The 56,318-nt window shown below is 39.5% G+C and carries 69 protein-coding genes, 1 pseudogene and 2 other annotated features (1 of these 72 running past the window's edge); of the genes and pseudogenes, 67 read left to right on the forward strand and 3 right to left on the reverse strand.

Features of this window, described 5'->3' with window-relative positions; translation table 11 throughout:
• Positions 1–105 precede the first annotated feature (105 nt).
• A complete protein-coding gene (locus SPK86_RS12195) occupies positions 106–726 on the reverse strand; it encodes an NUDIX hydrolase (protein WP_284140983.1) in 621 nt (206 codons plus the stop codon).
• A 154-nt stretch (positions 727–880) separates the two neighbouring features.
• On the opposite strand from SPK86_RS12195, the gene SPK86_RS12200 reads away from it, so the two are divergent.
• From SPK86_RS12200 to rpsI, 65 genes are all read left to right on the forward strand, one after another.
• Positions 881–1,579 carry an MgtC/SapB family protein gene (locus SPK86_RS12200; RefSeq protein ID WP_284140984.1) on the forward strand — a complete coding sequence of 233 codons (699 nt, stop codon included), beginning with the start codon at positions 881–883 and terminating at the stop codon, positions 1,577–1,579.
• Positions 1,580–1,820: 241 nt separating this feature from the next.
• A complete protein-coding gene (locus SPK86_RS12205) occupies positions 1,821–2,288 on the forward strand; it encodes a CtsR family transcriptional regulator (protein ID WP_284140985.1) in 468 nt (155 codons plus the stop codon).
• A 45-nt stretch (positions 2,289–2,333) separates the two neighbouring features.
• A complete protein-coding gene (locus SPK86_RS12210) occupies positions 2,334–2,870 on the forward strand; it encodes a UvrB/UvrC motif-containing protein (protein WP_284140986.1) in 537 nt (178 codons plus the stop codon).
• Complete coding sequence (locus tag SPK86_RS12215) at positions 2,867–3,934, forward strand: protein arginine kinase (protein WP_330949485.1); 1,068 nt, start codon at positions 2,867–2,869, stop codon at positions 3,932–3,934. The genes SPK86_RS12210 and SPK86_RS12215 overlap by 4 nt, the downstream gene beginning before the upstream one ends.
• A gap of 88 nt (positions 3,935–4,022) precedes the next feature.
• Positions 4,023–6,449: an ATP-dependent protease ATP-binding subunit ClpC gene (gene clpC, locus SPK86_RS12220; RefSeq protein WP_284140988.1), complete on the forward strand. Its 2,427-nt coding sequence runs from the start codon at positions 4,023–4,025 to the stop codon at positions 6,447–6,449.
• A 237-nt stretch (positions 6,450–6,686) separates the two neighbouring features.
• On the forward strand, positions 6,687–8,057 hold the full coding sequence (radA, locus tag SPK86_RS12225) for a DNA repair protein RadA (RefSeq protein ID WP_284140989.1): 1,371 nt from the start codon (positions 6,687–6,689) through the stop codon (positions 8,055–8,057).
• Positions 8,058–8,299: 242 nt separating this feature from the next.
• Positions 8,300–9,400: a PIN/TRAM domain-containing protein gene (locus SPK86_RS12230; protein ID WP_284140990.1), complete on the forward strand. Its 1,101-nt coding sequence runs from the start codon at positions 8,300–8,302 to the stop codon at positions 9,398–9,400.
• 179 nt (positions 9,401–9,579) lie between these two features.
• A complete protein-coding gene (gene gltX, locus SPK86_RS12235) occupies positions 9,580–11,049 on the forward strand; it encodes a glutamate--tRNA ligase (protein WP_330949486.1) in 1,470 nt (489 codons plus the stop codon).
• A 44-nt stretch (positions 11,050–11,093) separates the two neighbouring features.
• Positions 11,094–11,306, forward strand: a binding site (T-box leader).
• A gap of 58 nt (positions 11,307–11,364) precedes the next feature.
• Positions 11,365–12,024, forward strand: coding sequence for a serine O-acetyltransferase (cysE, locus tag SPK86_RS12240; RefSeq protein WP_284140992.1), 660 nt, complete (start codon positions 11,365–11,367; stop codon positions 12,022–12,024).
• Positions 12,014–13,417 carry a cysteine--tRNA ligase gene (gene cysS, locus SPK86_RS12245; RefSeq protein WP_330949487.1) on the forward strand — a complete coding sequence of 468 codons (1,404 nt, stop codon included), beginning with the start codon at positions 12,014–12,016 and terminating at the stop codon, positions 13,415–13,417. Before cysE ends, cysS begins: the two co-directional genes overlap by 11 nt.
• The gene (locus tag SPK86_RS12250) at positions 13,417–13,815 is read left to right on the forward strand and encodes a Mini-ribonuclease 3 (RefSeq protein ID WP_330949488.1); all 399 of its coding nucleotides are present in this window, start codon (positions 13,417–13,419) and stop codon (positions 13,813–13,815) included. The genes cysS and SPK86_RS12250 overlap by 1 nt, the downstream gene beginning before the upstream one ends.
• Positions 13,816–13,830: 15 nt before the next feature.
• On the forward strand, positions 13,831–14,574 hold the full coding sequence (gene rlmB / locus SPK86_RS12255; protein ID WP_284140995.1) for a 23S rRNA (guanosine(2251)-2'-O)-methyltransferase RlmB: 744 nt from the start codon (positions 13,831–13,833) through the stop codon (positions 14,572–14,574).
• 1 nt (position 14,575) lies between these two features.
• Entirely contained in the window at positions 14,576–15,085 is a 510-nt protein-coding gene (locus tag SPK86_RS12260; RefSeq protein WP_284140996.1) for an NYN domain-containing protein, read from the forward strand.
• A gap of 208 nt (positions 15,086–15,293) precedes the next feature.
• Complete coding sequence (gene sigH / locus SPK86_RS12265; RefSeq protein ID WP_284140997.1) at positions 15,294–15,947, forward strand: RNA polymerase sporulation sigma factor SigH; 654 nt, start codon at positions 15,294–15,296, stop codon at positions 15,945–15,947.
• A gap of 133 nt (positions 15,948–16,080) precedes the next feature.
• Positions 16,081–16,230, forward strand: coding sequence for a 50S ribosomal protein L33 (rpmG, locus tag SPK86_RS12270; protein WP_284140998.1), 150 nt, complete (start codon positions 16,081–16,083; stop codon positions 16,228–16,230).
• Positions 16,231–16,264: 34 nt separating this feature from the next.
• On the forward strand, positions 16,265–16,438 hold the full coding sequence (secE, locus tag SPK86_RS12275) for a preprotein translocase subunit SecE (RefSeq protein ID WP_284140999.1): 174 nt from the start codon (positions 16,265–16,267) through the stop codon (positions 16,436–16,438).
• Between the two features lie 190 nt (positions 16,439–16,628).
• Positions 16,629–17,162, forward strand: coding sequence for a transcription termination/antitermination protein NusG (nusG, locus tag SPK86_RS12280; protein ID WP_284141000.1), 534 nt, complete (start codon positions 16,629–16,631; stop codon positions 17,160–17,162).
• A gap of 206 nt (positions 17,163–17,368) precedes the next feature.
• On the forward strand, positions 17,369–17,794 hold the full coding sequence (gene rplK / locus SPK86_RS12285) for a 50S ribosomal protein L11 (protein ID WP_284141001.1): 426 nt from the start codon (positions 17,369–17,371) through the stop codon (positions 17,792–17,794).
• A 225-nt stretch (positions 17,795–18,019) separates the two neighbouring features.
• On the forward strand, positions 18,020–18,712 hold the full coding sequence (rplA, locus tag SPK86_RS12290) for a 50S ribosomal protein L1 (protein ID WP_284141002.1): 693 nt from the start codon (positions 18,020–18,022) through the stop codon (positions 18,710–18,712).
• Between the two features lie 48 nt (positions 18,713–18,760).
• Positions 18,761–18,901: a sequence feature (ribosomal protein L10 leader region), on the forward strand.
• Positions 18,902–18,931: 30 nt separating this feature from the next.
• Positions 18,932–19,432: a 50S ribosomal protein L10 gene (gene rplJ / locus SPK86_RS12295; protein ID WP_330949489.1), complete on the forward strand. Its 501-nt coding sequence runs from the start codon at positions 18,932–18,934 to the stop codon at positions 19,430–19,432.
• A 57-nt stretch (positions 19,433–19,489) separates the two neighbouring features.
• Complete coding sequence (gene rplL / locus SPK86_RS12300) at positions 19,490–19,855, forward strand: 50S ribosomal protein L7/L12 (RefSeq protein WP_330949490.1); 366 nt, start codon at positions 19,490–19,492, stop codon at positions 19,853–19,855.
• A gap of 127 nt (positions 19,856–19,982) precedes the next feature.
• The gene (locus SPK86_RS12305; protein ID WP_284141005.1) at positions 19,983–20,585 is read left to right on the forward strand and encodes a class I SAM-dependent methyltransferase; all 603 of its coding nucleotides are present in this window, start codon (positions 19,983–19,985) and stop codon (positions 20,583–20,585) included.
• Positions 20,586–21,132: 547 nt separating this feature from the next.
• Positions 21,133–24,669, forward strand: a complete 3,537-nt coding sequence (gene rpoB, locus SPK86_RS12310) for a DNA-directed RNA polymerase subunit beta (RefSeq protein WP_330949491.1) — start codon at positions 21,133–21,135, stop codon at positions 24,667–24,669.
• Between the two features lie 146 nt (positions 24,670–24,815).
• Complete coding sequence (gene rpoC, locus SPK86_RS12315; protein WP_330949492.1) at positions 24,816–28,421, forward strand: DNA-directed RNA polymerase subunit beta'; 3,606 nt, start codon at positions 24,816–24,818, stop codon at positions 28,419–28,421.
• A gap of 216 nt (positions 28,422–28,637) precedes the next feature.
• Positions 28,638–28,889: a ribosomal L7Ae/L30e/S12e/Gadd45 family protein gene (locus tag SPK86_RS12320; RefSeq protein WP_284141008.1), complete on the forward strand. Its 252-nt coding sequence runs from the start codon at positions 28,638–28,640 to the stop codon at positions 28,887–28,889.
• A gap of 150 nt (positions 28,890–29,039) precedes the next feature.
• Complete coding sequence (gene rpsL / locus SPK86_RS12325; RefSeq protein WP_284141009.1) at positions 29,040–29,459, forward strand: 30S ribosomal protein S12; 420 nt, start codon at positions 29,040–29,042, stop codon at positions 29,457–29,459.
• A gap of 38 nt (positions 29,460–29,497) precedes the next feature.
• Entirely contained in the window at positions 29,498–29,968 is a 471-nt protein-coding gene (gene rpsG, locus SPK86_RS12330) for a 30S ribosomal protein S7 (protein WP_284141010.1), read from the forward strand.
• 38 nt (positions 29,969–30,006) lie between these two features.
• Positions 30,007–32,085 (forward strand): elongation factor G, encoded by a 2,079-nt coding sequence (gene fusA, locus SPK86_RS12335; RefSeq protein WP_284141011.1) that lies wholly within the window; start codon positions 30,007–30,009, stop codon positions 32,083–32,085.
• A 128-nt stretch (positions 32,086–32,213) separates the two neighbouring features.
• The gene (gene tuf, locus SPK86_RS12340; RefSeq protein ID WP_284141012.1) at positions 32,214–33,404 is read left to right on the forward strand and encodes an elongation factor Tu; all 1,191 of its coding nucleotides are present in this window, start codon (positions 32,214–32,216) and stop codon (positions 33,402–33,404) included.
• A gap of 418 nt (positions 33,405–33,822) precedes the next feature.
• Positions 33,823–34,131: a 30S ribosomal protein S10 gene (gene rpsJ, locus SPK86_RS12345; protein WP_284141079.1), complete on the forward strand. Its 309-nt coding sequence runs from the start codon at positions 33,823–33,825 to the stop codon at positions 34,129–34,131.
• Positions 34,132–34,158: 27 nt separating this feature from the next.
• Positions 34,159–34,788: a 50S ribosomal protein L3 gene (gene rplC / locus SPK86_RS12350; protein WP_284141013.1), complete on the forward strand. Its 630-nt coding sequence runs from the start codon at positions 34,159–34,161 to the stop codon at positions 34,786–34,788.
• 26 nt (positions 34,789–34,814) lie between these two features.
• Complete coding sequence (gene rplD / locus SPK86_RS12355) at positions 34,815–35,438, forward strand: 50S ribosomal protein L4 (RefSeq protein WP_284141014.1); 624 nt, start codon at positions 34,815–34,817, stop codon at positions 35,436–35,438.
• Positions 35,438–35,725: a 50S ribosomal protein L23 gene (gene rplW, locus SPK86_RS12360; RefSeq protein WP_284141015.1), complete on the forward strand. Its 288-nt coding sequence runs from the start codon at positions 35,438–35,440 to the stop codon at positions 35,723–35,725. The genes rplD and rplW overlap by 1 nt, the downstream gene beginning before the upstream one ends.
• A gap of 32 nt (positions 35,726–35,757) precedes the next feature.
• Complete coding sequence (gene rplB / locus SPK86_RS12365) at positions 35,758–36,588, forward strand: 50S ribosomal protein L2 (RefSeq protein ID WP_284141016.1); 831 nt, start codon at positions 35,758–35,760, stop codon at positions 36,586–36,588.
• Between the two features lie 56 nt (positions 36,589–36,644).
• On the forward strand, positions 36,645–36,923 hold the full coding sequence (rpsS, locus tag SPK86_RS12370; RefSeq protein WP_284141017.1) for a 30S ribosomal protein S19: 279 nt from the start codon (positions 36,645–36,647) through the stop codon (positions 36,921–36,923).
• Between the two features lie 18 nt (positions 36,924–36,941).
• Entirely contained in the window at positions 36,942–37,283 is a 342-nt protein-coding gene (rplV, locus tag SPK86_RS12375; protein WP_284141018.1) for a 50S ribosomal protein L22, read from the forward strand.
• Between the two features lie 3 nt (positions 37,284–37,286).
• Positions 37,287–37,928: a 30S ribosomal protein S3 gene (gene rpsC, locus SPK86_RS12380; RefSeq protein ID WP_284141019.1), complete on the forward strand. Its 642-nt coding sequence runs from the start codon at positions 37,287–37,289 to the stop codon at positions 37,926–37,928.
• 18 nt (positions 37,929–37,946) lie between these two features.
• A complete protein-coding gene (gene rplP / locus SPK86_RS12385) occupies positions 37,947–38,381 on the forward strand; it encodes a 50S ribosomal protein L16 (protein WP_284141020.1) in 435 nt (144 codons plus the stop codon).
• Positions 38,371–38,571 carry a 50S ribosomal protein L29 gene (rpmC, locus tag SPK86_RS12390; protein ID WP_284141021.1) on the forward strand — a complete coding sequence of 67 codons (201 nt, stop codon included), beginning with the start codon at positions 38,371–38,373 and terminating at the stop codon, positions 38,569–38,571. The genes rplP and rpmC overlap by 11 nt, the downstream gene beginning before the upstream one ends.
• Positions 38,572–38,595: 24 nt before the next feature.
• Complete coding sequence (rpsQ, locus tag SPK86_RS12395) at positions 38,596–38,859, forward strand: 30S ribosomal protein S17 (protein ID WP_284141022.1); 264 nt, start codon at positions 38,596–38,598, stop codon at positions 38,857–38,859.
• 43 nt (positions 38,860–38,902) lie between these two features.
• Positions 38,903–39,271, forward strand: coding sequence for a 50S ribosomal protein L14 (rplN, locus tag SPK86_RS12400; protein WP_284141080.1), 369 nt, complete (start codon positions 38,903–38,905; stop codon positions 39,269–39,271).
• A gap of 31 nt (positions 39,272–39,302) precedes the next feature.
• Positions 39,303–39,611: a 50S ribosomal protein L24 gene (gene rplX, locus SPK86_RS12405; RefSeq protein ID WP_284141023.1), complete on the forward strand. Its 309-nt coding sequence runs from the start codon at positions 39,303–39,305 to the stop codon at positions 39,609–39,611.
• A 26-nt stretch (positions 39,612–39,637) separates the two neighbouring features.
• On the forward strand, positions 39,638–40,177 hold the full coding sequence (rplE, locus tag SPK86_RS12410; RefSeq protein WP_284141081.1) for a 50S ribosomal protein L5: 540 nt from the start codon (positions 39,638–39,640) through the stop codon (positions 40,175–40,177).
• Between the two features lie 23 nt (positions 40,178–40,200).
• On the forward strand, positions 40,201–40,386 hold the full coding sequence (locus SPK86_RS12415; RefSeq protein ID WP_047185890.1) for a type Z 30S ribosomal protein S14: 186 nt from the start codon (positions 40,201–40,203) through the stop codon (positions 40,384–40,386).
• A 29-nt stretch (positions 40,387–40,415) separates the two neighbouring features.
• Positions 40,416–40,814, forward strand: a complete 399-nt coding sequence (gene rpsH / locus SPK86_RS12420) for a 30S ribosomal protein S8 (RefSeq protein ID WP_284141024.1) — start codon at positions 40,416–40,418, stop codon at positions 40,812–40,814.
• A 30-nt stretch (positions 40,815–40,844) separates the two neighbouring features.
• Positions 40,845–41,381, forward strand: a complete 537-nt coding sequence (rplF, locus tag SPK86_RS12425; protein WP_284141025.1) for a 50S ribosomal protein L6 — start codon at positions 40,845–40,847, stop codon at positions 41,379–41,381.
• Positions 41,382–41,413: 32 nt separating this feature from the next.
• Positions 41,414–41,776, forward strand: coding sequence for a 50S ribosomal protein L18 (gene rplR / locus SPK86_RS12430; protein ID WP_284141026.1), 363 nt, complete (start codon positions 41,414–41,416; stop codon positions 41,774–41,776).
• A 22-nt stretch (positions 41,777–41,798) separates the two neighbouring features.
• Positions 41,799–42,302 (forward strand): 30S ribosomal protein S5, encoded by a 504-nt coding sequence (gene rpsE, locus SPK86_RS12435; protein ID WP_443089782.1) that lies wholly within the window; start codon positions 41,799–41,801, stop codon positions 42,300–42,302.
• A 13-nt stretch (positions 42,303–42,315) separates the two neighbouring features.
• Positions 42,316–42,498 carry a 50S ribosomal protein L30 gene (gene rpmD, locus SPK86_RS12440; protein ID WP_284141027.1) on the forward strand — a complete coding sequence of 61 codons (183 nt, stop codon included), beginning with the start codon at positions 42,316–42,318 and terminating at the stop codon, positions 42,496–42,498.
• Between the two features lie 32 nt (positions 42,499–42,530).
• The gene (gene rplO, locus SPK86_RS12445) at positions 42,531–42,971 is read left to right on the forward strand and encodes a 50S ribosomal protein L15 (protein WP_284141028.1); all 441 of its coding nucleotides are present in this window, start codon (positions 42,531–42,533) and stop codon (positions 42,969–42,971) included.
• Entirely contained in the window at positions 42,971–44,263 is a 1,293-nt protein-coding gene (gene secY / locus SPK86_RS12450) for a preprotein translocase subunit SecY (protein ID WP_284141029.1), read from the forward strand. Before rplO ends, secY begins: the two co-directional genes overlap by 1 nt.
• A 31-nt stretch (positions 44,264–44,294) precedes the next feature.
• A complete protein-coding gene (locus SPK86_RS12455; RefSeq protein WP_284141030.1) occupies positions 44,295–44,939 on the forward strand; it encodes an adenylate kinase in 645 nt (214 codons plus the stop codon).
• Between the two features lie 172 nt (positions 44,940–45,111).
• Entirely contained in the window at positions 45,112–45,447 is a 336-nt protein-coding gene (locus SPK86_RS12460) for a KOW domain-containing RNA-binding protein (protein WP_284141031.1), read from the forward strand.
• Complete coding sequence (infA, locus tag SPK86_RS12465; protein ID WP_010095735.1) at positions 45,425–45,643, forward strand: translation initiation factor IF-1; 219 nt, start codon at positions 45,425–45,427, stop codon at positions 45,641–45,643. The genes SPK86_RS12460 and infA overlap by 23 nt, the downstream gene beginning before the upstream one ends.
• 35 nt (positions 45,644–45,678) lie before the next feature.
• Entirely contained in the window at positions 45,679–45,792 is a 114-nt protein-coding gene (gene rpmJ, locus SPK86_RS12470; protein ID WP_010095733.1) for a 50S ribosomal protein L36, read from the forward strand.
• A 25-nt stretch (positions 45,793–45,817) separates the two neighbouring features.
• Entirely contained in the window at positions 45,818–46,183 is a 366-nt protein-coding gene (gene rpsM, locus SPK86_RS12475) for a 30S ribosomal protein S13 (RefSeq protein ID WP_284141032.1), read from the forward strand.
• Positions 46,184–46,204: 21 nt separating this feature from the next.
• On the forward strand, positions 46,205–46,597 hold the full coding sequence (gene rpsK / locus SPK86_RS12480) for a 30S ribosomal protein S11 (protein ID WP_284141033.1): 393 nt from the start codon (positions 46,205–46,207) through the stop codon (positions 46,595–46,597).
• Between the two features lie 226 nt (positions 46,598–46,823).
• Entirely contained in the window at positions 46,824–47,768 is a 945-nt protein-coding gene (locus tag SPK86_RS12485) for a DNA-directed RNA polymerase subunit alpha (protein ID WP_330949494.1), read from the forward strand.
• 179 nt (positions 47,769–47,947) lie between these two features.
• Positions 47,948–48,301 carry a 50S ribosomal protein L17 gene (gene rplQ / locus SPK86_RS12490; RefSeq protein ID WP_284141035.1) on the forward strand — a complete coding sequence of 118 codons (354 nt, stop codon included), beginning with the start codon at positions 47,948–47,950 and terminating at the stop codon, positions 48,299–48,301.
• Between the two features lie 235 nt (positions 48,302–48,536).
• Entirely contained in the window at positions 48,537–49,376 is an 840-nt protein-coding gene (locus tag SPK86_RS12495) for an energy-coupling factor ABC transporter ATP-binding protein (protein ID WP_284141036.1), read from the forward strand.
• Complete coding sequence (locus tag SPK86_RS12500; protein WP_330949495.1) at positions 49,352–50,224, forward strand: energy-coupling factor ABC transporter ATP-binding protein; 873 nt, start codon at positions 49,352–49,354, stop codon at positions 50,222–50,224. The genes SPK86_RS12495 and SPK86_RS12500 overlap by 25 nt, the downstream gene beginning before the upstream one ends.
• Entirely contained in the window at positions 50,217–51,017 is an 801-nt protein-coding gene (locus SPK86_RS12505) for an energy-coupling factor transporter transmembrane component T family protein (RefSeq protein WP_284141038.1), read from the forward strand. Before SPK86_RS12500 ends, SPK86_RS12505 begins: the two co-directional genes overlap by 8 nt.
• 20 nt (positions 51,018–51,037) lie before the next feature.
• Entirely contained in the window at positions 51,038–51,814 is a 777-nt protein-coding gene (truA, locus tag SPK86_RS12510; RefSeq protein ID WP_330949517.1) for a tRNA pseudouridine(38-40) synthase TruA, read from the forward strand.
• 312 nt (positions 51,815–52,126) lie between these two features.
• Positions 52,127–52,564, forward strand: coding sequence for a 50S ribosomal protein L13 (gene rplM / locus SPK86_RS12515; RefSeq protein WP_284141040.1), 438 nt, complete (start codon positions 52,127–52,129; stop codon positions 52,562–52,564).
• Positions 52,565–52,585: 21 nt separating this feature from the next.
• Positions 52,586–52,978 carry a 30S ribosomal protein S9 gene (gene rpsI / locus SPK86_RS12520; protein ID WP_330949496.1) on the forward strand — a complete coding sequence of 131 codons (393 nt, stop codon included), beginning with the start codon at positions 52,586–52,588 and terminating at the stop codon, positions 52,976–52,978.
• A 1,029-nt stretch (positions 52,979–54,007) separates the two neighbouring features.
• Here rpsI and SPK86_RS12525 read toward each other — a convergent pair.
• Complete coding sequence (locus SPK86_RS12525) at positions 54,008–54,565, reverse strand: hypothetical protein (protein WP_330949497.1); 558 nt, start codon at positions 54,563–54,565, stop codon at positions 54,008–54,010.
• A gap of 383 nt (positions 54,566–54,948) precedes the next feature.
• Positions 54,949–55,083, reverse strand: a pseudogene (locus SPK86_RS12530) (ATP-binding protein); the annotation flags it as partial.
• A gap of 12 nt (positions 55,084–55,095) precedes the next feature.
• On the opposite strand from SPK86_RS12530, the gene SPK86_RS12535 reads away from it, so the two are divergent.
• Both SPK86_RS12535 and SPK86_RS12540 read left to right on the forward strand, forming a co-directional pair.
• Positions 55,096–55,314 (forward strand): ABC-three component system middle component 1, encoded by a 219-nt coding sequence (locus SPK86_RS12535; protein WP_443089784.1) that lies wholly within the window; start codon positions 55,096–55,098, stop codon positions 55,312–55,314.
• Between the two features lie 144 nt (positions 55,315–55,458).
• Positions 55,459–56,318, forward strand: partial view of an AAA family ATPase gene (locus SPK86_RS12540; protein WP_330949499.1) — the 5' portion only. Its footprint extends 367 nt past the window's final position; 860 of the gene's 1,227 nt are visible here — the first part of the coding sequence; it begins with the start codon at positions 55,459–55,461; the stop codon falls past the right edge of the window.

Below are 56,318 nucleotides of genomic sequence, written 5' to 3' on the forward strand. Positions count from 1 at the left end.
CGCCGATGGTAGTTGGGGCATTGCCCCTGTGAGAGTAGGACGCCGCCAGGCGAAAAAAAGTCAGGTCATAGAACCTGACTTTTTTTATTTTGTAAACAATATAGATCAATCAAACCAAACAGGCTTACAAGGATCATTTAAAAACTCAAAGAGCTTATGGATTTGTTGTTTTGTATTTCGTCCCGTAGAAAGTGGGGGAATATTATCCTTTGTAAAAAAACCTACATTAGAAGTTTCTGTTAAGTTGCTTGCTTCTTCTTGATAAATAATTTTGCATTGGATAAAAATTTTATAGTACTGAAATGCTTGTGGTGGATGGTTTTGCTTGTTATTATCTAATAGTGCGAGTAATCTTTCGGTCGTTACGATGCAACCTGCTTCTTCTTTAATTTCTTTTATTATATTTTCGGCTGCGGAAAGCCCTACATCACAAAACCCTCCTGGTAATGCCCATTTTCCGTCAGATTTTTCTTGAACGAGAAGCAACGTATTATTTTTAAACACTACACCTCGGACGTCAATTTTTGGAGTTTGATAGCCAATTTCATTTGCGTATAAATCCTCAATATAGGTCATTGTTGCATTCGTATGCTTGGACATTATTTCGGCACTAATATTTAAAAGTTCTGTATAGCGCTCTTCGTCATATTTGTCTTTTGTAAAGCTTAATCCAGATTGTGCAATTGCTTGTATTTTTCTTGCCCAATTTAACCAATCATTGCTCATTATTTGTTCTCTCCTTTAAAAAAACTTCATCTTTATAAATATTCACGAGCTATTAACATATAAATAGATATTGTATTGTCTTTAGATTTAATGGGTTATTTTATAATGTTATTGTACAATAAATTATATAGCTACTAACAGGGGGGAGGAAGCGGTGATTAGTTTTGTACAAAATATGTTAGGTGATCATTTTTTATTAATTGCTGGTCGCTTGTTTTTGGCGCTTGTCCTTTCTGGATTAATTGGTTTTGAGCGTGAACTTAAAAACCACTCTGCAGGCTTTCGAACACATATACTAGTTGGCATTGCATCCTGTTTAATGATGATTTTGTCGTTGTATGGATTTGAGCATTACATTGATCGCTATGACAACATTCGTTTTGATCCTGCACGTATTCCTTCTTATGTGATTAGTGGGATCGGTTTTCTTGGTGCAGGTACAATTATGGTTTATGGTGGAACGATACGTGGTTTAACGACAGCTGCATCTATTTGGGCGGTGGCTGGACTTGGTTTAGTTGTAGGAGCAGGAATGTATGGAATTGCTATTTTAACGACATTGTTTATTTTACTAAGCTTAATTTTTTTAAATAACTTTGAGAAATTATTTAGAAAAGGGCGTTCATCAATTATTGTTGAAATTACGGTGCAGCGAGACTTACAAGTTAATGAAGTGCTTGCTGTTTTAGAACGATATGATGTATCAATTAAAAAGGTAGAAGTTGTTCAAATTGAAAATGATTTACGGAACATCTTTATAAAAATAGAAAAAGATAATCAATTAAATAGACTCACTATTTTTGAAGAGCTATCTAAAATAGAACAGGTACGGAGTATTATGGAACGAACGTAGAAAAAGCTTATTAGTTGTTACATGAAAATAGTAACGATTAATAAGCTTCTTTTTGTAGAACTTCTAAATAAATGAAGTTTTATTTTTAGTTCAAATGTTTTTTCTTATGCTAGCTTGGGTAAAATGGAGGTAGATAGTGGTTTTCTTCTGAATGGATTTGTCGTATAATAATTACATAGTCAAAGATAGTCAAAGTCAAAAATGCTAATACATGAAATGGGTTACGATAGGAGGTGAACTCATGAGCAATATTTCAGATGTAATTGAACAATACTTAAAACAAATACTGCAAGCCAAAGGAAGAAATTCCATTGAAATAAAGCGAAGTGAGATAGCCGATCAATTTCAATGTGTTCCTTCTCAAATAAATTACGTTATTAATACACGATTTACAATTGAAAAAGGATATATAGTCGAAAGTAAACGTGGTGGTGGTGGATATATTCGCATCATTCGCGTGAAGTATCAGGACAAGTCTGAATTGATTGATGAAATCATACAATTAATAAACCCTAAAGTTACACAGCAGGCTGCAATTAACGTTTTAGAAAGGTTGCTGGAGGAAAAAATCATAACAGAGCGTGAAGCGAGGTTGATGGTGAGTGCTGTTGAAAGAAGTACATTGGCATTTCAATTACCCCTTCGCGATGAAGTGCGGTCACGTATATTAACAGCGATGCTTTCTACGTTAAAATACCTGCATGATTAAATGATTTTCGATGCTGTCACAGCATTTTAAAAGGGGAGATAATCAATGGAATGTCAGGATTGTCATGAACGTCCAGCTACCTTACATTTTACACAAGTCATCAATGGCAATAAGACGGAAGTGCATGTTTGTGATGTTTGTGCGAAAGAGAAAGGTTATGTGACATACCCAGAAGAAGGCTATTCACTGCATAATTTGTTAACAGGCCTTTTCAATTTTGATAACCCATCTATGGGAAAACAGCTTCAACAGGTGACCGATTTACAATGTCCTCTATGTAAGTTAACCTTTGCCCAATTTAAACAAACTGGGAAATTTGGCTGTGCGGAATGCTATCATACGTTTTCCGATCGGCTTGATCCGATATTTCGTCGCGTCCATAGTGGGAATACGAAGCATCATGGAAAAATTCCAAAGCGCAAAGGCGGCAATTTACATTTAAAAAAGCAACTACATGCGTATAAAGACGAACTACAGCAATTAATTCAGCAGGAAGCGTTTGAAAAAGCGGCAACCGTAAGAGATAAAATTAAAGACTTGGAAAAACAGATTCAAGCAAAAAAAGCAGGTGATAATGAATGACGCTACAGCATTTCATGAATGAAGCGATAAGTCCGTGGATGCGTCAGGATGGTCCGGATAGTGATATTGTGCTTAGCAGTCGTATTCGGCTAGCTCGTAATTTTTCTGATTATGTATTTCCTATTGTCGCAGATGCTCAGGAATTAGACGATATTCGAAATTATTTCCAAGCTTATGCTCATAAGTCGTTTCAGGAATATGAGGATTTTGAGTTCATTTCAATTCGCGACTTGACAGCAATTGAAAAAAGGGTGCTTGTAGAAAAACATTTAATCAGTCCATTATTAGTAAAAAATGCTACTTCTGCTGCTGCGCTTATCTCAAAAAATGAACAAGTCTCTGTCATGATTAATGAGGAGGATCATCTGCGCGTTCAATTATATTATCCGGGCTTACAATTAACAAAGGCGTTGGAAAAGGCATTTGAATTTGATGATTGGTTAGAAGAAAACATCAATTATGCCTTTGATGAAACGAAAGGGTATTTAACAAGCTGTCCGACAAATGTAGGTACCGGCATGCGAGCATCTGTTATGATGCACTTGCCAGCATTAGCGTTAACAAAGCAATTAAATCGCATGATTCCAGCTATTAATCAACTAGGTTTGGTCGTCAGAGGTATTTATGGAGAGGGTAGTGAGGCGTTAGGAAACCTTTTTCAAATTTCCAATCAAATTACGCTTGGAAAATCTGAACAAGACATTATTGAAGATTTGCAAAGTGTTGTTCAGCAACTCATTGAACATGAGCGAGTAGCAAGGAATAGGCTAATGGAGCAGTCTCGTTATACACTGGAAGATCGAATTTTTCGCTCATATGGAGTGCTAAAGCATAGTAGAATCATGGAGTCGAAGGAAGCAGCTAATCGGTTATCAAATGTTCGGTTGGGAATTGACCTTGGTTTGATTGAAAATATTTCACGGACCATTTTGAATGAATTAGTTGTATTAACACAGCCTGGTTTTTTACAGCATTATGCGCAACGAACCTTAACCGCTGAAGAACGAGATTTCATGCGTGCATCTTTAATTCGAGAACGGTTAGCGCTCGAGTCAAATAAATGATTAATAGTTCCAAGAGTGGCTATCGTAACAAAACGAACACAACAATAATAACGTATTTATGAAGATTGAATGTAGGAGGTAATGGTATATGATGTTTGGGCGCTTTACAGAAAGAGCACAAAAAGTACTCGCCTTATCACAAGAAGAAGCAGTAAGACTAGGGCATAATAATATCGGTACAGAACATATTTTATTAGGACTCGTTCGCGAAGGAGAAGGAATAGCTGCAAAGGCGTTAGAGGCTTTAGGTCTAGAAGTGTCAAAGATACAAGAAGAAGTGGAGAAACTCATTGGGGTTGGTAAGCAACCTATGCAAACGATTCACTATACACCACGAGCGAAAAAGGTAGTAGAGCTTTCACAGGATGAGGCAAGAAAGCTTGGTCATTCTTATGTGGGAACAGAGCATATTCTTCTCGGTTTAATTCGCGAAGGAGAAGGTGTGGCCGCTCGGGTATTAAACAATTTAGGAGTTAGTTTAAATAAAGCAAGACAACAAGTGCTTCAGCTTTTAGGAAGTAATGAATCACAAACAGGAAGACAAGGAAGAGGTCAAGCAACGAACGCAAATACACCTACCTTGGATTCTTTAGCACGTGATTTGACACATATCGCAAAAGAAGGAAATATTGATCCAGTCATCGGTCGCAGCAAGGAAATCGAGCGTGTCATTCAAGTTTTAAGTCGAAGAACAAAAAATAATCCGGTCTTAATTGGTGAACCAGGTGTCGGGAAAACAGCCGTTGCTGAAGGACTTGCGCAGCAAATTGTCAATAACGAGGTTCCGGAAACACTTCGCGATAAACGCGTAATGACGTTAGATATGGGGACCGTTGTTGCCGGGACGAAATATCGAGGTGAATTTGAAGATCGTTTAAAAAAAGTGATGGAGGAAATTCGTCAAGCAGGCAATATCATTTTATTTATAGATGAATTGCATACATTAATCGGTGCCGGTGGTGCAGAAGGTGCTATTGATGCTTCAAATATTTTAAAACCTTCTTTAGCTAGAGGAGAATTGCAATGTATTGGCGCGACAACACTTGATGAATACCGCAAATATATTGAAAAAGATGCGGCACTTGAACGACGTTTCCAGCCAATTCAAGTAGATGAGCCAACCTTAGGTGAAACGATTCAAATATTGAAAGGCTTACGCGATCGTTATGAAGCACATCACCGTGTCACAATTACAGATGAAGCAATTGAGGCTGCGGCAAATTTATCGGATCGTTATATTACGGACCGTTTTTTACCAGATAAAGCAATTGATTTAATTGATGAAGCGGGTTCAAAAGTACGTCTTCGTTCGTATACGATTCCTCCGAATTTAAAAGAGCTAGAGGAAAAGCTGGAAGAAGTGCGGAAAGAAAAGGATGCAGCAGTGCAAAGCCAGGAATTTGAAAAAGCTGCTTCATTACGTGATTCAGAGCAACGACTTCGCGAAGAGCTAGAAGCAACAAAGGATAAGTGGAAGGAAAAGCAAGGACAAGAAAGCTCGCAAGTAACGGTAGAGGATATTGCAAGTGTTGTATCTATTTGGACTGGTGTTCCAGTATCAAAGCTAACAAAGGATGAAAGTGAGCGCTTATTGAAGCTAGAGGAAATTTTACATCACCGCGTTATTGGCCAGGAGGAAGCGGTAAAAGCGATCTCTACTGCTATCCGTCGTGCAAGAGCAGGGTTAAAGGATCCAAAGCGTCCAATAGGTTCGTTTATTTTCCTAGGCCCTACAGGTGTTGGTAAAACAGAGCTGGCTCGTGCATTGGCTGAAGCAATGTTTGAGGATGAGGATGCGATGATTCGCATTGATATGTCCGAGTACATGGAAAAACATTCTACGTCTAGACTGGTAGGATCTCCTCCAGGCTATGTAGGCTATGACGAAGGTGGGCAATTGACGGAAAAGGTACGTCGCAAGCCGTATTCTGTCGTATTGCTGGATGAAATAGAAAAAGCACATCCAGAAGTATTTAATATCCTTTTACAAGTGTTGGAGGATGGACGATTAACAGACTCGAAAGGAAGAGTCGTTGATTTTCGAAATACGGTTTTAATTATGACATCGAATGTTGGAGCAAGTGAGCTAAGAAGAAACAAATATGTCGGCTTTAATCTAGAAGATGAAGGCCAGGAATATAAGGATATGAAAGCGAAAGTAATGGATGAGCTCAAAAAATCATTCCGTCCTGAATTTTTAAATCGAATTGACGAAACGATTGTTTTCCATTCACTAGAGAAAAAACATATGAAGAAAATAGTTACCTTAATGGTTGATCAGCTAAAGCGTCGATTAAAGGAACAAGATATATTGTTCACACTTACCGACAAGGCTTTAGAAAAGATTGCTGCCGAAGGATTTGAGCCGGAATATGGGGCGCGCCCATTACGTCGCTCGATTCAAAAGAATGTAGAAGACTTGTTATCTGAGGCACTCTTGCAGGGGACGATTAAAAAGGGTGAAACAGTAAAAATTGGCTTAAACAATAAAGGAGAATTTATTGTTCTTTCGTAAAAGTAAAGCATTCTCAACTTTCATGGAAGGAAAAACTGGAAGAAAAAGCGCTTCCGGTTTTTTCTTTCTCTTTTCTAGTGCTAATTAATGGTAAGATAGAAGCATCAAAATGAAAGAGAAGATAGGGCTTCGGATAGTTTGTGGCATAACTATGGAATTTTTTTAATCAATTGATAGGTTATTGTAACTTTTCGGGCGCATAAATCGTATACAATATAGAAGAAAGGAAAGAGTGCTTTGGCAAAACGAAAAACAAAGTTCATTTGTCAGGAATGTGGCTATGAATCTGCGAAATGGATGGGGAAATGTCCAGGTTGCAATACATGGAATACATTGGTTGAAGAAGTGGAAGCAACCGGCAAGCAAAGTGGTTTTGCAAGAGGGGTGAAGTCCGTAGGCAAGCCTGAAAAAATAACCTCGATTGTATCACAAAAAGAACCACGTATTACAACGTCTTTAAAGGAATTCGACCGTGTGTTAGGTGGTGGGATTGTTCCCGGTTCACTTGTATTAATAGGTGGTGATCCTGGTATAGGAAAATCAACCTTGCTTTTACAAATTTCCTCAGAGCTTGCGCATAAAGATCTTTCTGTTCTCTATATTTCTGGGGAGGAATCGGCTAGGCAAACGAAGCTAAGAGCCGATCGGCTTGGCATTTCCGCTGATCAATTATACGTGCTTGCTGAAACGAATTTACTCGACATTTCGAATCAAATCGAAGCACTACAGCCTTCCTTTGTAGTAATTGACTCGATTCAGACAATCTATCGTGAGGAAGTAACCAGTGCTCCGGGAAGTGTTTCACAGGTAAGAGAATGTACTGGAGAGCTCATGAGGATTGCTAAAATGAATAATATTCCTATTTTTATTGTTGGCCATGTTACAAAAGAAGGAGCAATTGCAGGTCCACGACTCCTAGAGCATATGGTTGATGCAGTGTTGTATTTTGAAGGCGAGCGGCATCATACGTACCGCATCTTACGCGGTGTTAAAAATCGTTTTGGTAGTACAAATGAGATGGGAATTTTTGAAATGAAGGAAGAAGGCCTGCGAGAGGTGCTTAATCCTTCTGAAATATTTTTAGAAGAGCGTTCTGAAGGAGCAGCAGGATCGACTGTTGTCGCCTCTATGGAAGGGACTCGACCGGTATTAGTAGAAATACAGGCGCTTGTTTCGCCATCAAGCTTCGGGAATCCGAGGCGAATGGCAACAGGAATTGACCATAACCGTGTACCGCTATTAATGGCTGTGCTAGAAAAGCGTGTTGGCTTAATGCTTCAAAACCAGGATGCGTATATTAAAGTTGCTGGTGGCGTAAAGCTGGACGAGCCTGCTATCGATTTAGCAATTGCGGTTAGTATTGCTTCGAGCTTTCGAGATCAACCAACCAGGTCAGATGATATTTATATAGGAGAGGTCGGATTGACTGGTGAGGTTAGGCGTGTATCTCGCGTAGAACAACGGGTACAAGAAGCTGCCAAGCTTGGATTTAAACGAGTCATATGTCCAGCTAGGAACTTGGAAGGTTGGACACTACCAAAGAACATTGAGGTTGTCGGTGTATCCTCTGTGCAAGAAGCATTAAAAATAGGTACGATACGCGAATGATATGTGTCTTTTTTTTACAAATCAACCAAAATGATTCAAAAGACACATAAAATAGAATCAATTGGAGAAAAATAGTAAAAAAGGTTGACTTTTAATTGTCGGTGTGTTAAAATTTTATTTTTACTTGTTTGATTGTTTTTTTTACCTGTGCTATTATTTAATAGATACAGACTAGACAATTTGAAAATAATGGTTATTTTTTTATAGTAATAGGTAATAATAATGGGTAGGAGGTGAAAGGTTTGTTAAAGAAGGTAGTGTATTTGTTTTTTCTAATTACTGGAGGAACACTAGGGTATCTATATGTACCTGATATTGTGAATTTCCTAGATTTCACAGATATGAAATGGGTCGCTTCCCCTTTTCTAGGAACTGCATTGGGTGCTATTATTTTATTTCTTATTTCGTTCTGGCTTGTTGATTATATTGTAGGGTTTTTAAAGTGGATTGAAGAGGCGCTTATAAAAATCCCGGTCGGAGATTTGTTTTTTGGTAGTCTTGGGCTGATAATTGGATTAGTGATTGCATATTTAATTAATATTCCACTACAGGATATTAATATTAAATTCGTATCCCAAGTAGTCCCATTGTTCATTACGATTTTGTTAGGTTACTTTGGATTTCAGGTTGGATTTAGACGGAGAGACGAATTTGTAAATCTGTTGAATGTTAGCCGAAAAGAACGGGACAAAAAGCGGATGGTGACAGAGGCCGATTCTGCTGAGACTGCAACCCCTAAAGCAAAGATATTAGACACAAGCGTAATTATCGATGGGCGTATTGCCGACATTTGTCAAACGAGCTTTTTAGAGGGGACGGTTGTAATCCCACAATTTGTTTTAGGTGAATTACAGCATATTGCCGATTCATCAGATGTATTAAAACGAAATCGAGGTCGTCGAGGACTTGATGTACTCAATCGAATTCAAAAAGAGCTTCCGGTTAAGGTTGAAATTTATGAAGGAGATTTCGAGGAAATTCAGGAAGTCGATAGCAAGCTAATTAAACTTGCAAAAGTGATTAATGGTGTTGTAGTTACGAATGATTTCAACTTAAATAAAGTGTGTGACCTTCAAGGGGTCCGCGTTTTAAACATTAATGATTTAGCGAATGCTGTAAAGCCCGTTGTATTACCTGGTGAAGAACTTGTTGTACAAGTGATCAAAGATGGAAAAGAACAGAATCAAGGAATTGCTTATCTTGATGATGGTACGATGATTGTTGTGGAAGAAGGAAGAAATTATATCGGAAAAACAATCGAAGTACTTATTACGAGTGTTCTTCAAACATCTGCAGGTCGTATGATCTTTGCAAAACCAAAATTACTTGAAAAAGCCTTATAAAAAGGGTATAACTTATAATGGATATAGAATAAAAAGTGATAACAAAAATTGTTATCGCTTTTTGTTACTGTTTTATAAAATGATTCGATTCGTGGTCATTTTTAAATAGCGATAGTGTAATGATTATAGATTCGTACCGTTTTAACTAAAATTGTACTTTATGAGGAAGGGGAACCACCATGTCAAAAGAAGTTCGCGTGCGTTATGCACCAAGCCCAACAGGGCACTTGCATATTGGAAATGCTCGTACCGCTTTATTCAACTATTTGTATGCAAGACATTTTAATGGAAAATTTATCATTCGAATCGAGGATACGGATCAAAAGAGAAATGTTGCTGGTGGCGAAGAAAGTCAGCTAAAGTTTCTTAAGTGGCTCGGGATTGAATGGGATGAAGGTGCAGATGCTGGTGGAGACTATGGACCGTATCGTCAAATGGAGCGTTTATCTATTTATGAGAAGTACGTGAATGAGCTATTAGATCGAGGTCTTGCTTATAAATGTTATATGACGGAAGAAGAACTGGAAGCTGAGCGAGAAGCGCAACGTGCAAATGGGCAAGTGCCAAAATATTCTGGAGCACATCGTGACTTAACTGCAGAGCAAATTGCACAATTTGAAGCGGAAGGACGTCAGCCGAGTATCCGTTTTCGTGTGCCTGATCAGGTGACGTATACATTTAATGATATCGTTAGAGGCGATATTTCCTTTGAATCAAGCGATTTTGGTGACTGGGTAATTGTGAAGAAGGATGGCATTCCTACGTATAACTTCGCGGTTGTTATTGATGACCATCTGATGCAAATTTCTCATGTTTTACGTGGTGAAGAGCATATCTCCAATACACCAAAACAAATGATGATCTATGATGCATTCGGCTGGGAAGCTCCAACATATGGGCATATGACACTTATTTTAAATGAAGATCGTAAAAAGCTAAGTAAACGTGATAACCATATTTTGCAGTTTATTGAGCAGTATCATGATCTCGGTTATTTACCCGATGCATTGTTTAATTTCATTACATTGCTCGGCTGGTCTCCGGTTGGAGAAGAAGAGATCTTTGATAAACAGACATTGATTGAAATCTTTGATCCGAATCGTTTATCTACTTCAGCAGCGATTTTTGATCCACAAAAGTTAAAGTGGATGAACAATGAATATATTAAAGCGGCAGAGCTTGAAAACGTAATTGCTTTAGCAATGCCTCATTTAATTGAAGCGGGTAAATTACCAGCGGATATGGATAAAGAAACTAGAAAATGGGCGGAAGATGTTATTACGCTTTATCGTGAACAATTACGTTATGGAGCGGAAATTGTTGAGCTGACCGAGCTCTTTTTCAAGGATGCGATTGCATATGATGAAGCGGCTATGGAAGTGCTGAAAGAAGAGCAGGTTCCTGAAGTACTCCAAGTATTTACCGACAAGCTAATTCACTTAGAATCCTTTGATAAAGATGCAATTAAAGCTCAAATCAAAGCGACACAAAAAGAAACTGGACATCGAGGTAAAAAACTATTTATGCCTATTCGTGTTGCTACTACTGGACAAGTACACGGTCCAGAGCTGCCATTTGCAATTGAACTACTAGGAAAAGAAGTAATTATTGCTCGTTTAGATGAGCTGTTAAAGCAATTAGGAGCTTAAATGATTCACATTCAAGTGAAATTGTAATATAGTATTAGTATTATCATTGAACGAAGAAGAGGAAAAGTAGGAAAGGGATCGCTTATCCAGAGAGAACCACCATGGCTGAGAGTGGTTTAAAGCATTCTTTCTAAAATGCGCCTCGGAGTCTGGCATGGAAAAGAGAGTACATGTTGGCGGATGCTCTTCCGTTATCGGAGCGGGAGTTGGGGGAACAATCCTCAAACAGAGTGGAACCGCGCGAAAGCGTCTCTGTGTATATATGCACAGAGACGCTTTTTATATGATTTGATTGCTGTATGGGAGGTATAGAAGTTGGGCATATTTAAGCGAATGAAAGAGGATATGGATGTTGTGTTTGAGCAGGATCCAGCAGCACGCACATATATAGAAGTGTTTTTAACTTATTCGGGCTTACACGCAGTTTGGGCACATCGGGTTGCGCATGCTTTTTATAAACGAAAATGGTTTTTTATTGCTCGCGTTATTTCGCAATGGAGTCGGTTTTTTACAGGAATTGAAATCCATCCAGGAGCTAAAATCGGAAGAAGATTTTTCATTGATCATGGGATGGGAATTGTAATTGGAGAAACATGTGAAATCGGCGATGATGTAACTGTATTCCAAGGCGTTACACTCGGAGGAACTGGGAAGGAGAAAGGAAAGCGTCATCCTTCTATCGAAGACAATGTATTAATTGCAACTGGAGCCAAGGTGCTTGGTTCGATTACGATTGGTAAAAACGCAAAGGTAGGAGCGGGATCGGTTGTATTAAAGGATGTTCCAGAGGATGCGACTGTTGTAGGAATTCCTGGAAGAGTAGTTAAACAAAAAGGGAAGAAAGTTGATGGCCATTTGGATCATCATAAATTGCCAGATCCTGTGGAAGATCGCTGTGAGCATCTTCAAAAGGAAATTGATGCATTAACAAAACAATTACATGAATTGAAAGCGGGGGAGCAATATGACGATTAGCCTTTATAATACATTAACAAGGAAAAAGGAAGTATTCGAGCCCTTACAAAAAGGAAAGGTAAGTATGTATGTTTGTGGGCCCACAGTGTATAACTATATTCATATTGGAAATGCGCGTCCGGCAATTGTTTTTGATACAGTGCGAAGATATTTTGAATACAGAGGCTATGAAGTTGATTATGTACTAAATTTTACCGATGTGGATGATAAAATCATTCGCGCTGCGAAAGAGCTTGGTGAAGAAGTGCCGCAAGTAGCTGATCGGTTTATAGAAGCATATATGGAGGATGTTTGCCATTTAGGAGTAAAGGAGGCAACCTATAATCCACGTGTGACAGAAACAATGGATGATATTATTGCTTTTATCGGCGCGTTGATTGAAAAAGGGTTTGCATATGATGTGGATGGTGACGTATATTTTAAACCGCGCTCCTTCCCGGGTTATGGAAAACTATCACATCAGTCGATAGATGAGCTTCGTTCTGGTGCGCGCATACAAGTTGGCGAAAAGAAAGAAGACCCACTCGATTTCGCTTTATGGAAAGGTGCAAAACCAGGAGAGATAGCTTGGAATGCTCCTTGGGGTAAAGGAAGACCAGGCTGGCATATCGAATGCTCTGCGATGGCCAAAAAATATTTAGGTGATACGATTGATATTCATGCTGGTGGACAGGATCTTGCTTTCCCGCATCATGAGAATGAAATAGCGCAATCGGAAGCAATGAATGGGAAGCCGTTTGCTAACTACTGGATGCACAACGGATATATTAATATTGATAATGAAAAAATGTCAAAATCACTCGGTAATTTTATTTTAGCTCGGGACTTAATTGCAAAGCATGATCCTCAGGTTGTTCGATTCTTTATGCTGAGTGTACATTACCGTCACCCGATTAATTTTTCAGATGAACTTCTTGAAGGAGCCAAAAACAGCCTGGAACGAATCACAACTGCAGTAACTAACTTGACGCATCGAAAGCAATCAAGTACAAACCTTGTGAAAGATGAGGAAAAGTGGCTTCAAACAATCTCCCAATATAAGCGTCAATTCGAAGCGGCAATGGACGATGATTTTAATACAGCAAATGCAATTTCTGTTTTGTTCGATTTAACAAAAGAGGCGAATGTGTATTTGCAATCAAAGCAAACATCAACGGTCGTTATTGATGCATTTGTAGATGAAATAACATCCTTGCTTCGAATTCTAGGGATTGAATTAAAAGCGGAGGAAGAACTGTTAGATCAGGATATTGAAGCATTAATCGAGGAACGCAATCAAGCTCGAAAAAACCGAGATTTTTCCCGAGCAGATGAAATCCGAGACATGCTAAAGGAACAAAACATCATTTTGGAGGATACACCTCAAGGGGTGCGTTGGAAGCGGGGAAATTAATGGATATTGATGTAAAACAGATGAAAAGTCTAACGTTAGCGTATATGGGAGATGCAGTTTATGAACGATTTGTTCGAGAGCATCTAATCCAAATGGGCCAGGTAAAGCCGAATCAACTGCATCAACAAGCGATTACATTTGTTTCGGCAAAAGCACAGGCCGCTGTTATTTTAGCTTGGTTACAGCAAGATGTTGTAACAGAGGAAGAGAGACGCATTGTTGCACGTGGGCGCAATGCAAAATCAGGTTCTATCCCCAAAAATTCATCAGTGCAAGCTTATCGATACAGCACGGCATTTGAGGCGTTGATTGGTTACCATTATTTGAGTAAGAATGAAGAACGTTTAGAAGAGCTGTTAAAAAAAGCAATTGCATTTATCGAACAAAGTAAACAATAGAAAGGAGGAATTAGGATGGATCAGGAAATGATTATTGGTAAAAACCCTGTGATGGAAGCATTGCGATCTGGTCGTTCTGTAAATAAAGTGTTTGTATCAGAGCAATTAAATGCAAATGTACAAGGGAAAATTCAGGCACTTGGAAAGGCAGCTGGAACAATTGTGCAACGTGTGCCTAAAACTAAACTAGACCAGCTGTCAGATGGGAATCATCAAGGAGTGATTGCGTATGTTGCCTCATATCAATATGCGTCACTCGAAGATTTATTTGAGCGGGCGAACAGTAGAAAAGAAGCACCGTTTTTTATCATTTTAGATGAGTTGGAGGACCCGCATAACTTAGGTTCTATCTTACGTACGGCAGACGCTGTTGGCGCACATGGTGTTATCATTCCGAAGCGTCGATCAGTGGGGCTTACTGCTACTGTTGCGAAAACAGCTGCAGGTGCGATGGAGCATATTCCTGTCGTTCGTGTGACAAATATAGCGAATACAGTAGAAGAATTAAAACAACGAAATGTATGGGTGGTCGGTACTGCCGCTGATGGAACAGAGGATTATCGTTCCTTGGATGGAACGTTACCTATTGCAGTTGTTATTGGCAATGAAGGAAAAGGTATTAGTCGACTCGTAAAACAGAAGTGTGATTGGACGGTTAGCTTACCAATGAAGGGAAATGTATCCTCTTTAAACGCATCAGTTGCATGTAGTTTGTTGCTTTATGAAGTATTCCGCAAAAGATATCCGGTTGGTGAATAGCATGGTAATTCTTGTGGTGGATGGCTATAACATCATCGGCGCATGGGAAGAGCTGAGAATTTTAAAAGAAAAAGACATCGGACAAGCTCGTGATCGCTTAATTGAACAAATGGCGGAATACCAAGCTTATGCAGGCTGTCGGGTGATCATTGTGTTTGATGCCTATTATGTACGCGGCGTAGAAAGTAAGTCAGAAAAATTTAACGTTGAAGTAATTTATACAAAAGAAAAAGAAACGGCTGATGAATGTATTGAGAGACTCGTCAAAGAGCTGAAGAATGTTAAAACACAGGTGTACGTCGCAACATCTGATTATGATGAGCAGCGAACAATTTTTGGAAGCGGTGCATTACGCAAATCAGCGCGAGAACTTCTTATTGAGATGGACGATGTGGAAAGAGAAATCGAAGCAAGCGTACAAGCACATAAACAGATTCAGCCTAAATCAACGATTCCATTAGACAAGGACATCCTAGAAGTATTCGAAAAATGGCGAAGAGGCGTGAAGTAAAAGGGCGGTTGGCAAATAGTTGCAATTGCCCTTTCTCCCGCTATTCGGTCTTGTCGATTTTGGTAAATCAAAAAGCAACTAAAAGGATGGAGAATTTTTTAAATTTTAATAATATATGGATAAAATATGTCGTTTGCTGTTGAGTTCTAAAGGGGCTTCTAGTATAATGTTGTTAAATTGACGCAGTATGGGCAGGGGGTCATTCTGGGTGAACGTCAAGCAATTACTTGTAGACACTGAAAACATACATCTGCTTGATGATGAGGAAGTAATAATATTGATTCATCAGGGGAATAGCCATGCATTGGATTATCTTATTCATAAATATAAAAACTTTGTCCGTGCAAAGGCTCGAACATATTTTTTGATAGGGGCTGACAAAGAAGATATTATCCAAGAGGGTATGATTGGCTTATATAAGGCAATCCGCGATTTTGATGGAGAAAAGCTCTCATCATTTAAAGCGTTTGCAGAGCTTTGTATAACGCGACAAATTATTACAGCGATAAAAACAGCTACAAGACAAAAGCATATTCCATTAAACTCGTATATCTCGTTGGACAAGCCGATTTATGATGAAGAATCGGACCGTACATTACTTGATGTGATCGCAGGTTCTAAGGCGTTTGATCCACAGGAGCTATTAGTGAATCGTGAAAAATTCGGGGATATGGAACTGAAATTATCAGAATTGTTGAGCGGGTTGGAAAAGAAAGTGCTTCATTTGTACTTAGATGGACAGACCTATCAGGAAATTTCCGTTGCCTTGAATCGTCATGTGAAATCGATAGACAATGCTTTGCAGCGTGTAAAGCGAAAGCTCGAGCAATTGCTTGAATCAAGTGACATAGGGGTGAATTAGCCTCTAGGTTGTTAAAGCGAGCGTTGACATGCATTGTATAACCGTGCTAATCTAGTTTTAGATTATTTTTTATACTAGAATTAGCTATAATTCGTTATATTTGGTTGCTATAACCCAAATTTGGGGTGAAGATATGAATAAAAAGGTAACATTAGCGTGTACTATCTGTGCGAGCAGAAACTATTCCACTAATAAAAATGCAGTTACTTCATCTACACGCTTAGAAACTCGTAAATTTTGTAAAGTATGTGGCAAGCATACATTGCATCGTGAAACAAAGTAAAAGTTGCATTCTATCGGTCGTTTGGAGGGGTACTATGTTTAAATTTCTAAAAAATGTGTCTCGTGAAATGAAAAAGGTTAGTTGGCCACGCGGAAAAGAGTTAACAGGTTATACGATTACGGTTATTTCAACTGTTGCTTTTGTAGCAATTTTCTTTTTCATCGTTGATTTAGGTATTTCACAGCTTATTGAATTAATTCGTAAATAATAACATCGTTTTTTCTTGAATAAATAACGAATCAATATGCTATAATGATATATAATTAAACGCGCTCAAAAAACCCGGATATGACGGGTTTTTTAAATTGCTTTTTTATAAAGGATTGCATTAGCTGTTATTCTTTTAAAATAGGAATGAACGAAAGGGAGGGAAGGACAAGCAAAATTGTCCTGAAAAAATGGAAAAAAATTGGTATGTGGTGCATACGTATTCAGGCTATGAAAACAAGGTTAAAACGAATCTTGAAAAACGCGTGGAAACGATGGGGATGCAAGACAAAATCTTTCGTGTTATTGTTCCCGAGGATGAAGAAACAGAAATTAAAGATGGTAAGAAAAAGGTAACGAAAAAGAAGGTTTTTCCAGGGTACGTTCTTGCTGAGATGATTATGACAGATGATTCTTGGTATGTTGTTCGAAACACACCCGGTGTAACAGGTTTTATTGGTTCAAGTGGAGGTGGAACAAAACCGACCCCGCTTTTACCTGATGAAGTAGATATGATTTTAAAACGAATGGGAATGGCAGGTCCTGTTGTTCAACTAGATTTTGAGTTGAAGGAAAATGTGCGCGTCGCTGATGGTCCTTTTACTAATTTCACCGGAACGATCGAGCATATTGATATGGATAAGCAAAAAGTGAAAGTGCATGTGAACATGTTCGGAAGGGATACCCCGGTTGAGCTAGACTTTTCTCAAATAGAAAAGCTGTAGCTTGTCATCAGCCTTTCCTATTTAAGAAGTTTCATTCGGAAACCAAGAATAAAGCGTAGAATAAGCTCTTGCATTTTTCTATATTTCATGCTAAAATTCTTGTGTTATTCATGTTCTTGTACTAAGGTACAGAGCGTAATAAGAGTGGGAGGGGAAATTACAATCACCCCTATTACCACATCACGGACTTTAAGGAGGTGTGTCTCGTGGCTAAAAAAGTAATTAAATTAGTTAAATTGCAAATCCCGGCTGGAAAAGCAAACCCAGCACCACCAGTAGGACCTGCATTAGGTCAAGCGGGTATTAATATCATGGGATTCTGTAAGGAGTTTAACGCACGTACGCAAGAACAAGCTGGTTTAATCATTCCAGTAGAAATTACTGTTTTTGAGGATCGTTCATTTACGTTTATTACAAAAACTCCACCTGCTGCAGTATTGCTTAAAAAAGCAGCTGGTCTTGACAAAGCTTCTGGTGAGCCTAACAAAAACAAGGTTGCTACTTTGAAGCGTGATAAAGTAAAAGAAATCGCTGAAACAAAAATGCAAGATTTAAATGCAGCTGATGTTGAAGCAGCAATGCGTATGGTTGAAGGAACTGCCCGTAGTATGGGGATTACCATCGAAGATTAATGAATGCTTGATTAAAGGAATAGGGTTGCGAATAATGAATGAATGACTCGCAACCTTTTCGTATGAATCGATTGATTCAAGCTAAACTATGTTTATGTTGTATGGTGATGCTCTTGTGGGAATTACCTGCCTGCAGGAAGCATCGCTGACGCAAGCTTTATAAAAGCCTTTGCTTTTATAAGTGGGAGGTATTACCGTTATAACCACAATAGAGGAGGATATTAAATGGCTAAAAGAGGTAAAAAGTATCAAGAAGCTGCAAAGCTTGTTGATCGTTCAAAAACGTATGATATTAAAGAAGCTGTTGAGCTATTAAAGCAAACGGCAAAAGCAAACTTCGACGAAACGGTTGAGGTTGCATACCGTCTTGGAGTTGATCCGAAAAAAGCGGATCAACAAATTCGTGGTGCATTTGTATTGCCGCACGGTACTGGAAAAACACAACGCGTGTTGGTTTTTGCAAAAGGCGAAAAACTAAAAGAAGCAGAAGCAGCTGGAGCTGACTATGTTGGAGACCAAGATTTAATCAATAAAATCAACCAAGGTTGGTTTGACTTTGATGTAATTGTTGCTACTCCAGATATGATGGCTGAAGTTGGAAAGCTTGGCCGTGTACTAGGACCTAAAGGATTAATGCCGAACCCTAAGACAGGCACAGTTACTTTTGAAGTAGAAAAAGCGGTAAAAGATATTAAAGCTGGTAAAGTAGAATATCGTGTAGATAAACAAGCGAATATTCACGTGCCAATTGGAAAAATCTCTTTTGATAATGAGAAGTTAGTTGAAAACTTCGAAGCGATTACAGAAACAATTGTAAAAGCAAAGCCACAGGCATCCAAAGGTACTTACATGCGTAATGTAGCAGTAACGTCAACAATGGGACCTGGAATCAGAATAGACGCATCCAACTACCGTTAATTAGTAATTGACTTTTACAAGTTGATAAGCTATACTAAGTAACGTTATTTAACTGAATACATTATACCGTAGACAGTAGGGGCACTACGCTTAATAACCTGCCGAGGTGTTTGAACAAATAAAATGATTCGTTTATGATATTTGTCAACAAAGCCTCCATGTCTACATGGGGGCTTTGCTTTTTGTACGGTATGATGAATTGCTTTAGGAGGTGGAACAATGTCTAGCATTATGGAACAGAAAAAACAGCTTGTTGAAGAAATCGCTGATAAATTCCGTGCAAGTCAATCTACAGTATTGGTTGACTATCGTGGTCTTGATGTAGCTGAAGTGACTGAATTGCGTAAACAGCTTCGCGAAGCTGGTGTGGAATTCAAGGTTTACAAAAACACAATGACTCGTCGCGCTGCTGAAAGTGTGGAGTTAGGTGAGTTGAGTGAACTTCTAGTAGGCCCAACTGCGATTGCATTTAGTAATGAAGATGTAGTAGCACCTGCAAAGATCATCAATAACTTTGCTAAGGATCATGAAGCATTGGAGATCAAAGCGGGCGTTATCGAAGGCAAGGTGGCAACACTTGATCAAATTAAAGAGCTTGCAGAACTACCAAATTACGAAGGTATGGTATCTATGCTACTCAGCGTGCTACAAGCACCAATTCGCAACTTTGCTTATGCAGCAAAGGCTATTGCGGAGCAGAAGGAAGAACAAGGCGCTTAAGCTGGCAACATGTCAGTAAGTCAGTTAATAAAACAATAAAAAATAGGAGGAACAATCATGACAAAAGAACAAATTATTGATGCTATTAAAGAAATGTCTGTATTAGATTTAAACGATCTTGTTAAAGCAATTGAAGAAGAATTTGGAGTAACAGCAGCAGCTCCAGTAGCAGTAGCTGGAGGAGCAGCGGCAGGTGGCGCAGCTGAAGAGAAAACTGAATTTGATGTTGTGCTTGAAAACGCTGGCGCATCTAAAATCAAAGTTGTTAAAGCAGTTCGCGAAATCACTGGTCTTGGCTTGAAAGATGCAAAAGACCTTGTAGACAACGCTCCTAAAGCAGTAAAAGAAGGCGTTTCTAAAGATGAAGCAGAAGAAGTTAAAGCGAAGCTTGAAGAAGCTGGAGCAACTGTAGAAGTTAAATAATTTTGGTGTCAATCGATTCGATTGATTCCCATAGATTGGAGCTCGTCGTCATGCGACGGGCTCTATATTTACACTCAACGAATTGTATATCTTCTAACATTGATTACAAAACAAAGTAGGTGCCCGAATGGCTGAGCATTACTTTTCACAAAAACCCCAATCTACAAGTTCACCCAAGAAATGGACGTATCAATTACGCGAACGCAATTTTACTTTTACGAGTGATGTCGGTGTATTTTCCAAGCATGAAGTTGATTTTGGTTCTAGATTATTGATTGAACAATTTCAAGAGCCATCTATTTCAGGAGATATTCTAGATGTCGGCTGTGGCTATGGGCCAATTGGAATTGCGCTAGCAGCTAGCTTTTCTGATCGGAAGGTTATTATGTCTGATGTAAATGAGCGGGCTTTGCAGCTTGCGCGGGAAAATGCGGAGCAGAATAACATTACGAATGTCGATTTCATCAAAAGTGATCGCTTTTCAAACTTAAAAGAGATTCAACTTGCTGCAATCGTTACAAACCCGCCGATACGGGCAGGAAAAAAAGTAGTTCATGGTATTTTTGAAGAAAGCAAACCAGCCTTAATAAAGGGTGGGGAGCTATGGACAGTAATTCAAAAAAAGCAAGGCGCCCCATCAGCAAAGGATAAATTAGAAGAGCTCTTCGGTAATGTAGAAACTGTTGCTCGGGATAAAGGTTATTTTATTTTTCGAGCTGTTAATGATTGACCTTGGTTTGTTGTTATGATAATATAATTAAATGCTAACATGGGATTTCTTTTGTCAAGAAAAACTTTCAAGAGAAAATGCTATGTATAAATCATTGGCGTTGGGAAACAATGGTAAAATAGCCGAATTATGCACGGAGTGTTGTTGGAATAGTGTTGGAGGCAATAAAAAAATAGTCAATCAAGGTTTTTTTATAAAAACCTTTTTTCTATTTGTGTCTATTGCTGATTATTGTTTTTCAGCATCAGTGCGTGTGTATCTACATAGTAAAGTGGGTTATTTCTTTAAAAATGATACCCCATAATGATGTGGATGGCAAGTGCATTCTTAGAAATGTATGTTCTATACGGTTCATTCTGTATCGGAATGCGCGTATGCGAGCTTAGGAGAATGCTATCATTCACCCGGTTGTTAATGATGGATAAGTATCTTTCGTATGTCCAGGAGGAGATAATTTGCTTTGTTAAGTAAAGTTAGATCCTTCTAAAAAATATATTCATTTTGTTTGTTCGCAAACAAAAAATGCATGAGTTGAGAGGTGAAGCAGTTGACAGGTCAACTAGTTCAATATGGACGCCACCGTAAGCGTAGAAGCTATGCGCGTATCAGTGAAGTATTGGAATTACCTAATTTAATCGAAATTCAAACCGCTTCCTATCATTGGTTTTTGGAAGAAGGTTTGAGAGAAATGTTTCAAGACATTTCTCCAATCGAGGATTTTGCAGGAAATTTATCGCTAGAGTTTGTTGATTATAGTCTTGGCGAACCAAAATATCCTGTAGATGAATCAAAAGATCGAGATGTCACCTATAATGCTCCACTTCGAGTAAAGGTTCGTTTGATTAATAACGAAACAGGTGAAGTAAAAGAGCAGGAAGTATTTATGGGAGATTTTCCACTGATGACCGATACGGGAACCTTTATTATTAATGGTGCAGAGCGTGTCATCGTATCACAACTCGTACGCTCCCCGAGCGTGTATTACAATGAAAAGTTCGATAAAAATGGGAAACGAGGGATTGCGGCAACCGTTATTCCTAACCGTGGTGCATGGTTGGAATTTGAAACGGACGCAAAAGACGTCGCATACGTGCGCATTGATCGTACGCGAAAGCTTCCAATTACCGTTTTGTTACGAGCGCTTGGATTCGGATCAGACCAAGAAATCATTGATTTACTTGGTGAAAACGAATACCTAATGAATACGTTAGAAAAGGATAATACGGAAACAACCGAAAAAGCGTTACTTGAAATCTATGAACGCTTACGACCTGGTGAGCCGCCAACCGTAGATAATGCGAAGAGCCTACTTGTGTCACGGTTTTTTGATCCAAAACGCTATGACCTTGCACATGTCGGGCGTTATAAAATGAATAAAAAGTTACACTTAAAAAATAGATTATTTAACCAAGTGTTAGCAGAACCTGTAGTTGATCCAGAAACAGGGGAAGTGCTTGCGCAAAAAGGCGAAAAGCTAGAAAGAAAGCTTTTAAATAAGCTTATTCCTTATTTAGAAAAAACAGAAGACACACTAGGGGAATACACTTTCCAACCAGAGGATGGTGTGCTAGAAGATCCTATTCAATTACAGTCGATTAAAATTGTCGACCCTACTGATCCGAGTGGTGAGAAAGAGCTGACAGTAATAGGTAATGGTAATGTTGATTCAAGTGTGAAGAACATTACACCAGCAGATATTTTAGCTTCGATCAGCTATTTCTTTAACCTACTTCATCATGTAGGCGACACGGATGATATTGATCATCTAGGTAATCGTCGTTTGCGTTCAGTTGGGGAATTGCTACAGAACCAATTTAGAATTGGACTTTCTCGTATGGAGCGTGTTGTTCGTGAGCGGATGTCCATTCAGGATACATCTAGCATAACGCCACAACACTTGATAAACATACGACCTGTTATTGCGTCTATCAAAGAGTTCTTTGGAAGCTCTCAGTTATCGCAGTTTATGGATCAGACGAATCCATTAGCGGAGCTTACACATAAGCGTCGTTTATCAGCGCTTGGACCAGGTGGACTAACGCGTGAGCGTGCAGGTTTTGAAGTGCGTGACGTACACTACTCCCACTATGGTCGTATGTGTCCGATTGAAACGCCTGAGGGACCAAACATTGGTTTGATCAACTCCTTGTCTAGTTATGCGAAAGTAAATAAATTTGGGTTTATTGAAACACCGTATCGTCGTGTTGATCCAGATACCGGGAAAGTAACCTCCCAAATTGATTATCTTACTGCAGATGAAGAGGATAATTTTGTTGTAGCGCAAGCGAATGCTCGACTTGGTGAAGATGGGACGTTTATTGATGATGAAGTCATTGCCCGTTTCCGTGGTGAAAACACCATCGTTCCGCGAGAGCAGCTTGATTATATGGACGTTTCGCCGAAACAAGTTGTATCAGCTGCGACTGCATGTATTCCGTTCCTGGAAAACGATGACTCTAACCGTGCGTTAATGGGAGCAAACATGCAACGACAAGCAGTTCCTTTACTGAAGCCAGAAGCACCAATTGTTGGGACAGGGATGGAATATGTATCTGGAAAAGATTCTGGAGCAGCGATTATTTGTCGCAATGAAGGTATTGTTGAAAGTGTCGAGGCAAAAGAAATTGTCGTTCGTCGCACTTCGACAGTTGATGGTAAGGAAGTAAAAGGAGATACAGATCGATATCGTTTACAAAAGTATGTTCGTTCCAACCAAGGAACTTGTTATAACCAGCGTCCGATTGTCCAAGAAGGAGATCGTGTTGTAAAAGGTGAAATTCTCGCTGATGGTCCTTCAATGGAAGATGGAGAGCTTGCACTTGGACGTAATGTTCTTGTGGGCTTCATGACGTGGGAAGGTTACAACTATGAGGATGCTATTATCATGAGTGAGCGCCTCGTTAAAGATGATGTATATACGTCTGTTCATATTGAAGAGTATGAGTCTGAGGCTAGAGATACAAAGCTAGGACCAGAAGAAATCACACGTGATATTCCAAACGTAGGTGAAGATGCACTTAAAAACCTAAACGAAAGTGGTATTATACGCGTTGGAGCAGAAGTAAAAGATGGTGATATTCTTGTAGGGAAGGTTACTCCAAAAGGTGTTACCGAACTATCTGCCGAAGAACGATTACTTCACGCAATCTTTGGTGAAAAAGCGCGTGAGGTTCGAGATACATCACTTCGTGTACCGCATGGAGCAGGTGGAATTGTACTTGACGTTAAGATTTTTAACCGTGAAGATGGCGATGAATTGCCACCAGGTGTAAATGAACTGGTACGTGTCTATATCGTTCAGAAGCGTAAAATTCACGAAGGCGATAAAATGGCTGGACGTCACGGAAATAAAGGGGTTATCTCTAAGATTCTTCCGGAAGAAGATATGCCATACCTTCCAGATGGTACGCCGATTGATATTATGCTTAACCCATTAGGTGTTCCTTCTCGTATGAATATTGGACAGGTGTTTGAGCTTCATTTAGGGATGGCTGCAAGGCAGTTAGGACTACATGTTGCTTCGCCGGTATTTGATGGAGCAACCGAACAAGATGTTTGGGATACATTAGAAGAAGCTGGTATGCCTCGGGATGCCAAAACAGTATTGTACGATGGAAGAACGGGAGAAGCCTTTGACAATCGTGTATCTGTCGGTATCATGTATATGATTAAATTGGCACACATGGTTGATGACAAGTTACATGCTCGTTCAACTGGACCATATTCACTTGTTACACAACAACCATTAGGTGGTAAAGCACAATTTGGTGGTCAGCGCTTTGGTGAAATGGAAGTGTGGGCACTTGAAGCATATGGTGCAGCATACACCCTTCAAGAAATCCTGACTGTGAAATCAGATGATGTTGTTGGTCGTGTGAAAACATACGAGTCCATCGTTAAAGGCGAGAACGTACCTGAGCCTGGTGTTCCAGAGTCATTTAAGGTTCTTATCAAGGAATTACAAAGTCTTGGTATGGATGTTAAAATTCTAGCTGGTGATGAGACAGAAATAGAGATGCGTGAGCTTGAAGAAGAAGAAACACAAGCAGCAAGCAAGCTAAATCTGGAAGTAGAAGAAAACTAGGGTTTAAGCAGGTATTGTAAAAGAACTCAAAACTAAACGATAGCATTGCATGAAATCGGTATGCATACCGATTTCATGCCATCTCGTTTTTAGATAGCATTGGATACTTTTTAGCAAAATCGTACATTAAAAGGGAGGTAGGCCCCTTGCTAGATGTAAATAATTTTGAGTATATGAAAATCGGCTTGGCTTCACCGGAAAAGATACGCTCGTGGTCTTACGGAGAAGTAAAGAAACCAGAAACGATTAACTATCGTACGTTAAAACCTGAAAAAGACGGCTTGTTCTGTGAGCGTATTTTTGGACCGCAAAAAGACTGGGAATGTCATTGTGGAAAGTATAAGCGTGTACGCTATAAGGGCGTCGTTTGTGACCGTTGTGGTGTTGAAGTAACGAAGGCAAAAGTCCGTCGTGAACGGATGGGTCATATTGAGCTTGCTGCACCAGTTTCCCACATATGGTACTTCAAAGGGATTCCAAGTAGAATGGGGCTTGTTTTAGACATGTCTCCAAGAGCATTGGAAGAAGTTATTTACTTTGCTGCTTATATCGTTACAGAGCCAGGCAACACTCCTTTGGAGAAAAAGCAACTACTTTCCGAAAAAGAGTATCGCACGTATTATGAAAAATACGGTAGTTCTTTTAAAGCGCAAATGGGTGCAGAAGCGATTCGGAAATTATTGCAAGATATTAATCTTGAAAAAGAAGTAGATGCACTTAAGGAAGAATTAAAAACGGCTCAAGGGCAGCGGAGAACAAGAGCTATCAAGCGCTTAGAAGTAATGGAAGCATTCCGTCATTCTGGAAACGATCCATCATGGATGGTATTAGACGTACTTCCTGTTATTCCGCCGGAAATCCGACCAATGGTACAGCTTGATGGTGGACGCTTTGCGACATCTGATTTGAATGATCTTTATCGCCGAGTGATTAACCGTAACAATCGTCTAAAGCGACTATTAGATCTTGGTGCGCCGAGTATTATTGTTCAAAATGAAAAGCGCATGCTTCAAGAAGCTGTCGATGCATTAATCGATAATGGCCGTAGAGGTCGTCCTGTGACAGGACCAGGAAACAGACCATTGAAATCCTTGTCACATATGTTAAAAGGAAAACAAGGTCGTTTCCGTCAAAACTTACTCGGTAAACGTGTTGATTATTCAGGACGTTCTGTTATCGTAGTTGGTCCAAATCTTCAAATGTATCAGTGTGGACTACCGAAAGAAATGGCATTAGAGCTCTTTAAACCATTTGTGATGAAAGAACTTGTTGCAAATGGAATTGCACATAACATTAAATCAGCAAAACGTAAGATTGAGCGCATGCATCCAGATGTATGGGATGTTCTTGAAGAAGTAATTAAAGAACATCCGGTGTTACTGAACAGGGCACCAACTTTGCATAGATTAGGAATCCAGGCTTTTGAACCTACTTTAGTTGAAGGCCGCGCGATCCGCTTACATCCACTCGTTTGTACAGCGTATAACGCTGACTTTGATGGGGACCAAATGGCGGTTCACGTTCCATTATCTGCGGAAGCACAAGCAGAAGCTAGAATCTTAATGCTAGCAGCCCAAAACATTCTTAACCCGAAAGATGGTAAGCCGGTTGTTACGCCATCACAGGATATGGTATTAGGTAACTATTACCTCACACTAGAGCGCGAAGATGCGATTGGTGAAGGTAGCATATTTAAGGATGTCAATGAGGCAATCATTGCATATCAGAATGGATATGTTCATTTGCACACACGTGTTGCTGTAAAAGCATCTAGTGTGAATAACAAAACATTTAATGAAGAACAGCAAGGACAATTGCTCCTTACCACCGTAGGGAAATTAATCTTCAATGAAATTTTGCCAGATTCATTCCCATATATTAACGAACCAACAAAGTTAAACCTTGAAGTTCGTACACCTGAAAAATATTTTGTGGAAAAAGGTACAAATATCAAAGAAGAAATTAAAGCGCGTGAAATTGTGAAGCCATTTAAAAAAGGTTTCCTAGGAGACATCATTGCAGAAGTGTTCAAACGCTTTAAAATCAGTGAGACTTCTAAAATGCTTGACCGAATGAAAAACCTCGGTTTTAGATATTCTACAAAGGCAGGTATGACTGTTGGGGTATCTGATATAGTTGTATTAGCTGAAAAAGATGAAATTCTTATTGAGGCACAAGAGAAAGTAGATAGAGTACTAAAGCAATTCCGTCGTGGATTAATCACAGAGGAAGAGCGTTATGATCGTGTTATTGCCATTTGGTCACAGGCGAAGGATACAATCCAAGATAAGCTAATGGACTCCCTGGATAACCGAAATCCAATCTTTATGATGAGTGATTCTGGAGCAAGGGGTAACGCATCCAACTTTACACAGTTAGCTGGAATGCGTGGTCTAATGGCCAACCCGGCTGGACGTATCATTGAATTACCGATCAAATCAAGCTTCCGTGAAGGTTTAACCGTTCTAGAATACTTTATTTCTACACACGGAGCGCGTAAAGGATTAGCCGATACAGCATTGAAGACAGCTGACTCTGGTTACCTAACACGTCGTCTCGTTGATGTGGCGCAAGATGTAATCGTTCGTGAAACGGATTGTGGAACAGATCGTGGTTTGGCTGTTGCTGCACTAACTGACGGCTCTGAAATGATTGAGCCATTAATCGATCGATTAATTGGTAGAACAGCATTTGAAACAGTGAAACATCCAGAGTCAGGCGAAGTGATTGTGGATCGTAACGAAATGATTACAGAAGATCAAGCAAAACAAATCGTAGAAGCTGGTATTGAAGAAGTTACCATACGCACAGTGTTCACATGTAACACGAAGCACGGTGTATGTAAGAAATGTTATGGACGCAACCTCGCTACAGGTGATCAGGTAGAAGTTGGAGAAGCAGTCGGAATCATTGCTGCTCAATCTATCGGAGAACCTGGTACACAGTTAACAATGCGTACCTTCCACACAGGTGGGGTAGCTGGAGACGATATTACCCAAGGTTTACCTCGTATCCAAGAGCTATTCGAAGCTCGTAATCCGAAAGGGCAGGCTGTAATTAGTGAACTTTATGGTACTGTACACGAGATTCAAGAAGCGAAGGATAAACAAGAGATTATCGTTCAAGGAGAAGTTGAACAACGTGCATACGCTGTTCCTTACAATGCTCGCTTGAAGGTTTCCGTAGGTGATGAAGTAATTGCTGGTCAAGAGCTAACGGAAGGATCTGTTGATCCAAAAGAATTAATCCGTGTGCAAGGCGTAGAAGGTGTTCAAGATTATCTATTACGCGAAGTACAACGTGTTTACCGTATGCAAGGGGTTGAAATTGGTGATAAGCACGTAGAAGTAATGGTGCGCCAAATGCTTCGTAAGATTCGGGTCGTTGATTCAGGAGAAACAGACGTACTCCCAGGATCATTACTTGAAATTCATCAATTCCGTGAAGCGAACCGAAAAGTTCTTCAAGAAGGAAAACAACCTGCAGTCGGTAAACCAGTATTACTTGGAATCACGAAAGCATCACTTGAGACAGATTCCTTCTTATCAGCAGCATCCTTCCAGGAGACTACACGTGTCCTTACAGATGCAGCGATTAAAGGTAAGCGTGATGAATTACTCGGATTAAAAGAGAACGTAATTATTGGTAAGCTTGTGCCAGCTGGAACTGGGATGCAACGCTATCGTAAAATTCAAGCCCCTACATTTGAGACAGAAGAAGCAGTTGAAGAGGCTGAAGAAACGATACAATAATTATTGTTTTACATGCTTGAAATAAAATAGGTATGGTGCGTGTAGGAAAAATGTTTTTAGAATGATAAAAAACACCTACACGCACATCCTATCTATTACAAAAAAAGACGGAAGTAACAACAAAAAAGTTAAAATTTTAATTGACATTAAAAAACGAGAATGATACTATATTCAAGGTGCTTCCGTTTTATTATTGTTACTTTGGAGGATGCGTAGATGTCTTATGAAAAAGTGACACAGGTTAAATCCCGTGCCATTATTGGTCTGAAACAGACATTGAAAGCTATGAAAAATGGCGAAGTAGATGAAGTTTACGTCGCAAATGATGCAGCACAACACATTACGAAAAAAGTGGTGGATTTAGCAAACACACTCGATATCCCATGCTATCATGTTGATTCAATGAAAGATCTAGGTGTTGCGTGTGGAATAGATGTTGGTGCGTCAACGGTAGCAATAAAGCGATAAGAGTTTTGGTGGAACGATGTTTCACGAAGGCTTTGTTTTTTACTTTAAGATGAACCACCTGGATGTGTGGGATTACAATAATCCTTGCCGTTCGTGGTTTTCTAATTCTTTTTTTGAGATATTTGCAAACTAGAAGGGAGGAAAACAAGAATGCCTACTATTAATCAACTCGTCCGTAAAGGTCGTGTAAGTAAGCCGAAAAAATCAGACTCTCCAGCGCTTAACAGAGGGTATAACAGCTTCAAAAAGAAAATGACAAATGTTAATTCACCACAAAAACGTGGCGTATGTACACGTGTTGGTACATTAACTCCGAAGAAGCCAAACTCTGCTCTTCGTAAATATGCGCGTGTTCGTTTGTCGAACAACATGGAAGTAACAGCATACATTCCTGGAATTGGTCACAATTTACAAGAACACAGTGTTGTATTGCTTCGTGGTGGTCGTGTAAAAGACTTACCAGGGGTTCGTTACCACATTGTACGTGGTGCATTGGACACAGCAGGTGTTGAAGGACGTGCACAAGGACGTTCTAAATACGGTACAAAAAAGCCAAAAGAAAAGAAATAATGTAGTAACAACTCAGAAATAGGAAAGGAGGGGGACATATGCCACGTAAAGGACCAGTACCTAAACGCGATGTCTTACCGGATCCACTTTATAATTCAAAATTAGTAACTCGTTTAATCAACCAAATCATGGTGGACGGAAAACGAGGAAAAGCAGAGAAGATTTTATACAATGCTTTTGAACTTGTTGGAGAAAGAAGCGGCCAAAATCCAATGGACGTTTTCGAACAAGCAATGAAAAATGTAATGCCTGTACTTGAGGTTAGAGCACGCCGTGTTGGAGGATCGAACTATCAAGTACCAATGGAAGTTCGCCCTGACCGTCGTCAAACTTTAGGTTTACGCTACCTCGTTAACTATGCACGTCTTCGTGGAGAAAAAACGATGGAAGAGCGTTTGGCAAATGAAATTCTTGATGCATCTAATAACACTGGAGCATCTGTTAAGAAACGTGAAGAAATGCATAAAATGGCAGAAGCGAACAAAGCATTCGCTCACTATCGCTGGTAAAACAAACCAAATAAGGTTTATAGGAAGGAGAAGAATACATGGCAAGAGAGTTCTCCTTGGAAAAGACGCGTAATATTGGGATTATGGCACATATTGATGCAGGTAAGACCACAACTACTGAGCGTATTCTTTTCTACACAGGACGTATTCATAAGATTGGTGAAACACATGAAGGTGCTTCACAGATGGACTGGATGGAGCAGGAGCAAGAACGTGGTATTACAATCACCTCTGCTGCTACAACTGCTCAATGGAAAGGTCATCGTATAAACATTATCGATACACCAGGACACGTAGACTTCACAGTGGAAGTTGAAAGATCATTACGTGTACTTGATGGAGCAGTAACTGTACTTGATGCACAATCAGGTGTAGAGCCACAAACAGAAACAGTATGGCGTCAAGCAACAACATACGGTGTACCGCGAATTGTATTCATTAACAAAATGGATAAAATCGGTGCAGATTTCCTTTACTCTACAGGTACTTTAAAAGACCGTCTAGGAGCAAATGCTCATCCGGTTCAGCTTCCTATTGGTGCTGAAGATCAGTTCGAAGGAATCATCGACCTTATTAACATGGAAGCACACTTCTATACAGATGATCTTGGAACAAAGGATGAATCTCGTGAGATTCCTGCAGAATACAAAGAGAAGGCTGAAGAGCTTCGTGCATCTCTTGTTGAAGCAGTGTCTGAGCTAGACGAAGAATTGATGATGAAGTTCTTAGAAGGAGAAGAAATCTCCAATGAAGAGCTTAAAAAAGCAATTCGTCAAGCTACATTAAATGTTGAATTTTACCCAGTATTCTGTGGTTCAGCATTTAAAAACAAAGGGGTTCAATTAATGCTTGATGGCGTTTTAGACTTCCTACCAGCACCTACAGACGTAGCTTCAATTGAAGGTGTTGTACCTGGCACTGAAGAAGAAGTAACACGCCCATCTGATGACAAAGCGCCATTCTCTGCTTTGGCATTTAAAGTTATGACAGACCCATTTGTTGGAAAGCTAACATTCTTCCGTGTGTATTCCGGAACATTAGAATCAGGTTCTTATGTTAAGAACTCTGTGAAAGATAAGCGTGAACGTGTAGGACGTATCCTACAAATGCACGCAAACCACCGCGAAGAAATCTCTGTTGTATATAGTGGAGAAATTGCTGCGGCAGTTGGTTTGAAAGATACATCAACAGGAGATACACTATGTGATGAAAAGAATCCAGTTATTCTTGAATCTATGGAATTCCCTGATCCAGTTATCTCTGTTGCGATTGAACCTAAAACAAAAGCAGATCAGGATAAAATGGGTATCGCTCTCGGTAAGTTAGCAGAAGAAGATCCTACATTTAAAACTGAAACAAATGCAGAGACAGGGCAAACAATTATTTCTGGAATGGGTGAACTTCACCTTGATATTATTGTTGACCGTCTAAAGCGTGAGTTTAAAGTAGAAGCAAACGTAGGAGCTCCACAGGTTGCTTATCGCGAAACATTCCGCTCTGCTGCTGATGTAGAAGGTAAATTTGTTCGCCAATCTGGTGGACGTGGACAGTACGGACATGTATGGATTCATTTCGAGCCGAACGAAGAAGGAGCAGGCTTCGAATTCGAAAACAAAATTGTCGGTGGTGTTGTACCTCGTGAATACATCCCTGCGGTTGAAGCTGGAGTGAGAGATGCAATGGCAAACGGTGTGTTAGCTGGCTATCCATTAATCGATGTAAAAGCTGCACTCTATGATGGAAGCTATCACGATGTCGACTCAAACGAGATGGCATTTAAAATCGCTGCATCCATGGCTTTGAAAGCTGCTAAAAACAAATGTAACCCTGTAATTCTTGAGCCGATTGAAAAAGTTGAAATCGTTGTTCCAGAAGAATACATGGGAGACATCATGGGTGATGTTACATCACGCCGTGGTCGTGTTGAAGGTATGGAAGCACGTGGTAATGCGCAAGTAATCAAAGCGTTTGTCCCACTTTCTGAAATGTTTGGTTATGCAACTGCATTACGTTCAAACACACAAGGACGTGGAACATATACAATGCACTTTGATCACTATGAAGAAGTACCAAAGAGTATTTCTGAAGAAATTATCAAGAAAAATGCAGGCGAATAATTGATTTTTTCTGCAATCTAACGTATAACTTTTGTTGAAGGCTTAGAAATAACGTGATAAGAAATGTGATTTCTAAGTTTATAAATAAAACTATAAATTCATTTATTTATTTAAAGGAGGAACTATAAATGGCTAAAGAAAAATTTGACCGCTCCAAATCGCACGTTAACATTGGTACTATTGGACACGTTGACCATGGTAAAACAACGTTAACTGCTGCGATTACAACTGTAATGCACAAGAAATCTGGTAAAGGTACTGCTATGGCTTATGACCAAATTGATGGTGCACCAGAAGAAAAAGAACGTGGAATTACAATTGCAACTTCTCACGTTGAGTATGAAACAGACACTCGTCACTATGCACACGTAGACTGCCCAGGACACGCTGACTATGTTAAAAACATGATCACTGGTGCTGCGCAAATGGACGGAGCTATCCTTGTAGTATCTGCTGCTGATGGTCCAATGCCACAAACTCGTGAGCACATCCTACTTTCACGTAACGTTGGGGTACCTGCAATTGTTGTATTCCTAAACAAATGTGATATGGTTGATGACGAAGAATTACTAGAACTAGTTGAAATGGAAGTTCGTGATCTATTAACTGAATACGAATTCCCTGGTGATGATGTACCAGTAGTAAAAGGTTCTGCACTTAAAGCACTTGAAGGCGATGCAGAATACGAAGAAAAAATCGTTGAATTGATGGCTGCAGTTGATGAGTACATCCCAACTCCAGCACGTGATACTGAAAAACCATTCATGATGCCAGTTGAGGACGTATTCTCAATCACTGGTCGTGGAACAGTTGCAACTGGACGTGTTGAGCGTGGACAAGTAAAAGTTGGAGACGAAGTTGAGATCATCGGTCTTGCAGAAGAGTCTTCAAAAACTACTGTAACAGGTGTTGAAATGTTCCGTAAGCTTCTTGATTATGCAGAAGCTGGAGATAACATTGGTGCACTTCTACGTGGTGTATCTCGTGAAGATATCAGCCGTGGTCAAGTACTTGCTAAGCCAGGTACAATTACACCACACACAAACTTCAAAGCAGAAGTTTATGTTCTATCTAAAGAAGAAGGTGGACGTCATACCCCATTCTTCTCAAACTATCGCCCACAGTTCTACTTCCGTACAACGGACGTAACTGGTGTTATCCAACTTCCAGAGGGAGTAGAAATGGTAATGCCTGGCGATAACATTGAAATGACAGTAGAATTGATCTCACCAATCGCGATCGAAGACGGAACTCGTTTCTCTATTCGTGAAGGTGGACGTACTGTTGGATCAGGCGTTGTTTCTTCTATCCAAAAATAAGTATTGATTTTCATTAAAAGAGGTTACGTGACGACGTAGCCTCTTTTTATCATTAAAAAATGCTTAACCAACTCTATTGTAAATGCGGATCAGCATGAGACAATGAACATAAGTTTGGCATTCAGCTGGCTTCCTCATAAACTATGAATCAATAGGACAACTTTCCCAACAAAAAAATCCCGTTCAACCCTTGCAATCACTATAAATAGTAAGTATAATACATAAATGTGCAACCAGAAGGTTTTTCTTAAAAAAAGGTTGCATTGACGGCATTCCTTCTATATAATAAGAATGTTGGTCATTAAAGGCGATGAAGTGAAAGGTTGTTGGCACACCCGGCCCCTTTGCCATGGCGGGCTGCCAAGAAATTTTCGCGGAGAATGTCTATTATAAAATGGGCGAAAAAGGAGGGAAAATAATGGCAAAAGAAAAAATCAGAATCCGTTTAAAAGCATATGATCACAGAATTCTAGATCAATCTGCTGAGAAAATCGTGGAAACTGCAAAGCGTTCAGGTGCAGCGGTATCAGGTCCAATTCCGTTACCAACGGAAAAGGCTGTCTACACAGTATTGCGCGCGGTGCACAAGTACAAAGATTCTCGTGAACAATTCGAAATGCGCACTCATAAGCGTTTAATCGATATTGTTAACCCAACACCACAAACAGTCGATTCATTAATGCGACTTGATCTACCATCTGGTGTTGATATAGAAATCAAATTATAATTTTTTATTTAATAGGAGGTGTAACGGATGACGAAAGGAATCTTAGGTCGTAAAATCGGCATGACACAGCTGTTTTCTGAAAGCGGAGAATTAATCCCTGTAACTGTTGTTCAAGCTGAGCCAAACGTAGTGCTTCAAAAGCGTACGATGGAAAACGATGGCTATGAAGCAATTCAAATTGGTTTTGCTGATAAGAAAGAATCACGTTCAAACAAGGCTGAAAAAGGGCATGCTGAAAAAGCAAACACAACCCCTAAGCGCTACGTTCGTGAAATCCGTAACGCAAACCTTGACGAATATGAAGTAGGTCAAGAGCTTAGCGTTGAATTATTTCAAGCGGGTGACATTGTAGATGTAACTGGAACTTCTAAAGGTAAAGGATTCCAAGGATCTATCAAGCGTCACAATCAATCACGCGGACCAATGGGTCACGGATCACATTATCATAGAGGTCCTGGTTCTATGGGAGCTGTTGATGCAATGCGCGTGTTCCCTGGTAAGAAACTTCCAGGACATATGGGTTCTGAACAAGTAACGATTCAAAATCTAGAAATCGTTAGTGTAGATACAGAACGTAATTTACTTTTGATCAAAGGCAATGTGCCTGGAGCAAAAAAATCATTCGTGAAAATTACGAGTGCAATAAAGGCTAAATAATCATAGACACGAAGGGAGGATATGTCATGCCTAAAGTAGCACTATTTAAACAAGATGGTTCACAGGTCGGAGATATCGAATTGAATGATTCTGTATTTGGCATTGAACCAAACACACATGTATTACATGAAGCAGTAGTGATGCAACGTGCATCATTGCGTCAAGGTACGCACAAGGTAAAAAACCGCTCAGAAGTACGCGGAGGCGGACGCAAACCATGGCGTCAAAAAGGTACTGGTAGAGCTCGTCAAGGTTCTATTCGATCACCACAATGGGTTGGCGGTGGAACTGTATTTGGTCCAACACCACGTAGCTACAGCTACAAGCTACCTAAAAAGGTTCGTCGTTTAGCTTTGAGATCTGCTTTATCTACTAAGGTAAAAGAAGAAAGCATTCTTGTGTTGGAGAATCTAGCTTTTGAAGCTCCAAAAACAAAAGAGTTTGTTAACATGCTAACTGCATTAAACGCAAATGGAAAAACACTTGTTGTGACTACAGAAAAAGACGAAAACGTTGTACGTTCTGCTAACAACCTTCAAAAAGTAAAGGTTTTAACAGTTGAAGAGGTTAACGTTTTAGACTTGCTGTTGCATGACAAGCTGATTTTAACAAAAGATGCAGCTGAAAAAGCAGGGGAGGTGCTTTCATAATGAAAGATGCACGCGACGTAATCAAACGCCCTGTCATTACAGAAAACTCTGCTGATCTTATGGCGGAGAAAAAGTATACGTTTGAAGTAAACCCGAAAGCAAACAAGACGGAAATCAAAGATGCTGTTGAAACAATCTTTGGTGTAAAAGTCTTAAAGGTAAATACAATGAACGTTAAAGGTAAGTTTAAAAGAATGGGACGCTATGGCGGATACCGTTCAGACCGTAAGAAAGCAATTGTTCAGCTATCTGAAGATAGCAAGGAACTAGACTTCTTTGAAGCATAAGATTTTAACTTAACGTGAAGGAGGGAAAAAAGATGGCGATTAAAAAATTCAGACCTACCTCAAATGGTAGACGTAATATGTCTGTATTAGATTTTGCTGAAATCACTACAGACACTCCGGAAAAATCCCTATTAAGTCCACTACACAAACGCGGCGGACGTAATAACCAAGGGAAATTAACGGTTCGTCATCAAGGCGGCGGGCACAAGCGTCAATACCGTATTATCGACTTTAAACGCGATAAAGATGGAATACCAGGACGCGTTGCTACGATCGAATATGATCCAAACCGCACAGCAAACATTGCTTTGATTCATTATGTAGATGGTGAAAAGCGTTATATATTAGCACCAAAAGGGTTAAAGGTTGGCCAAGAAATTGAATCTGGAGAAAATGCAGATATCAAAGTAGGGAATGCGTTACCGTTAATAAACATTCCTGTTGGTACAATCATTCACAACATTGAATTAAAACCAGGCCGTGGTGGTCAACTTGTACGTTCTGCTGGTGCAGAAGCACAAATCCTTGGTCGTGAAGGTAAATACGTTCTTGTACGTCTTGGATCTGGCGAAGTACGTTTGATTCTAGCAACTTGCCGTGCTACAGTTGGCCAGGTTGGAAATCTTGAGCATGAACTTGTTCGTGTTGGGAAAGCAGGTCGTTCTCGTTGGTTAGGCAAGCGTCCTACTGTACGTGGATCTGTAATGAACCCGAATGATCACCCACACGGTGGTGGTGAAGGACGTGCGCCAATCGGACGTAAATCACCAATGTCACCATGGGGCAAACCTACACTTGGTTATAAGACACGTAAACGTAATAAGCCGTCCGATAAATATATCGTTCGTAAACGCAAAAAATAAGGCGATAGGATGATGGGTAAGAAACCCGTTTCTTAACTCTGAAAGGAGGTTTATCCATGGGTCGTAGTTTGAAAAAAGGACCTTTTGCAGATGACCATCTATTGAAAAAAATCGATCAATTGAACGAAGGCGACAAAAAGCAGGTTATTAAAACTTGGTCACGCCGTTCAACTATATTTCCAACATTCGTTGGTCACACGGTAGCTGTATATGACGGTCGCAAGCACGTACCGGTTTATATCACAGAAGACATGGTCGGACATAAATTAGGTGAATTCGCGCCAACCCGCACGTATAAAGGGCACGCTGGCGATGATAAGAAAACAAAACGCTAATGAGAGGAGGCACTCCACATGCAAGCTAAAGCCGTTGCGAAATCAGTTCGTATTGCTCCTCGTAAAGTACGGTTAGTTATTGATTTAATTCGAGGAAAAAGTGTTGGTGAAGCAGTAGCAATACTCCGCCATACACAACGAGGTGCTTCTCCAGTCGTAGAGAAAGTTTTAAAGTCTGCTATTGCTAATGCAGAGCACAACTACGAAATGGATCCGGATAGTTTAATCATTTCCGAAGCATTTGTAAATGAAGGAGTTACATTGAAACGCTTCCGTCCACGTGCACAAGGACGTGCAAGCAAAATCAACAAACGCACAAGCCACATTACAGTAGTGGTAACAGAAAAGAAGGAGGGATAGTCAGTGGGGCAAAAAGTACACCCAACGGGTCTTCGTGTCGGTATTATCAAAGACTGGGAGTCTAAATGGTACGCTGATAAAGACTACGCAGATCTTTTGCATGAAGATATTAAAATCAGAGAATATCTTGAAAACCGCTTAAGCACAGCTGCTGTATCTTCCATTGAAATTGAGCGTGCAGCAAACCGTGTTAATATTACTATTCACACTGGAAAGCCAGGTATGGTAATTGGTAAAGGCGGTTCTGAAGTTGAAGCATTACGTAAATCATTAAACAGCTTGACTGGCAAGCGTGTTCATATCAATATTGTTGAAATCAAGAAAGTAGATATTAACGCTAAATTGGTTGCAGACAACATTGCTCGTCAACTTGAAAATCGTATTTCATTCCGTCGTGCACAAAAGCAAGCAATCCAACGTGCAATGCGTGCAGGAGCAAAAGGAATTAAAACACAAGTTTCCGGACGTCTTGGAGGAGCAGATATTGCTCGTGCGGAACATTATAGTGAAGGAACAGTGCCATTACACACATTGCGTGCTGATATCGATTACGGTACAGCAGAAGCAGATACAACCTACGGTAAGCTAGGAGTAAAAGTGTGGATCTATCGTGGTGAAGTCCTTCCAACTAAATCCAAAAAATAAGGAAGGGGGAAATGCATTATGTTAATGCCTAAACGTGTTAAATATCGTAGACAACATCGTGGTAAAATGAGAGGCCAAGCAAAAGGTGGTACAACAGTATCATTTGGTGAGTTCGGTTTGCAGGCTCAAGAAGCGTCTTGGATTACAAGCCGTCAGATTGAAGCAGCTCGTATCGCAATGACACGTTACATGAAACGTGGCGGTAAAGTATGGATTAAAATTTTCCCTGACAAACCATATACTGCAAAACCCCTAGAAGTTCGTATGGGATCCGGTAAAGGGGCTCCAGAAGGATGGGTAGCAGTAGTTAAACCTGGGAAGGTAATGTTTGAGATCGCTGGTGTATCAGAAGAGGTTGCACGTGAAGCGTTGCGTCTTGCTTCTCATAAACTACCGATCAAAACTAAGTTCGTAAAACGTGAAGAAATTGGTGGTGAAATCAATGAAGGCTAATGAGATCAGAGAACTAACCACTGCCGAAATTGAACAAAAGGTAAAAGCAATGAAAGAAGAGCTATTCAACTTACGCTTTCAGCTTGCTACAGGTCAATTAGAAAACACTGCACGTATTCGTGAAGTGAAAAAAGCAATTGCCCGCATGAAAACTGTAATTCGTCAACGTGAATTAAGCGTAAATAACTGATAATGAGAGGAGGTTAGCCTCGGGATGACTGAACGTAATAATCGTAAAGTATACACAGGTCGTGTTGTTTCAGATAAAATGGATAAAACAATTACTGTGCTTGTAGAAACTTACAAGTTTCACAAATTGTATGGTAAGCGTGTTAAATATTCAAAGAAATTAAAAGCACATGATGAAAACAACCAAGCAAAGCTTGGAGACATCGTTCGTATCATGGAAACTCGTCCGCTATCAGCTACAAAACGCTTTCGTCTAGTTGAAGTTGTTGAAGAAGCGGTCATTATATAATTAAAGTTCGCTCGGAATGTATCCGAAGGGAGGTCATAGCGATATGATTCAACAAGAAACTCGCTTAAAAGTTGCAGATAACTCAGGTGCGCGTGAGGTTTTAACCATTAAAGTACTTGGTGGATCCGGACGTAAAACAGCTAATATTGGTGATGTAATTGTTTGTACAGTCAAACAAGCAACACCAGGTGGCGTTGTCAAGAAAGGCGAAGTTGTCAAAGCTGTTATCGTACGTACGAAGAGTGGCGTCCGCCGTAAAGATGGGTCATATATTCGTTTTGATGAAAATGCTGCCGTAATTATTCGTGACGATAAGAGTCCAAGAGGAACACGTATTTTTGGACCAGTTGCACGTGAATTGCGTGATGCACAATTCATGAAAATCGTATCTCTAGCTCCAGAAGTTTTATAAGTAGAATTGTCCTGAAGGAGGTGCGTCAAGCATGCATGTAAAAAAAGGTGACAAAGTTAAAGTATTATCCGGCAAAGACCGTGGTAAACAAGGCACTATTTTAGAAACGTATCCTAAGAAGGATCGTGTCCTTGTTGAAGGTGTCAACATGATTAAAAAACACGCAAAGCCTTCACAAGAAAATCCACAAGGTGGTATCTTGAATCAAGAAGCACCAATTCATGTTTCTAATGTATTGCCAATAGATCCTAAATCCGGTGAGCCAACTCGTGTTGGGTATGAAGTACGTGATGGAAAGAAAGTCCGCATCGCTAAAAAATCCGGTGAAGAATTAAAATAATTTAGCGACGAAAGGAGGGCGACATGATGAATCAACTTAAAGAAAAATACCAAGAGCAAATCGTTCCATCTTTGATGGAAAAGTTTAATTATAAATCTGTAATGGAAGTGCCTGTAATTGAGAAAATCGTTGTCAACATGGGTGTTGGTGACGCAGTTCAGAACTCTAAGGCATTAGATAACGCTGTAGAGGAATTAGCGTTGATTTCTGGTCAAAAGCCTGTTGTTACACGTGCGAAAAAATCAATCGCTGGTTTTCGCCTTCGTGAAGGAATGCCTATCGGTGCAAAAGTAACCCTTCGCGGTGAAAGAATGTATGAATTCCTACAAAAGCTTATTTCTGTATCACTACCACGTGTTCGTGACTTCCGTGGTGTATCAAAGAAAGCTTTTGATGGTCGTGGTAACTACACATTAGGTGTAAAAGAACAATTAATTTTCCCAGAAATCAATTACGATAAAGTAAGTAAAGTTCGTGGAATGGATATCGTTATTGTAACCACTTCTAAAACGGACGAAGAAGCTCGTGAACTTTTGGCTCAACTTGGCATGCCTTTCCAAAAATAGAGCTAATACAAGGAGGGAAAATTGTGGCTAAAAAATCAATGGTTGCGAAGCAAAAACGCCCACAAAAGTATCAAGTACGTGAATACACACGCTGTGAGCGTTGTGGACGTCCACATTCCGTAATTCGCAAATTTAAACTTTGCCGTATTTGTTTCCGTGAACTTGCCTATAAAGGTCAAATTCCTGGTGTCAAAAAAGCAAGCTGGTAAACCCCGATTCGGGAAGGAGGTAATGAGTAATGGTAATGACAGATCCAATCGCAGATATGCTAACTCGTATTCGTAACGCCAACATGGTAAAACATGAAAAATTGGAGCTTCCTGCTTCCAAAATGAAAAAAGAGGTCGCTGATATCCTTAAAAGAGAAGGCTTTGTCCGTGACTATGAATTTATTGAAGACAACAAGCAAGGTATTCTGCGTATATTCCTTAAGTACGGTGCCAATGAAGAGCGAGTAATTACAGGTATTAAGCGTATTAGTAAGCCTGGACTTCGTGTTTACGCGAAAGCAGATGAAGTACCACGCGTACTGAACGGACTGGGAATTGCAATCGTATCAACATCAAAAGGTGTACTTTCTGATAAAGAAGCACGCTCACAAGCTGTTGGTGGCGAAGTTCTTGCATATGTTTGGTAATCAACATTAATTGATGAGGAGGTGCATGGAATGTCTCGTATAGGACTGAAACCAATTGAAATCCCAAGTGGTGTAGAAGTAAAATTTAACGGAAATACCGCTACTGTAAAAGGACCTAAAGGTGAATTGACTAGAACTTTTCATAGCGATATGAAAATTAAAATAGAAGAAAATACGATTTTTGTAGAACGTCCAAGTAATGATCGTGAGCATCGTTCCCTTCACGGAACAACACGTAGCTTGATTGCTAACATGGTTGAAGGCGTTCATCAAGGATTTGAAAAGAAACTAGAAATAATCGGGGTTGGATACCGTGCTCAAAAACAAGGAACGAAGCTTGTTGTTAACGCAGGTTATTCCCATCCAGTTGAAATCGAACCTGAAAAAGGTATCGAGATTGAAGTTCCAAAAAACACGGAAATAATCGTCAAAGGGATCGACAAAGAAGCTGTTGGTGCAATTGCTGCTAACATTCGTGCGATCAGACCACCTGAACCTTACAAAGGTAAAGGAATTCGTTATGTTGGCGAATATGTACGTCGTAAAGAAGGTAAAACTGCTAAATAAGGCATGTTAGGGAGCAGAAAGGAGTGACCTAGATGATCACAAAACCTGACAAAAATGTTGCACGTAAAAGAAGACACGCGCGTGTCCGCAAGCATGTTGCTGGTACACAAGAGCGTCCACGTCTAAACGTGTATCGTTCAAACAAAAACATTTATGCACAATTAATTGATGATACAGTAGGTAAAACATTAGCAAGTGCTTCAACAGTTGACAAAGAACTATCGGTTGAATCAACTGGTTCTGTAGAAGCGGCTAAGCAGGTAGGAGAATTACTTGCAAAACGTGCCCAGGATAAAGGATTCAAATCGGTTGTGTTCGATCGTGGCGGCTACCTTTATCATGGACGTGTAAAAGCATTGGCAGAAGCTGCCCGTGAAGCAGGTCTTGAATTTTAATCGATAAAGGAGGGAACCAATAGTGAATAATAATCTTGACCCAAACAAATTAGATATTGAAGAACGTGTTGTTACGGTCAACCGTGTTGCAAAAGTAGTAAAAGGTGGACGTCGCTTCCGTTTTGCTGCTTTAGTAGTTGTCGGTGATAAAAACGGTCATGTAGGATTCGGTACAGGTAAAGCACAAGAGGTACCGGAAGCAATTAGAAAAGCTGTTGAGGATGCGAAGAAGAACCTTATCACAGTACCGATTGTTGGAACTACTATTCCACATGCGATTCATGGTCAATTCGGCTCAGGTAACGTATTGATGAAGCCAGCTTCAGAAGGTACAGGAGTTATCTCTGGTGGACCAGTTCGTGCGGTATTAGAGCTTGCAGGTGTTAGTGATATTCTTACAAAATCACTTGGTTCAAACACACCAATCAATATGGTTCGCGCAACAATTAACGGTTTAAGCAACTTAAAGCGTGCAGAGGACGTAGCAAAACTACGAGGAAAATCTGTAGAAGAACTGTTAGGATAAGGAGGGAAATACTATGTCTAAAAAATTAGAAATCACCCTCACTAAGAGTGTCATTGGTGCAAAAGAAGGACAAAAAAGAACAGTAGAAGCATTAGGCTTGAAAAAAATTCGTCAATCCGTAGTTCTTGAAGATACTCCGGCTATTCGTGGAATGGTTAATAAAGTATCTCATCTTCTAACGGTAAAAGAAGCGTAATTTATAAATTAGCGTAAAGAGGAGGTGCTCAAATGAAACTTCATGAATTGAAAGCATCAGAAGGAGCTCGTAAAGAACGTAATCGCGTAGGTCGTGGAACATCATCTGGAAACGGTAAGACTTCCGGTCGTGGACATAAAGGCCAAAAAGCACGTTCTGGAGGCGGCGTCCGTCCAGGGTTTGAAGGAGGACAAATGCCATTATTCCAACGTCTTCCGAAGCGCGGCTTTACAAACATCCATCGTAAAGAATTTGCAATAGTGAACTTAGATGCGTTAAATCGTTTTGAAGACGGCACAGAAATTACACCTGAGCTATTACTTGAAGAAGGTGTCGTATCGAACCTAAAAGCAGGTCTTAAGATACTTGGTAAAGGTTCTGTAGATAAAAAATTCACAGTAAAAGCTCATAAGTTCTCTGCTTCAGCGAAGTCTGCAATTGAAGCAGCGGGCGGTAAAATAGAGGTGATTTAATGTTCCGTACAATCTCCAATTTTATGCGCGTAGGTGACATTAGACGGAAGATCATATTTACATTATTAATGTTAATAGTATTCCGTCTTGGTACATTTATTCCTGTACCGTTCACGGATAAACAAGCGATTGACTTCATGAACCAACAAAATGTTTTTGGCTTTCTAAACACCTTTGGTGGTGGGGCATTGCAAAACTTCTCCATTTTCGCAATGGGAATTATGCCTTACATTACAGCGTCAATTATTATGCAGCTTTTGCAAATGGACGTTGTACCAAAGTTTGCTGAGTGGAAAAAACAAGGGGAAATGGGGCGTAAAAAGCTCGCTCAAATTACCCGTTATGGAACTGTAGTTCTAGCGTTCGTTCAAGCAATTGCCATGTCAATCGGCTTCAATACATTGGCACAAGGAGATTTAATTGTTAATCCGAGCATAATGAAATTTATCATTATTGCACTTGTTTTGACAGCTGGTACCACATTCCTAATGTGGTTAGGTGAACAAATCACTGCAAATGGAGTCGGAAACGGAATTTCCATTATTATCTTCGCAGGTATTGTCGCAGCAGTTCCAAACGGAATTAAACAATTATATATTCAGTATTTTGATAATCCTGGAGACGAATTGTTTATTAACATCGTAATTGTTGCGCTTATTGCGTTGGTCGTAGTTGCCGTAACCGTTGGAGTTATCTTTATCCAACAGGCATTACGTAAAATTCCAATTCAATATGCTAAAAAGCTTGTTAATCGTTCTCCGGTAGGTGGCCACTCCACGCATTTACCACTAAAGGTGAACGCGGCAGGAGTTATTCCCGTTATCTTCGCAATTGCTTTTATCATTGCGCCGAGAACCGTAGCTGGCTTTTTTGAAGGTAATAAAGTCGCAGAAACGATCGCAAACATTTTTGATTATACACAGCCAATCGGTATGGTTATCTATGTTGCGCTAATTATTGCGTTTACGTATTTTTATACGTTTGTTCAGGTTAATCCAGAGCAAATGGCTGAAAACCTGCAAAAGCAAGGTGGATATATCCCGGGAATACGCCCAGGTAAAAATACAGAAACATATCTCACACGTGTTATGTATCGTTTAACATTTGTAGGATCGATATTCCTTGCAGCAGTTTCTGTACTACCTATCGCTTTAGGCAGTCTTGCAGATTTGCCTTCTGCAGTACAAATCGGCGGCACGAGTTTGCTCATTGTTGTAGGGGTTGCACTCCAAACAATGAAACAACTAGAAGGCCAGTTGGTGAAACGTCACTACAAAGGCTTTATTAAGTAAACCTAGCTGCCAGTGAGAGCGAGGGGATTATGTGAATTTGATTTTAATGGGTCTCCCTGGTGCCGGAAAAGGTACGCAGGCTGAGAAAATAAAGGAAAAGTATAGCATCCCTCATATTTCAACGGGAGACATGTTTCGTCTAGCAATTAAAGAAGGAACAGCACTTGGAAACAAAGCAAAAGCTTTTATGGATCAAGGTGCACTTGTTCCCGACGAAGTTACAATTGGTATTGTAAAAGAACGGTTAAGCAAGGACGATTGCAAAAACGGGTTCTTATTGGATGGTTTCCCAAGAACGATTGCACAAGCAGATGCTTTGCAACAGCTTCTTGCAGAACTAAACACAACCATTGACTTTGTCGTTAATGTGGAAGTACCAGAAGAAAAATTGGTGGAGCGTTTAACAGGACGACGAATTTGTCCAACTTGTGGAACAACTTATCACGTGCTCTACAACCCGCCAAAGGTTGAAGGGATTTGTGATAAAGACGGTTCCCAATTAATTCAACGGGATGATGATACTGCTGAAACGGTTAAGAATCGCTTAGCAGTAAACATCGAACAAAGTAAACCGTTACTGGACTTTTACCAAGAAAAAGGATATCTCGTTACCGTTAATGGTGATCAACCAATTAACAAGGTGTTCGAAGATATTCAATTAGAAATTGAAAAATAAGCAAAGTAACTGTAATTCAGACACGTTTGCAGATGAATTATCATCTGTAAAAAGATATAATTATGTCGTAGTGAAACATTACGGTAGACTCGTTAATGGTGACACATTACAGCAGTGAAATTTAAGAAGTCTTTAGATTATATGAATAAAGCCTAAGTGAAGGTGATCGTTGTTGAGCGAAGAGGATTCAGTTCCGCGAATAGGTCAAGTTGTTCGTATTATGCAAGGGCGTGAAGCAGGACAATATGCGATTATCATTAAAGTTCTTGATAATCGGCTTGTATTGCTCGCAGATGGAGAAAAACGCAAATATGATCGACCAAAGAAAAAGAATCTGCATCATATTGAACTAATGGATTATATTTCTCCGGAAGTCCAAAACAGCCTTCTAGAAACTGGTCGTGTCACAAATGGTAAATTACGATTTGCTATAGCTAAATTTTCGAGTGAGGTTGTGACTGATGTAGAGAAGGAGGATCAACACGATGGCGAAAGACGATGTAATTGAAGTGGAAGGTACCGTAACGGAAACATTGCCAAATGCAATGTTTAACGTCGAATTAGAAAATGGCCATACGGTTTTGGCACATGTATCTGGTAAAATTCGTATGCATTTCATTCGCATTTTACCAGGTGACAAAGTAACGGTAGAACTTTCCCCGTATGACTTAACAAGAGGACGAATTACGTATCGTTATAAATAAGCGAATGCGCTCCGATATAAAAGGAGGTAATAACAGTGAAAGTAAGAGCATCTGTAAAACCAATTTGTGAAAAATGCAAAGTCATCAAGCGAAAAGGTAAAGTAATGGTGATTTGTGAAAATCCAAAGCATAAGCAAAAACAAGGATAAATATTGAAGGAGGTGCGACACACTAATGGCTCGTATTGCAGGTATTGACATTCCACGTGACAAGCGTGTAGTCATTTCATTAACGTACATTTATGGTATTGGTAAGAATACTGCAGCAAAGATCCTAGAAGAAGCGGGAGTTTCTCAAGATACTCGTGTTCGTGATTTAACAGAGGATGAACTAGGAAGAATCCGTAAAGCGATTGACGCCTATACAACAGAAGGTGATCTTCGTCGTGAAGTTTCATTAAACATCAAGCGTCTAATCGAAATTGGTTCATACAGAGGAATCCGTCATCGTCGTGGCTTACCAGTGCGTGGTCAAAAGACGAAAAACAATTCACGTACTCGCAAAGGACCTCGTCGTACAATTGCAGGTAAGAAAAAATAACGTGAAGGAGGTATGCTAATCATGGCTCGTAATAAAACAAATACTCGTAAGCGTCGTGTGAAAAAGAATATTGAAACAGGTATTGCGCATATTCGCTCTACTTTTAACAATACGATTGTAACGATTACGGATGCTCACGGTAATGTAATTGGTTGGAGCTCAGCTGGTGCGCTTGGATTTAAAGGCTCCCGTAAGTCAACTCCATTCGCTGCACAAATGGCAGCTGAAACTGCTGCAAAATCTGCAGTAGAAAACGGCATGAAAACATTAGAAGTTACTGTAAAAGGACCAGGTGCTGGACGTGAAGCAGCAATTCGTTCACTTCAAGCAGTCGGCCTAGAAGTAACTGCAATTCGTGACGTAACACCAGTTCCACACAATGGTTGCCGCCCACCAAAACGTCGTCGTGTATAATTTTTAGCGTATATAATTTGTCACCCTGTCTATAATGGGTTATGATGGCTAAAGGTATATAGTGAAACGTTTAATCTCATTTAAAACCTTATGTACGGCATCTAGATAGACAAAAATGTACGAAATTAAGACAATAGCGCAGAAACGCCAACTGCCTATTTGGGGAATTTCGGTTAGACACGATCGTCTAACCGGGGTTTCGACGTTTTTAAGGAGGGTTTTATGAATGATCGAAATTGAAAAGCCAAAAATTGAAACGATAGAGATCAGTGATGATGCTACGTTTGGAAAATTCGTGGTCGAACCGCTTGAACGTGGATATGGTACTACTCTAGGAAACTCCTTGCGTCGTATCCTACTATCCTCACTTCCAGGCGCTGCTGTTACATCTGTTCAAATTGATGGAGCACTTCATGAATTTTCAACAATTGACGGGGTCGTTGAGGATGTAACAACGATCATTTTAAATCTAAAAAAGCTCGCACTAAAAATCTACTCTGATGAAGAGAAGGTTTTGGAAATTGATGTTCAAGGCGAAGGAAAGGTAACTGCTGCAGATCTAACCTATGATAGTGATGTAGAAGTATTAAACCCAGAGCTTTATCTTGCAACATTAAATTCTAAAGCAAGCTTGCATATGAAAATCACCGCCGAGCGTGGTCGCGGTTATCGCCCAGCAGAAGAAAACAAACGTGATGATCAACCAATCGGAGTAATTCCTGTTGATTCGATCTTTACACCTGTTGATCGGGTGAGCTACCAAGTAGAAAATACACGTGTAGGTCAAAACGCAAACTACGACAAATTGACTTTGGATGTGTGGACCAATGGCAGCATCCGTCCTGAAGAAGCTGTTTCTTTAGGAGCAAAAGTATATACAGAACACTTAAATATTTTTGTAGGTTTAACCGATGAAGCACAAAATGTGGAAATCATGGTTGAAAAAGAAGAAGATCAAAAGGAAAAAGTGATGGAAATGACCATCGAAGAGCTTGATCTTTCTGTTCGTTCCTACAATTGCTTAAAACGTGCTGGAATTAATACAGTTCAAGAGCTTTCAAATAAATCTGAAGAAGATATGATGAAAGTGCGTAACCTTGGACGCAAGTCATTAGAAGAGGTAAAACTCAAGCTTGATGAGCTTGGTTTAGGTTTGCGCAAAGACGACTGATAACCGATAAATAAAAACCAGACACCTTTAGAAAAAGCGTTCAAAAAGTCTTCGTAAAAAAACAATCGCATCTATGCTTGCTCGCTTTCCATTCCGATGGAGGCAAGTAAGGGTTAGAGTACGCGTTTGTTTGGCGAGACTTCTTTTGAACCTACATTTGAGAAAGGGAGGGATAGTCCATGGCTAGAAAATTAGGACGTACTACAGACGCTCGTATGGCACTTCTTCGTAACCTTGCTGCTGATTTGATTATTCATGAACGGATCGAAACAACAGAAGCAAAAGCGAAGGAACTAAAAACGATTGTAGATAAAATGATTACACTTGGTAAGCGTGGCGATTTACATGCACGTCGTCAAGCTGCATCATTCCTATACAAAAAAGAAGCAAATGAAAACGAAGATGTGATTCAAAAGCTTTTCAATGATGTTGCTGCACGCTATGAAGAACGACAAGGTGGTTATACACGTGTTCTTAAGCTAGGTGAACGCCAAGGCGACGGAGCAAAAATGGCAATCGTTGAACTAGTTTAATGTTTCCATACGTGATAAGGGCAGGACTAAATCTCTTCTATGAGGTGAATCCAAGCCCTTTTTTTGTAGGCTCTGTTCTTCACCAAAGATAAATGGAATGATAGAATAGAGAAGGATATGTAAGAAAACATATTAAACTGGGATCCGTTTTGTAGAGGGTTTACAGAATCAAAACGTAAATGTAATTAATCGATACAATATACCAAGGCGGAGTAGAGAAAGAGGAGAGCGAAATATGAACAAAAAGCTAGTAGAGTTTAGAAATGTATCATTCCGATATACAGAAGAGCAGCCTTGGGTTTTGAAAAATTGTTCTTTTACTATTTATGAAGATGAATGGGTAGCTATCATTGGTCATAATGGATCGGGAAAATCGACGATTGCAAAGCTAATGAATGGACTCCTTTTTCCACAAGAAGGAGAGATTTATATTCACGATCAGCTTGTAAATGAACAATCAGTGTGGGACGTGAGAAAAAAAGTTGGCATGGTTTTTCAGAATCCGGACAACCAGTTTGTTGGTACAACGGTTCAGGATGATGTTGCATTTGGAATGGAAAATCGAGGCTTTTCACGTGAACAAATGGTAGAACGAATTGAGAACACGCTAGAAGCAGTTGGTATGCTTGACTATCGCTTAACTGAACCACATCGGCTTTCTGGTGGTCAAAAACAGCGCGTTGCCATTGCCAGCGTGATGGCGATATCCCCTCAGGTCTTAATATTGGATGAAGCGACCGCAATGCTTGATCCGAAGGGAAGACTGGAGATTATGCAGACGGTTTCCCGTCTTCAAGAGCGAAACAGCCTTTCATTGATTACAATCACTCATGACTTACAGGAAGTGGCTCAAGCCGATCGTGTGATTGTCATGAATGAAGGGGAATTGTGGAAGGAAGCGACACCAAGAGAAATCTTCGCAGAAAAAGCGGCATTACGGGAAATCGGTTTAGATGTCCCGTTCGTTGCGATGCTTGCAGAAGAGCTACAAAAGCTAGGAATTCCCATCTCGAAAGAACCGCTAAACCACACAGAACTGCTGGAGGACCTATGGACATCCTATTCGACAAGGTAAGCTATATCTATCAACAGAATACGCCATTTGCACATAAAGCAATCGAAGATCTATCCTTTCATATCCCGTCAGGCTCGTTTGTGGCGGTTATCGGGCATACGGGATCAGGAAAGTCTACCCTCATTCAACACTTAAATGGCTTAGTCACGCCAAGTGAAGGCGAAGTAAGGATCGGGGATTATCGATTAACAAAAGATGAAAAGCCGAAGAACATGAAAGCATTAAGAAGCAAGGTTGGTGTTGTCTTTCAATACCCAGAGCATCAATTGTTTGAAGAGTCAGTAGCAAAGGATATTGCCTTTGGACCACAAAACTTTGGGGTGTCCAAGGAAGAAATTCATCGTCGCATTAAACGAATAGCTCCAATGGTTGGAATTTCGGAGGCCTTATTAGATCGATCGCCGTTTGATTTGAGTGGCGGTCAAATGCGCAGGGTGGCCATTGCAGGTGTACTTGCTGTAAAACCAGAAGTACTTGTTCTTGATGAGCCTACTGCTGGATTAGATCCACGCGGTCGGAAGGAAATCATGCGTATGTTCTATGAGCTTCATCAGCGCGAAAAGCTAACGACGATCATGGTCACACATAGCATGGAGGATGCGGTGACATATGCGGATTATGTAATTATGTTAAATAATGGAACGATATACATGGAAGGAAAGCCAGAAGCGGTTTTTACGAAGGCAGAGGCATTAAAGAAGGTACAGCTCGACGTACCAGAAATGATTCAATTTATCCATGCGTTCGAAACGAAATTTGGAACAAGCCTTCCTTTTAAACGACAAACGATACAACAGTTGGCAGAACAAATTCAGCACCGCTTAAAGGGGGCTGAATACGATGAATGATTCGCTTATTATTGGACAATATGTTCCAGGATCATCGATTGTTCATCGACTAGATCCCCGAACAAAGATTACCGTAATATTCTTTTTCGTCTTTATCGTGTTTTTTGCTAATTCGTTACCAAGCTATACAGCGATCACTATCTTTGCATTAACGAGTATGCTTGCGACAAAAATATCGGTTCGCTATATTATGAAGGGGTTAACACCCGTTTGGTTTTTAATCGTGTTTACGTTTTTATTACATTTAATTGTTACGAAGGAAGGCTCGGTTTGGCTTAATCTGTTTGGCTGGAAAATATATTCTGGTGGCGTCATTCAAGGGTTCGCTATTTCAATGCGGTTTTTCCTGTTAATTCTCGTAACATCACTATTAACATTAACAACAACCCCGATTGAAATTACGGATGCCATTGAGGATATGCTGCAGCCTTTGAAGAAAATTCGCTTTCCAGTACATGAGCTCGCATTAATGATGTCGATTTCTTTACGATTTATTCCAACGTTAATGCAGGAAACGGATAAAATATCAAAAGCACAGGCCTCACGTGGCGTAGACTTTCGCACAGGCCCATTAAAAGAGCGTATAAAAGCCGTTGTACCACTTTTGGTGCCATTGTTCGTTAGTGCCTTTAAACGCGCAGAGGAGCTGGCAATGGCCATGGAAGCACGTGGCTATCAAGGTGGAGAAGGCCGTACGAAGCTTCGCGAATTAAAAGTCGAAAAGCGGGACATTCTCGTGTACGTAGTGTTTGCTTTTGTCGTTGGCCTATTATTTTTTACAAGAACTTACTAACTAGGAGGATGCGGTACATGATGTTGAAGAAGATAAAATGCATTGTAAGCTATGATGGCAGTCTTTTTTCCGGATACCAAATCCAGCCTAAAAAAAGAACTGTCCATGGAGAATTAGAAAAGGCATTAACCAAAATGCATAAAGGCTCCTCCATCAGAGTGCATGCATCTGGGAGAACGGATACAGGTGTCCACGCGATTGGCCAGACCATCCATTTCGAGACACACTATGATTTAGCTCCAACAGATTGGAAAAATGCACTAAATACACTGCTTCCGAACGATATATATATTCAAAAGGCTATTGAAGCACCTGCTCACTTTCATGCGCGCTACGATGTTGTAGAAAAGGAATATCGATATGTGGTGAGAAATGAGCGGGAGCCGAACGTGTTCAAACGAAACTATGCCTACCACTTTCCTTATCCGTTAGACATGGAAGCTGTTCATGCAGCTTGTCGGCTTTTTGAAGGCACACACGACTTTACGACTTTTTCCTCGGCAAAAGCAACAGTGAAGGGGAGCAAGGAAAGAACGTTGTATGAGGCTTCCTGTCAGCAAGAAGGAGCGGAGCTTACCTTTACCTTTCGCGGAAGCGGATATTTATACAACATGGTACGTATTATGGTTGGAACGATTCTTGATATTGGACAAGGAAAGCGCCAGGTAGCAGATATACCCATGCTGTTTGAAAAGCGAGATCGCCGTCTTGCCAGCGCCACCGCGCCAGCACAAGGATTGTACCTGTGGAACGTAACATATAAAGACGAGCTTAAAGCGGATAAAATAGGAAAATAAAACAAGGGCAATTACTTGGAATGATGCTTCTTTACTTAAAGGGATAGATTAACTTGAATCTATGATGTGCAAGGTAAAAAGTGGCTATTTTTGTTCGAGAAACACGTAATGGTAAGTAAAGAAAATTACCATTGATTTTTATTCACTTTATTTGCGGGAATATACCATTATACCTTGACATAAGACCCTGTTTTGGTATATTATGATTTATGGCATTTTATTTCTAAACCATGATTAGCCCCGGAAACTAATTATGTTGAAATATAGGAATAACTACGAAAAATGAAACATTGAATTTGGAGGGAAACCAACATGCGCACAACTTTCATGGCGAATGAAAATAATATTGAACGCAAATGGCTCGTTGTGGATGCGGAAGGCAAGCGCCTAGGTCGTTTGTCAAGTGAGGTTGCTGCAATCCTTCGCGGAAAGCACAAGCCTACTTATACACCACACGCTGACACTGGTGATCACGTGATCATCATTAATGCTGAAAAAGTAGAACTTACTGGAAACAAAATCAATGACAAGATGTACTACCGTCATTCAGGCCATCCAGGTGGTCTTAAAGAACGTACTGCAGATGAAATGCGTACAAAATACCCTGAGCAAATGATCGAGCTTGCTATTAAAGGCATGCTTCCTAAAGGATCATTAGGACGTAAAATGGGTAAGAAACTTCATGTTTACAGAGGTTCTGAGCATAATCATCAAGCACAAAAACCAGAAGTATATGAGCTTCGTGGATAATCTTTAAGGGAGGTAAATCAATTGGCACAAGTACAATACTACGGCACAGGTCGTCGTAAAAAATCAACTGCTCGTGTACGCCTAGTTCCAGGAACAGGTCGTATTGTAATAAATAATCGTGAAGCAAAAGACTATTTTCCATATGAAACACAATTGCTTATCTTGAATCAGCCATTAGTAACTACTGAAACACAAGGTACTTATGATGTTTTAGTAAATGTACATGGAGGAGGATACACTGGTCAAGCTGGTGCTATCCGTCACGGAATCGCTCGTGCACTTCTAGAAGCAAATCCAGAATACCGTGCATCATTAAAGACTGAAGGTTACCTAACTCGTGACGCACGTATGAAAGAACGTAAGAAATACGGACTTAAAGGCGCACGTCGTGCACCACAGTTCTCAAAACGTTAATAGGATTATTGATATACCAACGTTTGCAAAGGTTTTTTGGTGCAAGTTGGTGCAAAGTAACGTCAAGAAAGACATCAGCATTTTGCTGATGTCTTTTTACTATAATGAATTTATTGAATCTAAAGGCTTTCGTATTCTTCGTGCCTTTTTTCGATAATAATTTTGCGTTGTTTGAATGTGACGTTCCCTAATCGTTCCGATAAAAAATCCATTCTCATATCTTGTGAAAACAAATATGATGCGTGTGTATCTCTTAAACCGTTGAAAGTTGTTTTTGGGAAATTTAACTTCTTTAATAATTCGGTTATGTTCTTTAAAGCCTCCGAAGCTAAGAATATAGCCATTTTCTTTAACAGGAATATTAATTAATAGCTTATATATTTATTTGATGTATGTTTTTAAGTGCATCTAGTTCCAAAAATACATGAAGAGTTATATGTTCTTTTGTCTCTTTCAAGTGGAAGATTCAGAAATACGGTTTGAATCGGCTATGTAGTAGCAATTACCATTTTCTGAAACAGAGTGGGTATTGATTGTCCTTAATAAATTGACCCGAACACTACTTGGGAATTATTGACAAGTTGTAGGGCGTTTTCTTTTGGGTAGCCGTTAACGTATCCTTCAATAATATATCCATCATAGGAGTCACAAAAATTCACATCCCATTATCGGCATGTGAATTTTAAGTGTCAAATTTCTCTATGATTAAGTTAAAAAAGGAACTTAAACAAACCAAATATAAACAAGGTGAATATCACCTGAATCATAACAAATAGTGCATACCCTTTATTAGGCTTTTTCTCTTGGTTTTTTTGATAATATTTAATTACTAGGTACTCGTTTGAGAAACAAGTAATGTTAACGAGTAATAAAAATAAAATTGTTATGATTAAGGCATTATCAAAAGATAAAAAAGAGGTTGAAAAAAGAATAAGCGAAACTACAAGAAAAATGTAAGAATATCGAAAATTCTTAGGTGTTATCGTCATATCTCACAAACTCCTTTACATTAGTAATAAGTTATTGATGTTAATCACAAGCTATTGAAGCTATTCCGTATACTGTTGAAACAAGAAGTGGAATAATTACTGCTGCCGGTCCAGTAATACCCAATAAATAAGCGGCCGCAGTATAAGAACCGCTATGGATTAACCCTATTGCTGTCAGAGCGTCACCACAACTAAATGCCTTTGTAGATATGCCACCTTGCTGCTCGTTTATATTGTCTTTCATTTCTTTTGAAATGTCGTCTGCCGTTTCTTTTACTACATTGTCACCGTCTGCCATATAACGGTTAAATTTATTAATGCTTGATTGTAATTGTCCAAAGTTAAGTGAAGTGTCCACTTTTTTAAGTTTATGCACTAATTCATTTTTATTGACAATTTTAATTTGTTTATTTCCTTCTGAATCTGTGTAATTCTCTAGGTGCTTAGAGACGGCTTGCACTAATGCTATTTGTTCTTGTGTTAAGTTGTTCTTATTAATTTTTGAAGGTGACACTTGGGCTGATACTGAACTCCCAACTATTCCGATGAATAATACAGTAGCCATAAATACAAAGGTAAGCTTTTTGCATATTTTCATATTACAACATCCTCCTAATAGTTTTCTAGTCTAAAGAAATAATTATTGTGATCGATAGCTTATCCCTCCCCATAGATCACAACCAACAATTTTAACATTCCGATGATTACCATAAATGTAAGTCTATTAAAATTATAACAAAAAAAACCTTTTGGAAGTCAAGTGAAAATTCGCATTTTTTCCTCGTTTTCTTTTTGCACTTCTTTTTAAAAAATACCCTTTTAGGTTTTGGTCGTGTCAAAACTTAGGAGAAGTGGCCCTTGAAGACGCTAATTCCCTGGATCGATTGAATGGTTAGAAATAGAATCAAATAGTTTCACCGTATATAGCTATAAATGTCAACTTATTTATGTACACTAATGCTCATTTAAGTATGTACACTTTTACTCATCTTCCTGATCAAAGTGATTCTTAATTCTATAGGATTTACCAATTATGTTTACTACTGTTGCGTGATGCAATATTCGATCTAAGATAGCGTTAGCTAGCTTTGAATCTTGAAAGACCTCATCCCAGTTATTTACTTTTTCATGATTCTTAACTTTGATTTGAGTAAGGATGAGGGTTTAGCACTTTCTATAAATAAGGTTGTTAAAGATGAATACGTGTGTAAAAAATATGTTTTTCAATCAGTAGATGAAATTACGGATGTTCCTTTTCTAAGCGATCAATTTATTAAAATGCCACAATTTGATTATGATCAAGAGTTCAAATCTGGAATCTTAAATTTTAATACAATAAATGATTGACTGGGGAAGAAAAAGAAGATCTTGATAGTTTTTACTCATTGGCCAACAACTTGCTGGATTACTATTTCACTTCGTATTCCGTCTTAGAAGAAACTAGCAAATTTGAAAAAGATATCTTAAAAATAGGAAATAGGAGTGTAATTAATGAAGATTAGTCGACTTAAATTGGAGAATTTCAGAATATTTAGAGGTATCCATGAGTTTGACTTGAAAGATAAAAAAGTAATATTAATAGAGGGTTCAAATGGACATGGAAAAAGTACGATATTTGATGCTATATGTTGGGTGTTTACAGGAGAATTAAATCGATTTTCTGGTAGTAGCGAACAATCCAAATTTAACTATCTAGTTAATAACTATGAGTATCAGAAGCAAACCTATAGAGTTAGTGTAGAAGTGGATATAGTTAACAGCGACGGATCTGTAAGTACTATCAGAAGAGAAATTCGAAAACTATTATCAGGTAATATAGACAAAAAGCTTTTTGTTGAAGGTAAACAATACACTATTCGGGAAGGGTTAAGATTTATAATCAATCTTATTACAAAAGGGAATTTTTTAAACCAAGAACAAAAGTTGAACAGTTTTAGTTCAATATTTGCTTCTACCCAGATCTTATCCCAAGAAACTTTGGAAGAATTTGTGAAGGTGGATAAACCAACCGATAGGTATGCAAAACTTGAAAACATTCTTGGTCTCGATAAATATGGGAAAGAATTAAAAAATTATATTAATAAGAGCAAGACTGCTTTTGAGAATGAATTAGATCGTATAGACTCAAAACTTAAAGATGTTGAAAACGAATTAAAGCGCCTTGACACACGGTATAGAGATAATGAATATATACTGGATTACACCGGCGAAGTCAGTGAGGCTCATTTAATTGATAAATTGAATACATATTTTTATTCTCTACCAGAACATCTTGTGAATTATAATACTATAAAGATCAAAACCCTGGAAGAAGAAGATATTCAAAGAATTAGAAATCAAAGAAAAGAGCT

The sequence above is a fragment of the Virgibacillus sp. MG-45 genome (assembly GCF_036409425.1).
Lineage (GTDB): Bacteria > Bacillota > Bacilli > Bacillales > Amphibacillaceae > LDC-1.

Bases quoted from the DNA above. Each gene is read 5' to 3' on its own strand.
- SPK86_RS12195 (WP_284140983.1), bottom strand. From the start codon at position 726: ATGAGCAATGATTGGTTAAATTGGGCAAGAAAAATACAAGCAATTGCA.
- SPK86_RS12205 (WP_284140985.1), top strand. From the start codon at position 1,821: ATGAGCAATATTTCAGATGTAATTGAACAATACTTAAAACAAATACTG.
- SPK86_RS12210 (WP_284140986.1), top strand. From the start codon at position 2,334: ATGGAATGTCAGGATTGTCATGAACGTCCAGCTACCTTACATTTTACA.
- SPK86_RS12215 (WP_330949485.1), top strand. From the start codon at position 2,867: ATGACGCTACAGCATTTCATGAATGAAGCGATAAGTCCGTGGATGCGT.
- clpC (WP_284140988.1), top strand. From the start codon at position 4,023: ATGATGTTTGGGCGCTTTACAGAAAGAGCACAAAAAGTACTCGCCTTA.
- gltX (WP_330949486.1), top strand. From the start codon at position 9,580: ATGTCAAAAGAAGTTCGCGTGCGTTATGCACCAAGCCCAACAGGGCAC.
- cysS (WP_330949487.1), top strand. From the start codon at position 12,014: ATGACGATTAGCCTTTATAATACATTAACAAGGAAAAAGGAAGTATTC.
- SPK86_RS12250 (WP_330949488.1), top strand. From the start codon at position 13,417: ATGGATATTGATGTAAAACAGATGAAAAGTCTAACGTTAGCGTATATG.
- rlmB (WP_284140995.1), top strand. From the start codon at position 13,831: ATGGATCAGGAAATGATTATTGGTAAAAACCCTGTGATGGAAGCATTG.
- SPK86_RS12260 (WP_284140996.1), top strand. From the start codon at position 14,576: ATGGTAATTCTTGTGGTGGATGGCTATAACATCATCGGCGCATGGGAA.
- rpmG (WP_284140998.1), top strand. From the start codon at position 16,081: ATGAATAAAAAGGTAACATTAGCGTGTACTATCTGTGCGAGCAGAAAC.
- secE (WP_284140999.1), top strand. From the start codon at position 16,265: ATGTTTAAATTTCTAAAAAATGTGTCTCGTGAAATGAAAAAGGTTAGT.
- nusG (WP_284141000.1), top strand. From the start codon at position 16,629: ATGGAAAAAAATTGGTATGTGGTGCATACGTATTCAGGCTATGAAAAC.
- rplA (WP_284141002.1), top strand. From the start codon at position 18,020: ATGGCTAAAAGAGGTAAAAAGTATCAAGAAGCTGCAAAGCTTGTTGAT.
- rplJ (WP_330949489.1), top strand. From the start codon at position 18,932: ATGTCTAGCATTATGGAACAGAAAAAACAGCTTGTTGAAGAAATCGCT.
- rplL (WP_330949490.1), top strand. From the start codon at position 19,490: ATGACAAAAGAACAAATTATTGATGCTATTAAAGAAATGTCTGTATTA.
- SPK86_RS12305 (WP_284141005.1), top strand. From the start codon at position 19,983: ATGGCTGAGCATTACTTTTCACAAAAACCCCAATCTACAAGTTCACCC.
- SPK86_RS12320 (WP_284141008.1), top strand. From the start codon at position 28,638: ATGTCTTATGAAAAAGTGACACAGGTTAAATCCCGTGCCATTATTGGT.
- rpsL (WP_284141009.1), top strand. From the start codon at position 29,040: ATGCCTACTATTAATCAACTCGTCCGTAAAGGTCGTGTAAGTAAGCCG.
- rpsG (WP_284141010.1), top strand. From the start codon at position 29,498: ATGCCACGTAAAGGACCAGTACCTAAACGCGATGTCTTACCGGATCCA.
- fusA (WP_284141011.1), top strand. From the start codon at position 30,007: ATGGCAAGAGAGTTCTCCTTGGAAAAGACGCGTAATATTGGGATTATG.
- tuf (WP_284141012.1), top strand. From the start codon at position 32,214: ATGGCTAAAGAAAAATTTGACCGCTCCAAATCGCACGTTAACATTGGT.
- rpsJ (WP_284141079.1), top strand. From the start codon at position 33,823: ATGGCAAAAGAAAAAATCAGAATCCGTTTAAAAGCATATGATCACAGA.
- rplC (WP_284141013.1), top strand. From the start codon at position 34,159: ATGACGAAAGGAATCTTAGGTCGTAAAATCGGCATGACACAGCTGTTT.
- rplD (WP_284141014.1), top strand. From the start codon at position 34,815: ATGCCTAAAGTAGCACTATTTAAACAAGATGGTTCACAGGTCGGAGAT.
- rplW (WP_284141015.1), top strand. From the start codon at position 35,438: ATGAAAGATGCACGCGACGTAATCAAACGCCCTGTCATTACAGAAAAC.
- rplB (WP_284141016.1), top strand. From the start codon at position 35,758: ATGGCGATTAAAAAATTCAGACCTACCTCAAATGGTAGACGTAATATG.
- rpsS (WP_284141017.1), top strand. From the start codon at position 36,645: ATGGGTCGTAGTTTGAAAAAAGGACCTTTTGCAGATGACCATCTATTG.
- rplV (WP_284141018.1), top strand. From the start codon at position 36,942: ATGCAAGCTAAAGCCGTTGCGAAATCAGTTCGTATTGCTCCTCGTAAA.
- rplP (WP_284141020.1), top strand. From the start codon at position 37,947: ATGTTAATGCCTAAACGTGTTAAATATCGTAGACAACATCGTGGTAAA.
- rpmC (WP_284141021.1), top strand. From the start codon at position 38,371: ATGAAGGCTAATGAGATCAGAGAACTAACCACTGCCGAAATTGAACAA.
- rpsQ (WP_284141022.1), top strand. From the start codon at position 38,596: ATGACTGAACGTAATAATCGTAAAGTATACACAGGTCGTGTTGTTTCA.
- rplN (WP_284141080.1), top strand. From the start codon at position 38,903: ATGATTCAACAAGAAACTCGCTTAAAAGTTGCAGATAACTCAGGTGCG.
- rplX (WP_284141023.1), top strand. From the start codon at position 39,303: ATGCATGTAAAAAAAGGTGACAAAGTTAAAGTATTATCCGGCAAAGAC.
- rplE (WP_284141081.1), top strand. From the start codon at position 39,638: ATGAATCAACTTAAAGAAAAATACCAAGAGCAAATCGTTCCATCTTTG.
- rpsH (WP_284141024.1), top strand. From the start codon at position 40,416: ATGGTAATGACAGATCCAATCGCAGATATGCTAACTCGTATTCGTAAC.
- rplF (WP_284141025.1), top strand. From the start codon at position 40,845: ATGTCTCGTATAGGACTGAAACCAATTGAAATCCCAAGTGGTGTAGAA.
- rplR (WP_284141026.1), top strand. From the start codon at position 41,414: ATGATCACAAAACCTGACAAAAATGTTGCACGTAAAAGAAGACACGCG.
- rpmD (WP_284141027.1), top strand. From the start codon at position 42,316: ATGTCTAAAAAATTAGAAATCACCCTCACTAAGAGTGTCATTGGTGCA.
- rplO (WP_284141028.1), top strand. From the start codon at position 42,531: ATGAAACTTCATGAATTGAAAGCATCAGAAGGAGCTCGTAAAGAACGT.
- secY (WP_284141029.1), top strand. From the start codon at position 42,971: ATGTTCCGTACAATCTCCAATTTTATGCGCGTAGGTGACATTAGACGG.
- infA (WP_010095735.1), top strand. From the start codon at position 45,425: ATGGCGAAAGACGATGTAATTGAAGTGGAAGGTACCGTAACGGAAACA.
- rpsM (WP_284141032.1), top strand. From the start codon at position 45,818: ATGGCTCGTATTGCAGGTATTGACATTCCACGTGACAAGCGTGTAGTC.
- rpsK (WP_284141033.1), top strand. From the start codon at position 46,205: ATGGCTCGTAATAAAACAAATACTCGTAAGCGTCGTGTGAAAAAGAAT.
- SPK86_RS12485 (WP_330949494.1), top strand. From the start codon at position 46,824: ATGATCGAAATTGAAAAGCCAAAAATTGAAACGATAGAGATCAGTGAT.
- rplQ (WP_284141035.1), top strand. From the start codon at position 47,948: ATGGCTAGAAAATTAGGACGTACTACAGACGCTCGTATGGCACTTCTT.
- SPK86_RS12495 (WP_284141036.1), top strand. From the start codon at position 48,537: ATGAACAAAAAGCTAGTAGAGTTTAGAAATGTATCATTCCGATATACA.
- SPK86_RS12500 (WP_330949495.1), top strand. From the start codon at position 49,352: ATGGACATCCTATTCGACAAGGTAAGCTATATCTATCAACAGAATACG.
- SPK86_RS12505 (WP_284141038.1), top strand. From the start codon at position 50,217: ATGAATGATTCGCTTATTATTGGACAATATGTTCCAGGATCATCGATT.
- truA (WP_330949517.1), top strand. From the start codon at position 51,038: ATGTTGAAGAAGATAAAATGCATTGTAAGCTATGATGGCAGTCTTTTT.
- rplM (WP_284141040.1), top strand. From the start codon at position 52,127: ATGCGCACAACTTTCATGGCGAATGAAAATAATATTGAACGCAAATGG.
- SPK86_RS12525 (WP_330949497.1), bottom strand. From the start codon at position 54,565: ATGAAAATATGCAAAAAGCTTACCTTTGTATTTATGGCTACTGTATTA.
- SPK86_RS12535 (WP_443089784.1), top strand. From the start codon at position 55,096: ATGATTCTTAACTTTGATTTGAGTAAGGATGAGGGTTTAGCACTTTCT.